Here is a 57,671-nt window from a genome sequence, read left to right as displayed (position 1 = left end):
ACATTATCGTAGGTTTCTGCAAGCTTTAGGCTATCCTGACAGCCTCTGAAGCTTGCGCCTACATTTATTACATTTCCAATATTATTTTCTCTCAATAAATGAGAAAGAAGTTCGACTCTATCTTCGTCGAACTTCTCATCATCATAATGAGCATGTGTCTCAAAAATCATTTATAACCTCATTATATCTCTCGCCTGTTACGTCAACAATCATAAGTGGTACTTACAGGCACTAACACGTTTCTTCCAGTACCACTTATGATTGTTAACTACAGGCTACTTATAGTTTGCTTAAGATTTTTTTCCCTCTTACGCAAAATCATTTCCTTCTTAGCAAATCTCAGCACCTGATGGCATTGGCTTTTCTGGGGTCATGAGGGCAAGGTTTCCTTCTGCGTCTTCTGCACAAAGAAGCATGCCTTCTGACAATACACCAGCAAGCTTAGCAGGCTTTAAGTTTACAAGAACCATAACCTTTTTGCCTACCATTTCTTCAGGAGAGTAGTACTTTCTGATTCCTGAAACAATCTGCTTTGTAGTTGAGCCAATCTTTACCTGTGAGCAAAGGAGCTTCTTAGAACCCTTAACAGCTTCGCAAGATATAACCTTTCCTACCTGGAACTGCATCTTCATGAAATCGCCAAATTCGATTTCATCCTTTGCTTCGATATCGATGCCTTCTTCGTCGTCAGCTTCTGTTTCCTCTGGCTGAGCTGGGTGAAGCTCTGCAACTTTTGCCATAACTTCATCGAGGTCGAGACGAGCGAAAAGAATCTCAGGTGTCTCTGTAACCTTGTTACCGTTTACATAGTGACCAAATGTAGAAAGCTCATCGTATGGAATCTCTGTAGCACCAATCTGAGCAAGAACCTTTTCTGATGTCTCTGGCATAAATGCCTTAAGGAGAGTAGCACCAATTGAGATTCCCTCAACAAGATTGTAGAGAACTGTTGCAAGTCTATCCTGCTTTGTTTCATCCTTTGCGAGAGCCCATGGCATTGTCTCGTCGATATATTTGTTGCATCTCTTAAATAGATTGAAGATTTCTGTAATAGCATCTGCGACACGAAGGTCAGACATTTTTGTCTCTACAGCAGCTACTGTACCAGTAACTACTGATTTAAGGTCTGCATCTACCTCTTCAGCGACACCCTTATCCTCAACAACACCACCGAAGTATTTATTACTCATGGATACTGTTCTGTTAACAAGATTTCCAAGTGTATTTGCAAGGTCAGAGTTTACACGCTCAACCATAAGTGGCCATGAAATAGCACCATCGTTTTCAAAAGGCATCTCGTGAAGAACGAAATATCTAACAGCATCTACACCAAAGAAATCAACTAATTCATCTGCATAGATAACATTTCCTTTTGACTTTGACATCTTGTCATCGCCACCATCAGCAGCCTTGGTAAGAAGCCATGGATGACCAAATACCTGCTTTGGAAGTGGAAGATCAAGTGCCATAAGGAAAATAGGCCAATAAATTGTATGGAAACGGATGATATCCTTTCCGATAAGGTGAAGGTCAGCTGGCCATAAAGCCTTGAACTGATCAGTAGAGTCGCCGTCGCAATCATATCCAATACCAGTGATATAGTTTGTGAGGGCATCAAGCCATACATAAACAACGTGCTTTGGATCGAAGTCTACTGGAATACCCCATGTAAATGATGTACGTGAAACACAAAGATCCTGTAATCCTGGAAGAAGGAAGTTGTTCATCATCTCGTTTTTACGAGAAACTGGCTGAATGAACTCAGGATGAGTGTTGATGTATTCAATAAGCTTGTCAGCATATTTGCTCATCTTGAAGAAATATGCTTCTTCTTTTGCTGGCTGAACCTCACGACCGCAATCTGGGCACTTGCCATCTACAAGCTGAGACTCTGTCCAGAAAGACTCACATGGTGTACAGTAAAGTCCCTCATAAGAGCTCTTATAAATATCGCCCTTGTCATAGAGCTTTTTGAAAATCTTTTTAACCTGCTTCTCATGGTCTTCATCAGTTGTACGAATGAATTTGTCATAAGATGTATTCATCAAATCCCAGATATTTTTAACCTGACCTGAGATATCATCAACAAATTCCTTTGGTGTAATACCAGCTTCTGCAGCCTTAAGTTCGATTTTCTGGCCGTGCTCATCAGTACCTGTCTGGAAGAAAACATCATATCCCTCCTGACGACGGAAACGAGCTATGGAATCTGCTAATACGATTTCATAAGTATTTCCAATATGTGGCTTACCTGATGTGTAAGCAATGGCTGTGGTAATATAATAATTGCCTTTGTTACTCATTCTTAATTACTCCTACTCTTCAAAAATATCATCTATTTTTTCTCCACAAGCACTGCAGAATTTAGAGCCGTTTTTCACCAAAGCTCCACACTTAGGGCAGGCTTTTCCACCCTTTTTCTCCATAAGCTCATCAGAGATTTCTTTTATTCTTAGGATAGCAGCAGTAGTTGCTTTAATATCCTCGTCATCCATATCATCGTCTTTATGTGCTTCGTAATATTTCTTACCAAGCTTTTCATAAAGTCTGGTTAACTCGCCTTCTTTGACTTTTTTGTCATACTGAAGCTTTGTTATATCAGTGGCATTAGCAGCCAGATTTCCAAGGTCTTTTGTGGTATTTGCAATACCATCAGATAGTTTGTCTAAAAAACTCATAATGACCTCCCTTTCTTTCACAAATCAACTCCCATTAAACCTAATGATTTTAACACATCATAGGATTTTTTACCACCGTTTAAAGGTGCCTGAGTAGCAGATTAGGCAACTCCACCATCTCTGATGATAATGTATGCCAGATATGCAAAATACAAAGTAAGCATTATCACACCCTGCATTTTGCCAAGGTTCTTTTTTACAAGACACATAAGCCATACAACAGCAGAAAATGCTACGAGGATGATTGTATCAATTGCATTTACAGAAAGATAAGTCATAGGTGAGATAGCACCAGCAGTACCGAGGATTAATAAAATATTGAAAACATTCGATCCAACTACATTTCCAATAGCCATATCAAGCTCATTCTTTCTTGCTGCAACTATTGATGTAACAAGCTCTGGAAGTGATGTTCCAAGAGCTACAATTGTAAGACCAACAAGTGTTTCTGACATACCAAATTTAAGTGCGAGCGTTGTACATGAGCTAACAACCCAATCACCACCAAATTTGATAGCTACCGCGCCACCAATAATATAAATAATGCAAAGCCAGGTAGGAATATCCACTATTTCCTTTTCAACGTCTTCTTCTGCAAGTGCTGCGGCATCAGTTCTTGATTTTTTAGCAGCTTTTAGCATTGATAAAAGGAAGATGATAAAAGCAGCAAGGAGAATAAATCCATCAATGTGCCCTACAGTATTGCCAATTAAGCCCATAACCATAAGTGCTATAGCACAACCTACAGAAAATGGAAAGTCCTTTTTAATTGTATCTTCAGCAACTTCCAATACTGAAAATAGTGCACAGCTTCCAAGTACAACCATTAGATTGAAAATATTAGAACCAATAACATTTCCGATTGCAAGCTGATTACTTCCTGCCATTGAAGCTGTTACTGATACAGAAAGCTCTGGAAGTGAGGTTCCCATGGCAACGATTGTCATACCAATTACAAGTGCTGGTACGTGAAGTTTTTTAGCTACAGCAGATGCACCTTCTACAAAGAAGTCCGCACCCTTAATCAAAAATACAAATCCGATTACCAGTAAAATCAGTGCACCAGGTACTGTTGAAAAAAATGTAATCATAACTACCTCCTAAAATAAAATTGTGATTCCCATTGTATGTTCTAAAAGGATTTTTACACCTAAAAATATCAAAATACAGCCGCCTGCAAGCTGAGCCTTTGCTTTATATTTGCCGCCAAATATATTGCCCACATAAACTCCGCCTAAAGATATTACAAATGTAGTCATGCCGATTATAGTAATAGCTCTGAAAATATTAAAATTCTCGTTGAATGAAAATGTAACTCCACAGGCCAGTGCATCAATACTTGTAGCTATAGCCATAAGTGTAAGCTCTTTAATATCAAGGGGTGGATCCATCACTTCGACTTTATCCACATCCTTCCATTCTTTTATGGCATCTATCAACATTTTTCCACCGATATACAGAAGAAGTATAAATGCTATCCAGTGATCAAAGGCCACAATCTTATCTGCAAATGCGCTGCCCAGCATAAATCCAATAAGAGGCATCAGTGCCTGAAAGCCACCGAAGAATAGGGCGATTATAAACATCTGTTTTTTGTTTACCTGCTTCATGGCCAGTCCTTTACAGATAGCAACAGCAAATGCATCCATAGATAATCCTACGCCAAATAGAAAAATATCAAATACACTCATATTCTACTCCTTTTAAACTGTAAGGAAATAAAAAAGACTCACGTGCAGTAGAGTTTCTACTACACGTGAGTCTCACTATTTAATGTTTGCCAGGTTTTAACCGAGTCTGTTGACAAACAACACAATCATAATTGCGCTAGCTACTCCCTCACGAAGATGTATACAATATACTAGAATTTAGCTTATGCTGTCAACTTTTTGGCAGATATTTTATTGTATATGAAATTCACAATGTAAAAGCTAACTATGCCACCACATATACCTGTGATAGTGCCCACAATTACATCTGTTGGCCAGTGTACAAATAAATACAGGCGACTAAAGGCTATGATTGCAGCAAGGATGATTGCCGGTATTCCAAACTTTTTATTGCGGGTTAGAATAGCAGTAGCCACAGTAAAGCTGACATTGGAATGTCCTGATGGGAATGAATAGTCATGTGGCATATTTGTCAGTATAGGTATCTCAGGTTCCAACCAGCATGGCCTGCATCTCATTATAGATGGCTTTAAAATCACGTTACATACTAGGGCTGTAAGAATTAAGGCTATGGCACATTGTACCCCTAATTTTCGATTATAAGGCAATATAAGAAGTAGAAGGATAACAGCTATCCAAAACCAGCCTGCATTACCTAAAAAGGTGATTTTAGGCAATATGAAGTCCAAAACATCATTGTGCATGCCTTGAAGCCAATGAAGAAAATCAAGTTCCCAGTCAAAATAAAAAATATTACCTATATTTTCCAATTTAACCCTTCTTTCTAAAAAAGTGCCTTGGATTTACCTAGGCACTTTTCTCTTAATATATAAGTTGTTAACTATAAATATTTATGCTTCAATCTTGCAGAATGATTTCTTGCCTTTTTTAAGAAGGAATTCATCTGCAAAAGCGCTCTTTTCATATGCTGTGAAAGGATCAGATACCTTTTCACCATTTACAGAAACGCCACCCTGCTGTACAGCACGACGTGCCTCTGCACGGCTGGCTGTAAGACCTGCTGAAACGAGAATCTGAAGGATGTCTACCTTGTCTTCTTTGAAGTCTTCAGCTGCAAGTGTATGTGTAGGAATATTTTCTGAATTTGCTCCGCCAGCAAAAAGTGCCTTTGAAGCCTCACGAGCCTTGTCAGCTTCTTCTGTACCGTGAACCATCTGTGTAAGCTCGTAAGCTAAGATATCCTTTGCCTCATTGAGCTGTGCACCTTCCCAGCTGTCCATCTTTTCGATTTCTTCCATTGGAAGGAATGTAAGCATACGTATGCACTTAAGAACATCTGCATCACCAACATTTCTCCAGTACTGGTAGAACTCGAATGGAGATGTTTTGTTAGGATCAAGCCATACTGCGTTGCCAGCTGTCTTACCCATTTTCTTGCCCTGTGAATCAGTGAGAAGAGTAATGGTCATAGCGTGAGCATCCTTACCAAGCTTACGTCTGATAAGTTCTGTACCACCAAGCATGTTTGACCACTGGTCGTCACCACCGAACTCAAGGTTACAGTTGTATTTCTGGAACATGTAGTAGAAGTCGTAAGACTGCATAATCATGTAGTTGAATTCAAGGAATGAAAGACCTTTTTCCATACGCTGCTTGTAGCACTCAGCACGAAGCATGTTGTTAACTGAGAAGCATGCGCCAACCTCTCTAAGAAGGTCTACATAGTTGAGGTTAAGAAGCCAATCAGCATTATTAACCATAAGAGCCTTGTCATCTGAAAAATCGATGAAACGCTCCATCTGACGCTTAAAGCATTCAGCGTTGTGATCGATGTCCTCACGAGTGAGCATCTTTCTCATATCTGTACGACCAGATGGATCACCAATCATAGTAGTACCGCCACCGATAAGGGCGATTGGTTTATTGCCTGCCATCTGTAATCTCTTCATCAATGTGAGAGCCATAAAGTGACCGGCTGTAAGGCTATCTGCAGTACAATCAAAGCCTATATAAAAAGTTGCCTTGCCCTCGTTTATTAATTTTTTAATTTCTTCTTCGTTCGTTACCTGGGCAATCAGGCCGCGAGCTACTAACTCGTCATAAATTGTCATTGCAAAATTCTCCTTTCCCACATTTTTTAACAGTTAGTTTTTTATAAACAAAAATCCCTCGCCCCCATTACTAGGGTCGAGGGATTAAAAGAGGTGCCAGACGGATTTGAACCGCCGATCAGGGAGTTGCAGTCCCACGCCTTACCACTTGGCTATGGCACCTTATTACATATAAAACGGAGAAGGAGGGATTTGAACCCTCGCGCCGGTTGCCCGACCTACACCCTTAGCAGGGGCGCCTCTTCGGCCTCTTGAGTACTTCTCCAAGTTGTAGGTGTTTCTTATTTTGTTTCGACGCAAGTGTTATTCTACAGGACATATATGATATTGTCAACAAAAAAATGAGGAAATCTTTCGATTTCCTCAAATTTTTTTTTATGCACTGTTTTTGCTATAAAAATCAAATAAAAAATTAGTTGATTGTTGCATGATAGAAGTACTTCATTCCTTCTACTGTACCATAAACACCCTTTACATAATCCTTGATCATGTATGGATCGTTGTAGTAGTAGAGAGGGATGATGCACCATGTATCCATGAGGTAATCCTCAGCTTCATGCATAAGGTCAGCACGTGCTGCAAGATCAGCTTCCTTACGGATACCAGCAATCATATCGTCATACTTAGACCAATCAAGCTTCTTGCTTGAATCCTTACCAAACTGTGGGTTGTTGTTACCAGAGTTTGTTGTATACATTTCAAGCATGTTGATAGGATCGTTGTAATCCATGATCCAACCTTCACGAGCGAAGTCATACTTACCAGCCTTACGTGTCTCCTGGAATACGTTCCACTCTTCCTGGTCAATTGTAAGGTTAATTCCAACTGTTGCAAGGTCAGCCTGGATACACTCACCAATCTTAACATTTCCTTCTGAGTTGTTTGTAAGGTATGTTAAAGAAATATCCTTTGTAAGCTTGTCAGAAGCTGTATCGAATAAACCGATTTCCTCAAGGAGAGACTTAGCCTCTTCTACGTTAGCATCGTAATCTGTTCCGTAGTAATCCTTGTTCTTGAATTCACCACCGTTGCCATCAGCACAACCTGCTGGAATGAATGATGTAGCAGCAACCTGGTTATTCTGAGCTACTGTATCGATGATATACTGACGATCGATAAGAAGAGTAATAGCGTGACGGAAGATAGCAGCCTGGTCCTCATCAAGACCAAGATCCTTGTAAAGACCTGTATTGTAGTTGAATGATGCATAGTAAGTACCAAGGTTATCAAGAACTACATATTCAGGGCTTGTCTTAGCAACTTCCATTTCTGCTACAGGAATATCATCGATGAAATCAAGGTCACCTGTCTGATATGCTGTGTAAGCAACTGTATTTTCTGCTGTAAGCATTACATTAAGAGTTGTAACTGAAACTGAATCAGCATCCCAGTAGTTGTCGTTCTTAACGTATGTCATATCTGAATCATGGTTCCATGATGAAAGAACATAAGCACCGTTACATACGAAGTTTTCGCCTGCATCGTTAGCCCATGCACCTACAGGATCATCTGCACCAGTCTTAGATGCTTCTACTGCCTTTTCATTTACTGGGAAGAAGAATGGGAATGCACATAAATCAAGGAAATATGGGCAAACAGCACCAAGTGTTACTGTAAGTGTCTTACCATCTTCTGAAGCAACTACATCACCATCGCCAAGACCTTCTTCATAAGTGAAGCTTGGGAAAATTTCTGCAAGGTAGCTGTAATCAGCAGCAACTTCTGGAGATGCTGCACGCTTCCAAGAATAAACGAAATCCTTAGCTGTTAATTCATCACCGTTAGACCACTTAAGACCATCACGCATTGTGAATGTGTAAGTAAGTCCGTCCTCTGAAACCTCATAGCTTTCTGCACAAGCTGGCTCAAGCTCACCCTTTTCGTTGTAACGCATTAAGCCTTCGAAAGAGTTTACTGCAAGACATCCACCATCAACTGATGAGTTAAGCGCTGGATCGATGTGAGCTGGCTCACTTGACATCCAGATGTTAAGAGTTGTCTTGTCTTCCTTTGTTGTTGCAACTTCTGGAGCTTCACCTGTAGATGCAGGGTTCTCAGTAGTTGCTGCCTTATTACCACATGCAACCATTGAAAGTGCCATTGTAGCAACAAGTACTAAAGAGACTAATTTCTTTTTCATACTATCCCTCCTGTATTTTTAATCTCTATTTCAATTCCTGTTAGGAATCAAAATCAAATATATACCTTCTCCTATTTGTTCCAGCAAGCAACCATGTGTCCATTTCCTCTATCTGTAAATGGAGGCATTTCACGTGCACACTGCTCAGTAGCATAACGGCAACGTGTTCTGAATGGACATCCGCTAGGCATTTTAAGAGGACTTGGAACATCTCCCTCTAATATGATTCGCTGACTCTTTCTTGCTGTCTCTGGATCAGGGATTGGAACAGCAGAAAGCAGTGACTGTGTATATGGATGAATTGGGTTATCCATAAGCTCATCAGCCTCAGCAATTTCCATCATGTGACCAAGATACATAACAGCAATTCTGTCAGAAATATGCTGTACAACTAAAAGATCATGAGCGATAAACAGGTATGAAAGACCTCTTTCTTTCTGTAAATCTTCAAACATATTTACAACCTGTGCCTGAATAGAAACATCGAGGGCTGAAACAGGCTCATCACAAACGATGAATTTTGGATCTACAGCAAGAGCTCTTGCGATACCGATACGCTGACGCTGTCCACCTGAAAACTCATGAGCATAACGTGTTGCATGCTCAGCGTTAAGACCTACAGTTTCCATAAGCTCGATGATTTTGTCGTGGCGCTCACCCTTTGATGAATAAAGTTTGTGTACATCTAAAGGTTCACCAATAATGTCTTCAACAGTCATACGTGGGTTAAGAGATGAGTATGGATCCTGGAATACCATCTGCATCTGCTTACGATATGGCTGCATGTTTACATCGATTTTTTTCTCACTATCGAAAAGAACATCACCATCAAATACAATACGTCCTGATGTTGGCTGGTAGAGACGAAGAAGAGTACGACCAACTGTAGTCTTACCACAACCTGACTCACCAACAAGACCAAGTGTCTCACCTGGCTTAATAGAAAAAGAAATATCGTCAACAGCCTTAAGTGGGACTGTTCTAAAACCATTTTTTACTGGGAAGTATTGCTTTAAATGGCTAACTTCTAAAATATTTTCGCTACTCATTTGCAGCTACCTCCTGTTTCATATTCTTGATATTCATCCAGCATGCTGCCATGTGTGTTTCGCCAACTCTGATTTCCTCAGGCTTTTCTCTAAGGCAAATCTTCATAGCTTCGTCACAACGAGGGCAGAAAGCACAACCCTGTGGCATATTCAACAGGTTGATAGGTGTACCGCCGATAGGTACAAGTCTTTCTTTGCTGTTTGCGCTGGTAGGAATAGAACGGAGTAAGCCCTTTGTATATTCATGTGAAGGAGAGTAGAAGATATCATCTGCTGTACCTCTTTCACATACACGTCCACCGTACATAACAATGATTTCATCACACATTGATGCAATAACACCAAGGTCATGTGTAACCATGATAATTGCCATACCAAGCTTTTTCTGAAGATCCTGCATAAGTTCAAGAATCTGTGCCTGGATTGTAACGTCGAGAGCTGTTGTTGGCTCATCAGCAATAAGAATATCTGGCTCACAAGCAAGGGCCATGGCAATCATAACACGCTGTCTCATACCACCTGAAAGCTCATGTGGATACTGCTTTAATCTCTTTTCAGGCTCATTGATACCTACGAGAGTAAGAAGCTCTTTTGCTCTTTCCTCAGCTTCAGCTTTTTTCTTGTCAGTGTGAAGAGTAATAGCCTCTTTTAACTGATATCCAATAGAAAATACAGGGTTTAAGCTAGTCATAGGATCCTGGAAAATGATTGAAACACATCTACCACGGAAACCTGCCATCTCCTTTGGTCCCCAATTAACGATATTATCGCCTTTGTATAAAACTTCTCCGCCAGAAATTCTTCCGTTTTGAGCAAGAATCTGCATGATTGAATATGCAGTAACTGATTTACCGGAACCTGACTCACCTACGATACCGAGAGTCTTTCCTGGCTCAAGAGAAAAATTAACGCCATTAACAGCACATACATCACCGTTATCTGTAGTAAAGGTGGTATGTAAATCTTTTAATTCTAATATGTATTTATAATCCTTCATTTATTTCCACCTCTTATTTAGCTAACTTTGGATCGAATGCGTCACGAAGACCATCACCAAGTAAGTTTAATGCAAGAACAATCAAACAGATTGCAAATGCTGGGAACAAAAGTCTTTCAGGGTATGTCATCATACCGGCTCTTGCATCGTTTGCAAGTGAACCAAGCGATGGCATAGGAGCTGAAACACCAAGTCCTAAGAATGAAAGGTAGCTTTCTGTAAAGATAGCTGAAGGAATCTGAAGGGCAGTAGTAATAATAATTACTGATAAGCAGTTAGGTAAAATATGTCTTCTGATTGTGCGTGCTGTGGAAGTTCCAATACACTGAGCTGCAAGTACATATTCGTTCTGTTTGATTGTGAGAATCTGGCCTCTGATAAGACGAGCCATACCTACCCAGTAAAGGAGTCCAAATACGATGAAAAGTGCGATCATATTTGTTCCAAGTTTTGCTAAAATTGTACCCTCGATAAGTGGTGTAAGAGTCTCATTTAAAACTACGGCAAGAAGGATGATAAGAAGCATGTCTGGTAGTGAATAAATGATATCAACAATACGCATCATAACAAGGTCTACTTTTCCACCAAGGTAACCTGAAACTGAGCCATAAAGCATACCGATAGCAAGTACAAGGATAGATGCGAAAATACCTACACCAAGAGAAACTCTGGCACCGTAAACTACACGGATAAAGTAATCTCTACCAAGTGAGTCGGTTCCAAAAAGGTGTGGAAAAACACTTTCACCGTTTGCAATCTGCTTAAGTTCAGAGGTACTGTACTGCATTGGGTGAAGATTTGCTGTACCCTTTACGATATCTGCGTAGCCGTAAGGTACTACAAGTGGTGCAAAAATAATAACTAATAAAAGTAAAGCAAGAATGACAATTGAAAGCATCGCAAGCGGATTCTTTCTTAGACGCTTCATACTATCCTTGAAGAAGGTAGTAGGCTCGCCCATAACTTCCTGCTGTCTTTTTTCTTCATCAGTGGCCTTTTCAAAATCCTGCATATTAAACTTACTAAGATTAATCTGTGCAGAGAAAGGCGCTTTTTTTAAATTCTCGTTCATTTATAAAATACTCCTTTATTCCTTAGTCAAGCTTAATACGTGGATCTATGATTTTGTATACAATATCTGTAAGTAAGTTTGCGATAACCATTACTGTTGCAAGGAAAATTGTAGTTGCCATGATAAGTGTGTAATCGCGGTTAGTAATGGCACTAACGAATTTTGATCCAAGTCCGCCAAGATTGAAAATAGCCTCTACAACCATTGAACCAGTAAGGATACCTGCAATCATAGGTCCAACATAAGTAATTACAGGAATAAGAGCATTTCTAAGACCATGTACGAAAATTACTTTGCTTGGTGAAACACCCTTTGCTTTTGCTGTACGGATATAATCCTGTCCTAATGCATCAAGCATAGAAGTCTTTGTAAGACGAGTAATGTATGCCATTGGAGATAAAGATAGGGCAATTACTGGAAGTACTGTCATATTTTCTCCTGCAGAGAATGCCTGGAACATGCCAAGAACCATACAGAAATAGTAGAGCAACAACGTCGCCACAACGAAGGACGGCATGGAGGTAACTATGGTTATGAAGAAAATAATTACTCTATCCGGCCATTTATTTCGCATTAATGCTGCTATTGAACCAAGTACAATACCTGAAATAATAGCTATAACTGCAGCAATTAATCCGATTTTTGCTGAAATAGGAAAACTCTCAGCAAAAATATCACTAATCTCACGGTTATTCTTTAAAGATACACCGAAATCACCATGAGCCAAATTTTTCATGTACAGAATGTACTGCTCCCAAAGAGGTTTATCCAGATTATATCTGGCCTCAAGCTGTCTGATTACAGCTTCGTTTACAGCCTTTTCTTTGTTGAAAGGACCGCCTGGAATAGCATTCATTGCAAAGAATGTAATTAAACTGATAACAATTACAGTTACGAATGCTAGCAAAACTCTTTTTACTACGTATTTTGCCAATTTTTTATACTCCTTTTCATGTACTACTTAATTAAAAAACCTATCCCCGTTTTTTAATCTAAATTTTTTGGAATTCTTTTATAGCTGTCTCGTATAGGTTATTCCCCTCAGAATCTACAACAACTATTACCGGAAAATCCTCTACATAAAGCTTTCTAATAGCTTCTGCACCCAAGTCATCGTAACAGATAACTTCTGAAGATTTGATGCATTTTGATAAAAGTGCACCTGCTCCACCTACTGCGGCAAAATAAACGCCATTATTTCTAACTATGGCATCAATTACCTCTTTTGTACGTTTGCCCTTTCCAATCATAGCTTTAAGACCTAAATCTAAAAGCTTTGGTGCGTATTTATCCATACGACTGGCAGTGGTTGGACCTGCAGAACCGATAGGTCTGCCTTCTCTTGCTGGAGATGGACCCATGTAGTAGATAGTGCAATTTTCAATTGGTATTGGAAGTTCTTCTCCCCTTTGTAAAGCTTCGCTCATTCGTTTGTGAGCTGCATCTCTGGCAACATATATCTCGCCAGTGATATAACAATAGTCTCCTGAATGAAGCTTTGAAGAAACTTCAGATGTGATTGGTGTTGTTATTCTCTGCTCCATTATAGTGTCCTCGTAATATGTCTGTTTACATGACAGCAAATATTAATTGCAACTGGGAGTCCTGCTATGTGTGTAGCAAAAGTATTAATATTTACCGCAAGAGCAGTGGTAGTTCCACCAAGTCCCCCTGGCCCTATGCCAAGTTTATTTATTTTTTCAAGCATTTCATCCTCTAAATCCTTTACCCAAGAAATAGTAGGACGTGCTGAAAATTCTCTGGTAAGTGCTTGCTTTGCCATAAGTGCTGATTTTTCAAATGTACCACCTATACCTACACCAACTACCATTGGTGGACAGGCGTTTGGGCCAGCATCCTTAACAGCTGTAAGTATTGCTTCTTTTACCCCTTCGATACCATCAGCAGGCTTAAGCATAAATACTCGACTCATATTTTCTGAGCCAAATCCCTTTGGTGCTAAAGTGATTTTAAGTCCATCACCAGCTACGATGTCATAGTGAATTATGGCTGGAGTATTGTCCTTTGTGTTAACCCTTTCGATTGGATCACCTACAACAGATTTTCTAAGGTATCCTTCAGTGTAACCTTTTCTAACCCCTTCGTTTATAGCATCAGATAGGAGACCGCCTTCTATATGGACTTCTTGACCAAGTTCCACAAAAAATACTGCCATTCCTGTGTCCTGACAAATTGGAATCTGTTCTTTATCAGCAATATCAAGATTTTCTTGAAGCTGATTTAAAATTTTCTTGCCAAGCTCTGATTTTTCGCTATTAACAGAATTGTTAAGTGCTAATTTCATATCGTCGGATAAATAATGATTAGCTCTTATGCACATTTCACTAACAGTCTCAATAATGTCTTTTGTCTCGATTACCTTCATTACAATATCCTGTTAATACTTTAAATGATTAAAGTGTATTTTTGAAAAAGAAGGGACTGCTATTTTACTAAATAACAGCCCCATTGCTATTAAAAGTTAATACACAAAACTATGATTCGGTTGTTGAACCTTCATTTAATTCTTCAACCTCTTCCGAGAGTATTGTATCACTTTTTCTAACTTTTGCAATACTAATAAGCTTAGTATTTTCTTTTAAATCTATCAATTTTACGCCTGATGTAATTCTACTAAGCAGGGCTGTACCAGAAACTTCGATTCTGATAATTGTACCAGCAGTGTTAATAAGCATTACTTCGTCATCACGTTCAACTGCCTTTGCACCAATAAGATTTCCTGTTTTTTCTGTAATCTTATAGCATTTAACACCCTTACCACCACGGTGGATAGTGTTAAATTCAGACATTAAAGTACATTTTCCAAGACCATTTTCTGAAACAGTCATGAGACTTTCACCCTGGGAAATCATCTGCATGCCGATAATCATATCATCTGCAGCAAGATTCATTCCGATAACACCCATTGTTGCACGGCCTGTTGGACGAACCTCTGTCTCAGGGAAACGTATTGCCTGGCCAAATTTTGTAACCATTATTACATCTTCTTCACCATCAGTAAGCTTAACTTCGATGAGCTTATCGTCATCACGAAGAGTAATTGCTGTAAGTCCATTCTTTCTGATGTTGTCATATTCTGTAATCTTGGTTTTCTTAACAAATCCATCTGCTGTAGCCATAAACAGATATTTATCTTCAGAATAATCCTCGATAGGAATCATTGCTGTGATTTTTTCATCTGGCTGAAGCTGAAGAATATTTACAATGGCAATTCCTCGGCTTGTACGGCTACTTTCAGGAATCTCATATGCTTTGATTCTGTATACTCGACCCTTGTTAGAGAAGAAGAGTAGGTAATCGTGAGAAGACATCATGAGCATTTCAACAACGTAATCTTCGTCGATTGTCTCCATACCCTTGATTCCTTTACCGCCTCGGTGCTGAGCCTTAAAGTTGTCCTCATTCATACGCTTAATGTATCCAAGCTTTGTAAATGTAACAACTGTGTTGGTTACAGGAATCATATCCTCCATATTGATGTCATATTCGTCATATCCGATAGAGGTACGTCTGTCATCACCGTATTTATCAGCTATTTCAGTGATTTCTGTCTTGATAACTGAAAGAAGTACCTTTTCATCTGCAAGAATAGCTTTCAATTTTCCAATAAGCACCTGTAATTCATCGTATTCTGCCTGAATCTTTTCACGCTCCAAACCTGTAAGAGCACGAAGACGCATATCTACAATAGCCTGGGCCTGAGCATCTGAAAGACCAAAACGCTCCATCAATGTGGCCTTGGCTGTGGCAACATCTGCAGAACTGCGGATGATTTGGATGACCTCATCGATATTGTCAAGAGCGATAAGTAATCCCTCTAAGATGTGGGCACGCTCCTCAGCTTTATTAAGCTCATATTTTGTACGACGAGTAACAACGTCTTTTTGGTGATTAAGGTAGTGTGTAAGCATTTCCTTAAGATTGAGAATCTTTGGTTGATTGTCAACCAAGGCAAGCATGATTACACCGAAAGTATCCTGAAGCTGTGTGTGCTTGTAGAGCTGATTTAGGATGATATTTGGATTTACATCACGTCTAAGCTCGATACAAATACGCATACCTTCTCGTGAAGATTCATCACGAAGATCTGTGATACCATCTATTTTTTTATCTTTGTGAAGCTCGGCAATCTTTTCGATAAGTCTAGCTTTGTTAACGTTGTATGGGATTTCGGTAACAACAATTCGGTTCTTGCCGTTGTCCATTGGTTCAATTTCAGATACAGCACGAACCCTGATTTTTGCTTTACCTGTACGGTAAGCTTCCTCAATACCAGCTTTTCCGAGGATTACGCCCCCAGTTGGAAAATCTGGTCCTTTAACAATGCCTAATAATTCCTCTATATCAGTATCTCTGTCCTCTTCAATCTGGTTATCAATTATTTTATTAACTGCACCAATGATTTCACGAAGGTTATGTGGTGGAATATTGGTTGCCATACCTACTGCGATACCGGTAGTACCATTTACAAGAAGGTTTGGATATCGAGCTGGAAGAACTGTTGGTTCCTTTTCAGTCTCGTCAAAGTTTGGCATGAAATCTACGCCATCCATATCGATATCTTTTCCGAGGGTGAATTTATCATCCTTGAAATTGATACCAAACATGGTCATGGAAATTTTAGAAAGACGGGCTTCAGTGTATCGCATGGCAGCTGCGCCGTCGCCATCCACTGAACCAAAGTTACCATGTCCATCAACAAGTGGGTAGCGGGTATTCCATTCCTGGGCCATATTTACAAGAGCACCATAAATAGAACTATCACCATGAGGGTGATATTTACCCATTGTGTCACCGACAATACGAGCACATTTTCTGTGAGGCTTGTCGGGACCGTTATTTAACTCAATCATAGAGAAAAGTACTCTACGTTGAACAGGTTTTAGACCATCTCTTACATCAGGAAGGGCACGAGATGCGATTACACTCATGGCATAATCGATGTAAGAGTTTTCCATTGTTTCTTTCAGGTCAACATCATGAATATTATCAAAAATTTTGTCGTCCATATTTTACCTTTTCTACGGGCGTAGCCCGAAAAATATTAAGAATTTTTATATATCAAGATTCTGTACGTATTTAGCGTTAGCTTCGATGAATTCTCGTCTTGGCTCTACGTTATCACCCATGAGAGTTGAGAAAGTAACGTTAATTTCAGACACATCTTCATCATCAATAACAACACGCTTTAAGATTCTCTTTTCAGGATCCATTGTTGTCTCCCAAAGCTGCTCGGCATCCATCTCACCAAGTCCTTTGTAACGCTGAATCTTATTACTTGAGTCACGGCCAACTTCAGTAAGAATCTTGTTTAATTCTTCGTCTGAATATGCATACCAGATTTTTTTATTTTTCTCCAGCTTGTAGAGTGGTGGAGTAGCAAGGTAAACATATCCCTGCTTGATAAGCTCAGGCATAAATCTGTAAAGGAATGTAAGCATAAGTGTTGCAATGTGAGCTCCATCAACATCGGCATCAGTCATGATAATAATCTTGTGGTAACGAAGCTTTGATATATCAAAGTTCTCATGAATACCTGTACCAAATGCAGTAATCATCGCCTGAATTTCTGCATTTCCATAGATTCTGTCTTCGCGAGCTTTTTCTACGTTTAGGATTTTTCCACGAAGTGGAAGAATAGCCTGGGTAGCACGACTTCTGGCTGTCTTTGCAGAACCACCAGCGGAATCACCCTCTACGATAAAGATTTCACAATTCTTTGGATCCTTGTCTGAACAATCGGCAAGTTTTCCAGGAAGAGACATACCTTCAAGTGGAGTTTTTCTTCTGCTCAAATCTCTGGCTTTTCTTGCAGCCTCTCTGGCTCTTTGAGCCTGAAGAGATTTTTCACAAATAAGTCTTGCTGTGGCAGGATTTTGCTCTAAGAACCATGTTAACTGTTCTGTAACAATAGAATCTACCGCTCCTCTAGCCTCTGAGTTGCCAAGTTTTTGCTTTGTCTGTCCTTCAAACTGTGGCTCCTCGATTTTGATAGAGATGATTGCAGCAAGTCCCTCACGAATATCGTCACCCTCTAACTGTGGGTCACTGTCCTTTAAAATCTTGTTGTCTCTGGCATATTTATTAAATACTTTTGTAAGGGCACCCCTGAAACCTGTAAGATGTGTACCACCTTCAGGAGTAACGATATTATTTACATAGCTGTAAGCCTGATCCTGATAACCATCGTTATGCTGCATAGCAACTTCAACGTAAATATTATCCTTTGTACCTTCGCAATAGATAACATCTTCGTAAAGTGGCTTGTTACCACGATTGATGTATTGAACAAATTCCTTGATACCACCTTCGTAGTGGAAGCTTTCTTCTTTGATCTCTTCACTTCTGGTATCTGAAAGAGTGATGCGAAGTCCCTTTGTAAGGAATGCTGTTTCACGAAGACGAACCTTTAAAGTTTTATAATCAAAGACAGTTGTTTCAAAAATAGTGTCGTCTGGAAGGAAAGTGACCTTTGTACCTGTCTCTTCCATAGGGCATGTACCGATTTCCTTAAGAGGATACATGGTCTTTCCACGCTCATAACGCTGTTTGAAGATTTTTCCATCACGTTTAATTTCAACTTCAACCCAGTTTGAAAGGGCATTAACAACAGACGCACCTACACCGTGAAGACCACCTGAAACCTTGTAGCCGCCACCGCCGAATTTACCACCTGCATGAAGTACTGTAAATACTACTTCTACAGCTGGAATTCCAGCCTTGCTGTTGATTCCTGTAGGAATTCCACGACCATCATCTACAACAGTCACGGAATTATCTGGATTAATAGTCACTTTTATATGTGTACAAAAACCTGCCAATGCCTCATCAACTGCATTATCTACGATTTCGTACACCAAATGATGAAGACCTCTCTCTGAAGTTGAGCCAATATACATACCTGGACGTTTACGAACTGCTTCAAGTCCTTCCAAAATCTGTATTTGGTCTGCACCATATTCCTGATTAATTTCGCTTGCCATCTAGTTCCTCCGTAATTAATTCTATAGAACCATTTGTAACTTTATAAACGGTGTTTAACTTGAATCTATTTTTAACAAATTCATCTATACCTGTACAGGTAATGATTGTTTGTGTATCAAGAAGATTATCTAAAAGATCACTTTGACGATTTTTATCCAGCTCAGATAAAACGTCATCAAGAAGAAGAATAGGCTTGTCGTTAATTGTATCTTCAACAAGCTTTATCTCAGAAAGCTTAAGTGAGAGAGCACAAGTTCGCTGTTGTCCCTGACTTCCGTATTTTCTGATATCGATTCCATCGACAGTTATTTTTATATCATCCCTGTGCGGACCTACTGAGGTCTGACAGAATCTCATATCTTTTTCTTTATTTTTGACTAATTCATCAAGAAAAAATATGTCATCAATATTTGGATCATAAGTGACATCTATATTTTCCTTGCCAGAAGTGATTTTATTGTGGATTTCTTTGACGATAATGTTGATATCGTTAATAAATTGCTGGCGTCTTGTTATTATCTTTTTACCGTAAGATATAAGCTGCTCATCCCAAAGGGATAGTGTCTCTTTTAAATCTGGCTTGTAAACCATCTCTTTTAGCAGAGCATTACGCTGATTTAAAGCTTTATTGTAATTTGTAAGGTCAGAAAGATAAATTTTGTCTATTTGACAAAGCTCAGCATCCATAAATTTTCTTCTCTCAGCAGGACCATTTTTTATAATATTTAGATCCTCAGGAGAGAAGAATATTATATTTATAAGACCAAATAAATCCGATGCTTTTTTGATTGGCACCCTGTTTATTGCGATTCCTTTTGATTTATTTTTTCTAAGGTGAATATCAATCTGATAATCACGGTCATTTTTTGAAATGATTGTCTTTATATGACTCTCATTTTTATCAAATTTGATTATTTCTTTATCACGGCTGCCCTTATGGGATTTAGTAGTACCACTCATATAGGCAGACTCTAAAATATTTGTCTTTCCTTGAGCATTATTTCCAAAGAGAATAGTAGTATGTTCATCAAAATTAATACTAAGTGAATCATAATTTCTAAAATTCTCTAATTCAATGGATTTAATTATCATTGGTAACTGTTACACTTTCTCCATTAAATTCAACAATATCTCCAGGATAAACTTTTTTGCCACGGCGTGTTTCAACCTCGCCATTATATTTTACCAGGCCTTCTTCTATGACATCTTTTGCCATTGCGCCAGACTCTACTAAATTGGCAAGCTTTAAAAGCTGGCCTAATTTTATAAATTCATCTCTAATCTGTATTTTTTCCATTTCTTACTCCTAGTTGGCTCCAGGATTGTTAAAGTTTACAGGAAGAACAATGTAAATGTATGAACCATCGTCAGCCTTAATGAAGCAAGGGCTCTTTGCATTAAGCATATAAAGACTGATTTCTTCATCATCGATTGCTCTAAGTGCATCCATAACAAATTTTGGATTGAAGCCAATCATAATATCCTTGCCTTCTTTGACAATATCAATACTTTCATTCATGGAACCAATGAATGATGATATTGAAATAGACATAGTGCTGTCTGAAGTGCTCACGATAATTGGCTTTTTATCACCTTCATTTACAAGGATTGTTGCTCTATCAATACACTCGAAAAATTCTCTTTTATTGATTTTAACCTTTGTTTCATAATCTGCAGAAAGCATCTGCTCAATCTTAAAGTATTCACCTTCAATAATTCGAGATACGACAGTAGTCTGATCAAATTCAAAAATAATATGATTTTCTGTAACGAAAATATTAACTACATCGTCAACTCCACCATCAATAATCTTGATGATTTCATTGAGGGTCTTCTTTGGAACTACAACCTTAACATCTTCAGCTGGATTTTTCAGTTCAACATATCTGATTGACACTCTATGACCATCAAGAGCAACAACTTTAAGCTTATTGTCTTTGATTTCAAGGAGCTCACCCATCATCATTTTGTTGTTTTCATTATCAGCAACAGAAAAAATAGTTCTGCTAATGATATCTCTAAGTGTGTACTGAGAAATAATAACAGGTTGATTTCTATTTGGATTTGGAATATAAGAAAAATCTTCGCCAGATTTTCCTATAATATCAAATTTTGCCTTTTCACATGTAATAGATGTTTTGAAAGTTGAATCTGTCTCTATAGTAACTTCGTTTTTAGGAAGCTTTCTAACAATCTCAGAGAATTTCTTTGCATCAAGCGCGATGATGCCTCTTTCTAATATAGAACCCTGAACAATAGTCTCTATACCAATTTCCATATCATTGGCTGTAAGTTTTATCTCGCCTGAGGATGCATCTATAAGAATACATTCAAGTATTGCCATAGTTGTTCGGGTCGGAACTGCTTTTGAGACAATATTAACACCTTTAACAAGGTCGGCTGCGTGACAAGTGATTTTCATGAGTGAGTGCTCCCTTTCTAAAAAAAATAAAATAAATATATATTTCTAAGTACTCTTCTTATAGGTTGTGGATTTGTATATAACTGTGAAACCCCAAGTATTTATGCGTAAAACATAAAATGTTAAATCTAAAAAAAGTGTGAATTTTGTATTGATAATCTATGGATAATATGTGAACAAAAAGTGTCTGAATATTTTGATATTTACAACCATCTATTGGTTATCAAATAGGACTAACAGGCTGTTCACAAATTATCCATAATGTTATAAACAAGTTATAAACATTAATTAGGATTGATTTTCTTTTTTATAGTTTCAACAAGGTTTCTAGTACTTTCATCCTTTTCTATTTCTTCCCCGATTTTGTTTGCACCGTGAATAATAGTAGAATGATCTCGTCCTCCAAGAAGAAGACCTATAGCTTGAAGCGATGAATCAGTCATAGTGTTGCAAAGATACATGGCAATTTGTCGTGGTCTTGCAACATTACTTGATCTGTTTTTTGAAGCCATCTGATCAACAGTAAGATTAAAGTGTTCAGAGACTACTTCTATAATAAGCTGAGGAGTTATTTCTCTTGAAATATTTGGAGAAATAAAATTCTGGAGCTCTCGTTCAGCTATTTCCATTGTGATATCTATTTTTTCAAGTCGCGAAAAAGCTATGAGCTTATTCAAAGCTCCTTCGATTTCTCTAATGTTTGATTGAATGTTTTCAGCAATGTATTTTCTGATTGATTCATCAAGATTAAAATCTTTTTCTTCTATTTTTTTACTAAGGATGGCCATACGTGTTTCATAGTCTGGATAGCCAATATCTGCCATAAGTCCCATATCGAATCTTGATTTAAAACGATCATCAAGAGTTTCCATGTCCTTAGGTGGTTTATCTGATGAAATTACAATCTGCTTTCCCATAGCGTGGAGAGCATTGAAAGTGTGGAAAAATTCTTCCTGTGTTGCTTCCTTACCAATGATGAACTGAATATCGTCTACCATAAGAACGTCTACGGTACGATATTTATCTCTGAAGCGCTGCATTGCTGAAGCATTGTTATTGGTTCTCATGTTTTCAATAACTTCGTTAGTGAATTCCTCGGAAGTTACATATAATATATGAGTATTTGGATTTTGTTTTCCAATGTAGTTTCCAATAGCCTGCATTAGGTGAGTCTTACCAAGTCCCGGCCCACCATAAATATAAAGTGGGTTATAGAATTCGCCAGGAGACTCCGCAACTGCAAGAGCTGCAGTCTGAGCAAATCTGTTATTTCGGCCAACGACAAAATTATCAAAAGTAAACTTAGGATTTATAGAAGAATTTCCCATCTTTTTGTTTGCTTCAAAAGATGATGTTTCTTCCATATTAATAGATACAACATTTTTTTCTCTATTAATTTGCTTTGCGTTTTCTTGGGATATAACTAAAATTTCATCGAATTGAATTCCAGTAATTTCTGCTATTGTTACTTTTAGCGGGGTGGCGTATTTTCTTGTGACATATCCAAGTGTCATAGTACTTTGCTCACCGCCATATGTAAGATATAATTTATTATCTTCTATTTGAAATAATTCAAGAGGTTTTATCCATGAATCGTATGATACGTCTGTGATAGCGTATTCATTTTTTAAATAGGAAAGTATCTCTTCCCATTTTTTAACAATCTCTTCCATAAATGATCCTTTTTATCCACATTTTATATTCTTTTCTATAATAAACCAAATAAGCGATTTTAGCAATATTCACTAATAAATGGTGTGGGGGGTCGTTTGAGGTTTAAAAGGCCTTATTTTCGAAATTTGAGGCCGTATATATAGTGCGTTTTATTGTCCACATATGTGTATTATCATTTTTCCACATTATTATAGCTTATTTTAAAGCATTTTTGATTATAAATGTGGATAAGTGTTAAAAATTATACACTTATCCACAGAGTTTTCCACAGATTGTAGATAACTCTAAAAATTTTTTATTTAAAATTCCACTATATTTAGTGTATAGATATATTCGATTTATTAAGATATTGTGTTTTTTACTTATCCACAGATTTTTCATAATTTAAATATTGCAAAATTTATTGACTTTATGGGCTTTTGCCATTATAATTTCAACTGATGTTTTCTCATAAAGAGGAGGTGGATATATTATGAAGATGACATATCAACCAAAAAAGAGACAGAGATCCAAAGTTCATGGATTTAGATCTAGAATGAGCACAGCAGGTGGACGTAAGGTTCTTGCTGCTAGACGTGCAAAAGGAAGAAAGAAATTATCAGCTTAGGCCACAGACCATGTGGTCTTTCTTTCTATTTAAAGGAAAATATTTGTTATGGAATTTAGTGAATCTCTAAAAAAGAATAAGGACTTCACAACTGTATACAGAAGAGGTGTGTCAAAAGCTAACAGGCAGCTTGTGATGTATATATACCATAATAAAACGGATCGAAATCGAATTGGAATTTCTGTTAGTAAAAAGGTTGGAAATTCAGTAGTTAGACATCATTTGACGAGACTGATAAGAGAAAGTTATAGACTTAATGAAGAGATGTTCAATAGTGGTTTGGACATTGTAGTCGTTGCAAGAGAAGCTTCTGCTTCTGCTAATTTCGAAGAAATACAAAATTCTTTGCTTCATCTTGCAAATCTTCATAAAGTAACTCGTAAATAATTGGAATGGACATTTCCATTGTGTTGAATAATCATGTTAAAGAGAGTTTTTATATTTTTAATTAAGCTATACCAAAAATATTTATCTCCAATGAAATCTTATAAATGCCCTTATTGTCCTACATGTTCGAATTATGGTTTGCAGGCGGTTGAAAAATATGGTGCAATAAAGGGTGGTGGTTTGGCATTATGGCGTATTATCCGCTGTAATCCTTTATCTCATGGTGGATTTGATCCAGTTCCTTAAAAACTGGAGGTTTTACATTGAGCGAACTTTTATTAACCGCTTACAACGGTTCCATTCTTGGACCTATCGCTAAGGTTCTTGGATGGTTTATGGACAAGATTTATATTTTGCTTTCTGCTCTTGGATTTCAAAGTATAGCTCTTACTATTATTGTTTTTACTTTCTTTATTTACATTTGTATGTTCCCTCTTACCTATCAGCAGCAGAAGTTTGCTGTACTTCAGCGTAAGATGCAGCCTGAAATGAAGGCTATTCAGGACAAATATAAAGGTAAAAAAGACCAGGCTTCTATGCAGGCTCAGCAAAATGAAATCCAGAGTCTTTATGACAAATATGGAATTTCTCAGGTTGGTAGCTGTGGATTTATGTTAATCCAAATGCCAATTCTTTTTGCACTTTATCGTGTATTCTATAATGTTCCAGCTTATATTTCTTCTGTAAAAAATATCTTTACAGATCTTGTAAGTGGTATTATGGCTACAGATGGATTTGCAAATAAAATGCAGGGTGTTTTTGAAAATTCTGGTGTTAAAAATCTTAATCCTACATTTTCAGGTTCAGATACATCAGTAATTTCAGATTCAATTATTGATGTTTTATACAAGCTCCCAACATCAGGCTGGGAAGCAGTAACAGCTTCTTTTCCAGATTTAGCATCATCAGTTGATACTGTTGTTGCAAAGCTTGAAAGGATTAACTATTTATTTATGTTAAACATTTCAGACACTCCACTTAACCTTATTAAAGATGGATGGTCTGCTAGCAATAAGAATTTTGCACTTATCGTTTGTGCGCTTCTTATTCCTGTATTTTCTTATTTATCACAGCTTGCAAATATCAAGCTTACACCAACCTCAACTGAAGGTCAGTCAGAGCAGATGGCTCAGCAGATGAAGACAATGAATCTTATGATGCCACTTATGTCATTATTCATTGCTTTTTCAGTTCCTGTTGGTCTTGGTCTTTACTGGATTGCTGGTGCTGTTGTTCGTATTATTCAGCAGTATTTCTTAAATAAGCATTTTGAAAAGATTGATCTTGAAAGCATTATTGAGAAAAATAAAGAAAAAGCTGCTGCTAAGGCAGAAAAGCGTGGTATTCGCCAGGCTCAGATTTACGAAGCAGCTCGTATGAGTACTAAGAATTCTTCTATGGCTGATAAGGCAAACTTAGTTAATTCAGAGTCTGAAGCTCTTAAGAAGGCTGATGAATTTAGAGCAAAGGCTAATTCTAACTCGCTTGCTGCAAAAGCAAATCTTGTAAAAGAATTTAATGAAATGAATAATAAATAAGGGGGAATAATAATGGAATACAGAGAGTTTACTGGAAAATCTGTAGATGATGCTATTACAAATGCTACAGTAGCTTTAGGTGTTACATCTAGTGAGATTAAGTATGAAGTAGTTGCAGAAGGAAGCTCTGGTTTCCTTGGAATTGGTTCAAAGGATGCTATCATCAGAGTAGCTATTTCTGTCGCTGAAGATCCAAAACAGGTTGCTAAAGAATTCCTTGATGGTGTTTTTGAAGCAATGCAGCTTGAAGTAAATCTTACTATGTCACTTGATGAAAGTGATAATACACTTTCAATTGATTTAGCTGGCCCAGAGATGGGAGTTTTAATTGGTAAGCGTGGTCAGACACTTGACTCATTACAGTATCTTACTAATTTAGCAGTTAATCGTTCATCTGAAAATTATACAAGAGTTAAGATTGATACTGAAGATTACAGACGTCGTAGAAAAGAGACATTAGAAAATCTTGCAAAGAATATGGCGAACAAGGTTAAGAGAACAAAGAAGGCTGTTACTCTTGAAGCTATGAATCCTTATGAGAGACGTATTATTCATTCTGCACTTCAGAATGATAATCATGTTGCTACTCATTCAGAGGGTGAAGAGCCATATCGTTACGTTGTAATTACTCTTAAGAAATAATCTTTAGATTTTTTAGGGTTAGTCTTATAATATAGACTAGCCCTTTGTTTATGTTGGAGGATATTATGTATCAAACTGATACTATTTGTGCTATAGCCACTTCAATGAATAGTGCTGGTATTGGGATTATCAGAGTTAGCGGTGAAGAATCCATTAAAATCGTGGATTCTATTTTTCGTGGAAAAAATAAAATCGCTGATTGTGATAGTCATACTATCCAATACGGTCATATTTATGATGGAGATGAGTTAATTGATGAGGTACTTATTATGATTATGAAAGCACCTCGTTCATATACTACAGAAGATACTATTGAAATAGATTGTCATGGTGGTATTTTAATTCTCAAAAAAGTTTTATCTTTACTTGTTAAAGCTGGAGCAAGAATAGCAGAGCCTGGTGAGTTTACAAAAAGAGCATTTTTAAATGGACGTATAGATTTATCCGAAGCAGAATCAATCATGGATTTGATTTCATCAAATTCAGAGCTTGCCATGAAAAATTCTATAAAGCAGCTTTCAGGATCCTTAAATAAAATCATTGTAGATTTAAGGGATAAGATTTTATATGAGACTGCTTACATAGAGTCAGCTTTGGATGATCCGGAACATTATGATTTAACAGGATATCCTGATGAACTTTCTAATAAAGTTAATTCAATGATAGAGTCTATTGATGATTTAATTGATTCATTTAATTCTGGTCACATTTTAAAAGAGGGAATAAATACTCTTATTTTAGGTAAGCCAAATGCAGGAAAGTCATCTTTGTTGAATACTCTTTCTAGAAGAGAGAGAGCGATAGTCACAGATATTCCAGGAACCACTCGTGATACTTTGGAAGAGCAGATTACTATAAATGGTGTTGCTTTAAATATTATTGATACTGCAGGTATTCGAGAAACAGATGATATAGTTGAAAAAATTGGAGTAGATAAAGCTATCGATTCTATTAACGATGCTGATTTAATTTTGTTTGTAGTTGATTCATCAAGACCACTTGATGAGAATGATGAATTTATTATTAACAAGATTATGGATAAAAAAGTAATTATATTACTTAATAAATCTGACCTCGTATCGCAGATTAACGAGGAAGATATATGTAAAAAATATAATAAACCTGTAGTTTCTTTTTCTTCTGTTAATTTAGATGGATTAAAAACTTTAGAAGATAAAATCACTGATATGTTCTTTTCAGGATATGTTAAATCAGATAGCACTTTATATATTACAAACTCTAGACAAGCATCTTGTTTATTAAATGCAAAAATAAGTTTAACTAATGTGCTTTCATCCATTGATAATATGATGCCAGAAGATTTCTTTTCGATTGATTTAATGGATGCCTACAATCATTTAGGTGAAATCACCGGTGAAACTATTGATGATGATTTGGCTAATAAAATCTTTTCAGAGTTTTGTATGGGAAAATAATTTTGTTATATAAAAGGAGTAATTATGTCATACGTTGAAGAGTCCTATGATGTTGTTGTTATTGGAGCAGGTCACGCTGGATGTGAGGCTGCACTTGCTTCAGCAAGAATGGGTCTTAATACAATTTGTTTTACAGTAAGTATGGATTCTGTTGCTTTAATGCCTTGCAATCCAAATATTGGTGGAAGTTCAAAGGGGCATCTTGTTCGTGAGTTAGATGCTCTTGGTGGACAAATGGGTATTAATATAGATCATACTTTTATTCAGTCTAAAATGCTTAATGCTTCTAAAGGCCCTGCTGTTCATTCTCTTAGAGCTCAGGCTGATAAAGCAGCATATTCTTTATCAATGAGAAAGACTATGCAAGAGACTGACAATCTTACTCTTCGACAGGCAGAGGTTACTGAATTAATCATTGAAGATAAGAAAATTAAAGGTGTAAAGACTTTATCAGGTGCTACATATCATTGTAGAGCCGTAGTTATTTGTACAGGTACTTATCTGAAGGCCAGATGTCTTTATGGTGATGTAATTGAACATTGCGGTCCAAATGGTTTAAAGGCTGCAAATTTTTTAACTAATTCTTTACTTGCAAATGATGTCGAAATGAATCGTTTTAAAACAGGTACTCCTGCGAGAATTGATGGAAGAACTATCGATTATTCAAAGATGGAAGTGCAGCTTGGCGATACTCCTGTAATCCCTTTTTCATTTAGTACAAAAAGAGAGGATGTTCAGATAGAACAGGTACCTTGTTATTTAACTTACACTAATGAAAAGACTCATGAGATTATAAGAGCCAACCTTGACAGATCGCCTATGTATTCAGGAGTAATCGAGGGAGTTGGTCCAAGATACTGTCCAAGTATTGAAGATAAGGTAGTACGATTTGCAGATAAAAGCAGACATCAATTGTTTGTTGAGCCAGAAGGTTTAAATACACATGAAATGTATATTGGTGGTATGAGTTCTTCTATGCCAGAAGATGTACAATATGCAATGTACCATACAGTTCCTGGATTGGAAAATGCAAAGATAGTTCGTAATGCATATGCTATAGAATATGATTGTATTAATGCGACTCAGTTAAAAGCGTCTCTTGAGTTTAAAGATATCGATGGTCTTTTTGCAGCTGGTCAGTTTAATGGAAGTAGTGGTTATGAAGAAGCAGCTGCACAAGGTATTGTTGCAGGTATAAATGCAGCTTTAAAACTACTTGATAAAGAACCTATGATTTTAGATCGTTCTAATTCATATATAGGTGTACTAATTGATGATTTGGTTACTAAAGAAACAAAAGAACCATATCGTATGATGACATCAAGAGCAGAGTATAGACTTTTATTAAGGCAAGATAATGCAGATTTACGCCTCTCTAAAATTGGATACGAGGTAGGACTTTTATCAAAAGAACGTTATGATCATGTTGTTGAAAAAGAACGTTTAATTAATGATGAAGTAGCTAGATTAAAAGAGATAAATATTGGTGCCAGAAAAGAAGTTCAGGAATTGCTAGAATCTTATGGAAGTATTCCTCTTTCAAATGGTATTAAACTTGTAGATTTAATTAGACGACCAGAATTAGATTACGATAAGTTGGCTCCTATCGATCCAGATAGGCCAGAGCTTTCTGATGAGGTGAGAGAAGAGGTTAATATCTATATTAAATACGAAGGCTATCTTACACGTCAGGAAAAGCAGGTAAAACAATTTAAAAAATTAGAGTCTAAAGTGATACCACAAAATATCAATTATGATGATGTTTCTAGTTTACGTGTTGAAGCGAGACAAAAGCTTACAAAATTACGTCCAGCGAATATTGGACAGGCGTCACGAATTTCTGGAGTAAGTCCTGCAGATATTTCTGTTTTATTAGTTTATCTTGAAACTTATAAATATGATTAGTATTCATAATTTATTTTATATTTTATTTATCACTTTACGTGAGTTAATGAGGTGTTGTTGAGTGAATGATTATACATACCTAAAAAATGTTTTAAATAGTTGGAACTTTACTCTTACAGATTCGCAGTACGAGCAGTTGGATTTATTTTACAATCTTCTTATCGAAAAAAATAAGGTAATGAATTTAACTGCCATAACTGAATTTGATGAAGTAGTTGTAAAGCATTTTGCAGATAGTCTTTCTATATGTAAAGTATTACCTGAAAATATTAATACTGTTTGTGATTTAGGTACCGGGGCAGGTTTTCCTGGTATACCTATGGCTATCGCATATCCTAACCTTCAATTTACATTAATAGATTCTTTGAATAAAAGAATTAAATTTCTACAAGAAGTTGTTGATGCGTTAGGACTTACTAATGTTACACTTATTCATGCAAGGGCAGAAGAGGCAGGTAGGAATAAACTTTACAGAGAACAATTTGATTTAGTTGTTTCACGTGCAGTTGCTAATATTTCTACATTATCTGAGTATTGCTTGCCTTTGGTAAATTTAGGTGGTTATTTTATTAGTTTTAAATCTGGAAATATTTCAGAGGAGATTATTGCATCTGGTTCTGCAATTAATAAATTAGGTGGAAGTATGGATGAACCTGTTTATTTTGAATTACCTGAGACAGATATAGCCAGATCTTTTTTAATTATAAAAAAAGAAAAGAAAACTCCAAAGAGCTATCCTAGAAAAGCAGGTACTCCAAGTAAAGAACCTCTTACCTAATTAAAGTAAATTATCATGGGGGATAAGGTTAAATGATAAATGACTTCCTAAAAAAATATCAGGAAGAACTTTTTTCTGAAAGAATACAAATAAAAGAAGATATAGATTTATTAGAGTCTAAAATAAAAGAAGAAAATAAATTTTTAGCTTTATTGTTAGAATCTAATGAAACATATTTTAAAGAATTTACACCTAGAGATATTAATGCTAAAAATACGAAAAAAGCAGAAGAGACAAAAGAGTATATTGCTCAATTAGAATCTCAAATAGAATATAAAAATCAACAAATGCAATTCTATGATGGAAGAATATCTGAAATTGATAACCTTCTAAATTCTTCGATAAAAGTAGAAACTGTATCCGAAAACTCTAATAAAGAAAATAATAATATAGATAAGGAATCTATTATTTCAGCATTAACTGAAGTTAAAAATATAGTTTTATTAGATCCACAAAGAGCTCAAATTGAACTAGAAAAAATAATTTCTACTATATAAAAATTGCATAATCTAAATATAGGAATGTTTCACGTGAAACATTCTTTATATATTATCAAATTTAATACAAAATATAGTAGTATGATTTTTGATTCAACTCCTATATATTGCTATTAATATATTAAAATGTTTCACGTGAAACACTGTTAAACGCAAAATCTAGTACTAGATATTGTGATATAGACTATCAAATATGGCATAAACCTATAGATTTATTGGTAGAATTGAAATCTTCAGAATGATATACTCTAATAAGTTGCTAAAGTAAAATAGTAAACAGAAGAGAAGACTATAATAAAAGAGGGAGATAATAAATGAAAAGAGTAATTGCTATTGCTAATCAAAAAGGCGGTGTTGGTAAAACTACGACTAGTATTAACCTTTCAGCATGCTTAGCAGAAGCTGGAAAGAAAGTTCTTGTTATTGATACTGATCCTCAGGGAAATGCAACAAGCGGATTAGGACTTGATAAGGATGAATGTGAAAATACAGTTTATGATTTAGTTTTAGACCAGTGCAGTATCAAGGAGTGTATGTATAAGATTGAGAATATTCCTAATCTTACAGTTATTCCTTCTAATGTAGATTTAGCTGGTGCAGAAATCGAACTTCTTGGTATAAATGAAAAAGAATATATTCTTCGTAATGCAGTTGATTATGTTAAGGATGATTTTGATTATGTAATCATTGATTGTCCTCCTTCATTAAATATGCTTACTATCAATGCTATGACTACTGCAGATTCGGTGTTGGTTCCTATTCAGTGTGAGTACTACGCACTCGAAGGTATCAGCCAGTTAATACATACAATAGACCTTGTTCAACAGAGACTGAATCCAAAGCTTAAGATAGATGGCGTAGTATTTACAATGTATGATGCTAGAACAAATCTTTCTTCTGATGTGGTTGATACTGTAAAGAACAATCTTAATGCAACAGTTTATCAGACAATCATTCCTAGAAATGTACGTCTTGCAGAAGCTCCTTCACATGGACTTCCTATTAATTTATATGATAGCAAGTCTACAGGTGCAGAGAGTTATCGTAATCTTGCAAAAGAAATTATCGGTAGAAAGGATATTTAATAATGGCAGCAAAAAAAGGAGGACTTGGCAAGGGATTAGATTCTCTTATTGTAAATAAAAATGAGGGTGTAGTTCTTGCTAATCCTGAGGAACATGGTTCACCAGTAGAAGTAGATATTAATAAAATTGAGCCAAATAAATTACAGCCAAGAAAAAACTTTGATGAGGATAAGCTACAGGAACTTACTGAAAATATAAAACTTCATGGAATAGTCAATCCACTTATTGTTCAGGATAGAGGTTCATATTATGAAATAATTGGTGGTGAGCGTAGATGGAGAGCAGCAAGATTAGCTGGTTATAAGAAAGTTCCAGTAATAATTAAAAAGCTCAGCGAGCAGGAATTTGTAGAGATTTCTCTTATTGATAATATTCAGCGTGAGCAGCTTAATCCTATTGAAGAAGCTATGGCTTTTGCCAGACTTATAGACGAATTTGATCTTAAGCAGGATGAAGTGGCTGAAAGAGTATCTAAGAGCAGAACTACTATCACAAATGCACTTAGATTATTAAAGTTAGATAAGCGCGTTCAGGAAATGATTATCGATGATAAGCTTACAACTGGACATGCCAGAGCTATGCTTTCAATCACTGATCCAGATAAGCAGTATGAGTTTGCTGAAAGAGCTTTCGATGAAAAAATGTCAGTTCGTGATGTTGAACGTGAAGTTAAAAAACTTTTAAATGACAATCAGTCTGATAAGAAATCTAAGAGTAATGGATTAGATCCTCAGCTTGCTATTATTTATCAGGATACTCAGGAAAAACTTAAGGGTGTGCTTGGTACAAAGGTCGTCATCAATGCCAAGGATAATAAGTCAGGTAGACTTGAGATTGAATACTATTCACAGGATGAATTAAATAGAATAGTAGAATTACTTGAAAGTATACGATAAAACGTACGTTTATAAAACTGGTTATAGGAGCAAAAATGATAGAGCAATATTTAGGTTTTAGTTCAGATTATATTATTATAGGACTCTCAGCTTTAGTGCTGATAATGATAATACTTTTAATAGTATTTATTTCTCAGATGTCTCAGTTAAAAAAGAGATATAAGATTTTTATGGAAGGAAGCAATGCCAGATCATTAGAGGATACATTGATATATAGACTAGAGCAGGTTGATGAACTTATTGAAGCAAACGCCAGCAATGAGAGAAACATCGACGCTATTTTCAAAAATATGCAAGGATGTTTCCAAAAATTAGGCCTAGTTAAGTATGATGCTTTTAATGAAATGGGCGGAAAGCTCAGCTTTTCTCTTTGTATGTTAAATGAAAAAAATTCAGGATATATAATTAATGCTATGCATTCTAGAGAAGGATGTTATACTTATGTTAAGGAGATTATAGATGGAAATTCTATAATACAGTTAGCAGAAGAGGAAAAGCAAGCTTTAGAACAAGCTTTAGGTGGAATGTAATTTGAAGCATAAATATTTACCAGCTATCGGTTTCAGTAAAATATCGAAAACCGAGCTTGAGAATTTAATAAATGAAATAATATTGAGACCAGATTATCAAGAGTCAGCAATAGATTTCGAAGGTAATCAGTTTGTAGAACTCAGATATATGGTTGCAGATAATATAGGCCTTGTCCTCAGGGGCATCTATGATGATAATGATGAATTTATCTTAGATTATTATTATCCTACATATATAGGTGATACTGTTTCTATCAATAATGATGTTGAGGTCATTAAGCAGACAGATAAAGAAAATTATTATGCAATGTGTGATGAGATAAGACTTGGTGTTAATCTCATTTTCCAGCTTCAAAATATGGGAGAATATCTCAGAAAAAATTTAACAGCTGGAAAAACAGCAAAACGAGATATTAAACTTGCTGCACTTTCTACAGAAGGTAAGATAATTCTTCCTGTTTATGACAATGAAAAAAGTCGTATTAAGGAAAAGATGAATAACGAAAAAAGAATTAATCTGGTGGAGCAAGCAAGAGAGGGCAATGAAGAAGCACTTGAAAATCTTACAATAGATGAGATTGATTTATATCAAAAGATATCTCGTCGTGTTGCTAGAGAAGATATCTTTAGTGTTGTTACCACATTCTTCATGCCTTATGGAATAGAAAATGATAAATACGAGATTTTAGGTAACATACTAGATGTTAAATATCTTGTAAATCACATCACAATGGAAGAGCTTGTGCTTATGGTCATAGATAGTAATGATGTTATACTAGAAGTATGCATTAACAAAAATGATCTATACGGAGAACCAGCCATAGGTAGAAGATTCAAAGGAATAATTTGGCTACAGGGAACAGTAGCATTTGAGTAATAAAAGGTTTCAATGCATTACATATTTAATGCATTGAAACCTTGATTTTTTGTAATCATTAGATTAGAATTTAATAGTTACAAATTGTATCATGTTTGAGTAGCTCAGCTGGATAGAGCGTCCGCCTCCTAAGCGGAAGGTCGTGGGTTCGAATCCCATCTCGAACATTTTTAAGGGAGCCGAAAGGCTCCTATTATTGTATAAAGGGGTAAATATGAATATCATTATAATTTTTCAAAGAATGTTAATGCTACTTGCAATGATGGGACTAGGTTTTATTTGCTACAGGAAAAAGTGGCTAGAAGATAATAGCTATAAGAAACTGTCTGAAGTGGTAGTAAATATTTTTAATCCAGCTCTTGTAATCAATGGTGCTATAACAGCCACTGCATCTGGTGCTGCAGATATAGGCCTGGTTAAAGAAAATCTTATGTTTGTAGTTATATACTACGTGGTCTGTATAGCATTAAGTTATCCATTATCAGCGGTGTTTGGCAAAGATTCTGGACAGAAAAACATGTTTCAGCTCATGACTATTTTTTCTAATGTAGGATTTATGGGAATACCTGTTGTATCAAGTATTTATGGTGAAGGCAGTATTATATATGTGACATTTTATATGCTGGCCTACAATTTAATTCTTTATACAATCGGGATGTTAATAGCACAACGAAATCTACCAAAAGAAGAAAGAAAAAATGGATTATCAGGACTTTTAAATATTGGAACTATATGTTCAGTACTTGCAGTTATAATTTATTTTTCAGGATTTCAATTTAATGATTCAATTGTTGCATTTTTTGATTATGTTGGAAATGCAACGATACCACTTTCAATGATGGTAATTGGAGTGTCTGTAGCAAAGATGCCTCTCAAAGAAGTATTCAAAGGAATGAGAGTATATGGATTTTCTCTTATTACACTTTTGATTATTCCAATATTTGCAAGCTTTGTATTTAGAGGATTAGAAAATAATAATGTGATATTTGGTGTATTTATATTGATGTTTGCTATGCCGGTAGGAAGTATAGTAACAATGTTAATAAAAGAATACGGTGGGGATGAAAGCCTGTGCAGTAAAACAACTATAATTACTACTTTGCTTTCTATAATAACAATTCCACTTGTTGCATTCTTTATATAATATATAATCAAACTTGAGAAGTCGCTGAGGCGGCTTCTTTTTTTAACCAAAAGTAAATATTTTGAGTAATATAATATAATTGCACACACAAAATTCGCAATATTAGAGTAAAATACTTCTATACAGAATATAGTCTAATAATTATAAGTAATGTATAATAAATTTAGAATATTTTGCTAATAGTAATTTTATAGGGGTAAAATACACAAATAGGAGGACGGGTGTATATGGCAGAAATGACATTGTCTAAAGAGCAGCAAGATACATTAGGTGAAATTGCCAATATCAGTATGGGATCGTCAGCAACTTCACTTAGTGCATTGTTAAATAATCTCAAGGTAGATATCACAACGCCAAAGATTGATTTAATAAGAAAAAGCGAAGCCTTAGACGATTATCATAATGTGTGTGTACTTGTGCACATCAACTATGTGAAGGGGTTATCAGGAAGTAATGTATTAATCCTTAAAGAAAATGATGTAAAAGTAATTGCTGACCTGATGATGGGAGGCGATGGAAGTAATACAGCAGGTGAAATTGGGGAAATACAGCTAAGTGCTGTATCAGAGGCAATGAATCAGATGATGGGTAGTGCAGCATCTTCAATGTCTCAGTTACTCAATCGTATAGTAGATATTTCTCCACCAAAGACAGATAACATTGATGTTGAAAGTGTTAAAATTTTTGAGAAATTATTTGAATCTCCAGAAATTGATTTTGTAAAAATAACATTCGATTTAAAAATTGGAAATTTGATTGATTCGGTTATGGTACAACTGTATCCTATAACGTTTGCGCTTGATATGGTACATCTATTTGACAAAAAGGATGAAGGTTAGGGGAAAAAATGGACGAAAATACCAAGAAGCTACAGAAGGAAATACAAAAGGATAAAATTCAGCTTATACTTTCAGGTATGGGAGTCGCTGTATTAATCTTGATGGAACTATACATCATGATTAATATCAAAGATAATTTTATTTTTATGGCAGCAGGTTTACTGTTGATAATTGTTGCGCTTTTTTTCCTGATTAGTGCGATTCTTGATATATCATTAAAAACTAAAGATATGGAAGAGCAGAAGTATCAAGATATTTACAATGCTCAGAAAGCTTCGTATCTAGTTATAAAAAAGAGTTTTGAAGAATTGGACCTTAGATTAAGGCATATGGAGCAAAGTAATTTTCTCCCTGCGGAGGATATTATAAGTGCCCAAAAGGCAGTGGCTAAGGTGACAATTTCAAGAAGTAAAGAAAACGCTGATGCATTAATGAATTCAAATGATGAACTGATTAATCAGATGTTTTCGATTAAGGAAAAGTTAGATACATTTAATAGTCAAATAATAGAAAAACAACAGGCACTCTTAAAGGAAAGTAATTTAGATATTCAGCAAAAGATAATTGATTTATCAGCAAAGGTTTCTAGCTTAGAAGGAAAAATCCAAAATGGCATCCAAGTAGTGGCACAGCCAATACAGATGGCGCCACCACCTGTTTATCAGGCTCCACCGGTTATGCCAGAACCTGAGGTTGCTGTAGCTCCTGCACCGGCTCCTGTACCAGAACCTGCACCTGAAATCATACCAGAACCAATACCTGAGCCAATGCCAGAAGAAGTTCCTGTTATGGAAGAAATTCCAGTAGAGCCAGCTATTGATAATCCTATAGAAGAACCTGCTGTTGATAATATGATGGATGTTGGTATTGAATTAGAAAATACCACAGAACCAATCACAGAGGATGTAGGATTAGACTTAGAAGCACCGGTAGAAGATATTGGAATTGATTTAGAAACTCCACAGGAAGAGATAACTGAAGATATAGGAATTGACTTAGAGGCACAACCTGAAGAGGTAACCGAGGATATAGGCATAGACTTAGAGACTCCAGTAGAAGAGGTTACTGAAGATATAGGCATAGACTTAGAGCCGCAACCTGAAGAAGTAACTGAGGATATAGGTATTGATCTAGAAGCGGTACCTCAAGAAGAAGTGACTGAAGATATAGGAATAGACCTAGAAGCGGCACCTCAAGAGGAAATAACCGAAGATATTGGTATTGACCTTGATATGGCTGTCACAGAGGAACCTACAGTGGAAGAACCTCAACTTGAGGAGATACCTATAGTTGAAGAAGTACCACCAGCAGAAGAGATGCCTGTCATGGCAGAAATTCCATTAGAGCAAGAGGCAGTAGTTGAAGAAGTTCCTGTGGAACTGGAAACTTCAATTCCTGAAACTCCAGTAACAGTAGAGACACCAATAGAAGAAACTATAGAGATACCAGATGTACCACAGATGGATGTAACACCTGAAGCAGCTCCTTCACAACCTGAAGAGATAGTACTGGAAGCAACACCACCAGAAGAGGAGATCATTCTTACAGGTGATGAACCAGTAGAAGAAATAGTATTGGAAAATACACCACCTATAGATCCTGGTGCAGAACTCGATGCCTTGTTAGATGAAATTGGCGAACCAGAGCCAGAACCTGAACCAGAGCCGGAACCTGAACCAGAGCCTGAGCCAGAAAATGACGAGATAATTATTCCAGATGTAGGAGTAGATTTAACAGATCCTAACAGGGTAATGAGTGCTGAGGAAATAGAAAAATTGTTTGCAAGTATATGATATTTATGCACCTGTCTTTTAATGAAGGCAGGTGCAATAATAAAAAATGCGAAAAAAATGAAAATTTTTCAAAAAAGGGCTTGCAAAAAAAGTAAAAAGGCTATATACTTTATTTCGTTGCTGAGGCAATTAAATGAATAAGCGCGACTAGCTCAGCTGGCAGAGCACCTGACTCTTAATCAGGGTGTCCAGGGTTCGAACCCCTGGTCGCGCATTAAAACGTCGAGATTATCCTCGGCGTTATTTTTTTGTCAAAATCTATAAATGACAATAAAAAAAGTGGTCCAATTCTTATAATAAGAAATTAGACCACTTTTAAAATATTTATCTGCTGGCTACAAGCTTACAAATAGGATTTCCCTGAGAAGAAAACTTTTCTTCGTATTCAGTCATTACATTTCCTTCATTCATAGTTGAATCATTGTGAAGGTCGTAGGTTACACCATCTAAATGCCATAATGGATGGTTATTTATTTCTTCAACTGAAAAATCAAATAAATCTTTGTTATCTGTTTTAAACTCGATATTTCCATCTAAAGCCAAAATAGTATTGTATCTGTTAAGGAAAGTAGAAGATGTAAGTCTGCGCTTGCTGTGTCTGTCCTTTGGCCATGGATCGCTGAAGTTAAGATAGATTTTATCTACTTCACGACAGGCAAAAATATCAAGAATATCAGCTGCATCAAAGCAAATGAATCTAAGATTTGGGATATCTTCCTCTTCAACCTTTTGTATAGCTCTAAGAAGAACACTGGTGTATCTTTCGATACCGATGTAATTAATATTTGGATTTTGCTTTGCAAGGGTAGTGATGAACTGACCTTTACCCATGCCTATCTCGATGTATAGTGGATTATTATTTTTGAAAATCTCTGATTTAAATATGCCTTTAAACTGAGCGGGATTATCAATAACGTAGCTGCTATTTGCTACTACTTCATCCGCACCAGGAATATTCCTAAGTCTCATATATACCTCCATGAAATGAAAACTCTATGCATTATATCACAAACTTTTGACTAAATCATTCAAAGAGTGTGTAATATCAAGAATTCAGTAACATCGTCCAACAAAAAAGTGGCTAAACTACAATAATTTATTTATAATCTATGTTATGAACAACAAAGATTTTTATAAATATGGGGAAGCGATTTTAAATAGCATTAATAGAGCAGCAGAATCGGGGGATTTCTCTAATCTTAGTAAAGATGTGAAATCCTTTGTTAATGATGCCACAAATGGATTTAAAAAATCCGGCTATAGCGGCCCTAAATATAAAAAAGCTGAATATAGAGAAGTGGAAAGAACCGTAGAACCAGGAAATCTGGGATATGATTTAGGGGAAGAATTAAGGGATTCTATTGAATCAACCATCAGAAATTTCCTCCCAAAGAAAAAGGATACCAGGACACCATATTTTGCTGTAAAGGTCAATAGATCAAAGGGAATTGGTAAACTGGTTGCAGGTTCATTTATTACAATGTATGGAGTTTTGGGTGTTCTTAGCAGTCTTGCGATCCTTCCAATTATGAGTGCTGAGCATCCTACAATGCTTATCAGTTTTGTCACTGTCGAGGCACTTTCACTTGCTGCAGGAATAGGACTTTTGATAGCGGGGAAAAATAACAGGACATTGTTGAAAAACTACTTCAATTTTGGAAAGATTGTGGGTAACAGGTCCTACGTCGAATTAAGAGAGCTTGAAGATAAAACTGGAATTGCAAGAGATAAAATCATCCGTCAAATCAGGAAAATGAGAAGGCGTGGATATCTTCCATATGCGTCTATTGATGAGGCTCAGACTACTTTAATGCTTACGGATGAAGTTTATCAGCAATATTCAAGAAGCGTAGAATATAATAAAGAGAGAGCACATGAGAATCCTAAAGCTGATAAAAAGGATGAAAATCAAAAGGTCAAGTATTATACAATAGATGAGAATTTGCCAGAGGATGTTAAAGGCATATTAGAAGAGGGTAACGAATATCTCAATAAAATTCGCTACTACAATGATTTGATTCCTGATACAGAACCAATGTCTGACAAGCTTTACACCCTTGAGGCCACAGTTCTTTCTATATTTAAAAAGCTTAAAGACGAGCCTGAAGTAGCAGGTGATCTAAGAAAATTTATGGCATACTATCTGCCTACCACCGAAAAGCTTTTGCAAAGCTATGTTGACCTCAGAAAACAAAACATAGATGTTGAAAATATTAGAAAATCTCAAAGAGAAATAGAAGAAGCTACAGATGTGATAAACGATGCCTTTGTAAAGTTTTTAAATCAGCTCTTTGAGTCGTCAGCATGGGATATTTCATCAGATATATCAGTTATGAAGACAATGATGAAACAGGATTCTTTAATTTAGTATCCATAGAATAGGGGGAAAAAATGGAATATAAAACAGATACACCAACATTGGTTTTTGATGATTTGAATTCAGCGGAAAAAATCAATTTTCCTGCTGAAAAAGAAATGAAAGAGGAGATAGTTCTAACAGCGGAAGAACAGGCTCAGGTAGAAGCTTTTGCAAGGCAGATTGACCTTTCAAATTCTACAGCAATATTAAATTATGGCGCTGGAACACAGAAAAAGCTTTCTGATTTTTCGGAGAAAGCATTGGATACAGTTCGCACAAAGGATATAGGTGAGGTAGGTGAAATGATTACCAAACTTATAGGTGAACTGAAAGAATTTGATGTAGAAGAGGAAGAAAGAGGTCTTAGAGCATTATTCAGAAAAAGCTCACGCAGACTTACAGCACTTAAGGCAAAGTATGCCAAAGTGGAAACAAATGTAAATGTTATCACTACTGAGCTTGAAAAACATGAGACAATACTCCTTAAGGATGTAGCTATGCTTGATCAAATGTATGATGCAAACCTAGCTTACTTTAAAGAGCTTTCTATGTATATCGCAGCTGGAAAGAAAAAGCTTGAAGATACGAGAAATAAAGAGCTCAAGGAGCTTCGAAACAAAGCGGTAGAGACAGGTCTTCCTGAAGATGTTCAGGCAGCGAAGGATTTGGCGGCTATGTGCGACCGTTTTGAAAAGAAAATATATGATTTGCAGCTCACAAGAACAATTGCACTTCAAAGTGGCCCACAAATCAGAATGGTCCAGAGTTCTGATACAATGATGGCAGAAAAAATTCAATCCACAATAGTAAATACTATTCCATTGTGGAAAAATCAGATGGTAATTGCAATCGGTGTGGAACACTCAAACCAGGCAGCAAAGGCTCAAAGAGAAGTGTCAGATATGACAAATGATCTTCTTAAAAAGAATGCTGAAGCTCTAAAAAGCGCCACAATTGCTACAGTTAAAGAATCAGAACGTGGCATTGTAGATATAGAAACCATAAAGCACACAAACCAGCAGCTCATCAGCACTATGGATGAAGTTTTAAGGATTCAGGCAGAAGGAAAGGAAAGACGTCGTAATGCCGAGCAGGAATTGTCACAGATTGAGCATGAATTAAAGACAAAGCTTTTAGAGGCATCGAAATCATAAGTTATGAAATTAAAAAAAATAGTTAGTAAGGTTTTAGCATTCGTAATTTTACTGAATGCGGTTTTATTTTTCAGTTACGAGACTGTGGAGGCAGAGGATTATTGGCCCGGTGGAATTGATGTAGTGGCAGATTCTGCAATTATCATGGAGCAGGAAACAGGAACTATCCTTTATTCGAAAAATGCGGACGCAGTTCATTTTCCAGCCAGTATCACCAAAATAATGACTGCTCTTATTGTATTGGAAAACTGTCAGCTTGATGAAATAGTACATTTTTCACCTGAGGCAGTGTATGGTACTGAGCTTGGTTCTTCAAGTATTGCCAGAGATGTAGACGAAGAGATGACAGTCGAGCAGACATTGTATGGAATGATGCTTGAGTCCGCAAATGAATGTGCATATGCTTTAGGCGAGCATGTAGCAGGCGATATACCGACATTTGTTGATATGATGAACAAGAAGGCCAAGGAGCTTGGAGCGAAAAATACTCACTTCAATAATACAAACGGTCTTCCTGATGATGATCATTACACTAGCGCTTACGACATGGCTCTCATAGCAAGAGCGGCTTATTCGATTCCTAAATTTGCAGAAATTGTAGGTACCAAAAATTACACTATTCCACCTACAAACAAGCATGCGGACCCAACACCACTTAACAATCATCATCAGATGTTACATTTTTACAAATCAAATAAATATATCTATGAACCATGTTTAGGTGGTAAAACAGGATATACGGTTATTGCGGGAGCTACGCTTGTAACCTATGCGAAAAAAGATGGGATGACATTGATTTGTGTTGTTATGAAAGACAACGTAAAGGATCAGTATTTGGATACCACAAATCTTTTTGAATATTGCTTCAATAATTTTAGCAAATACACTGTTGCTGATTTCGCTTCAATCTCGGAGACAGACACAGATGTGACAGGAATATTAAGCGAAAACAGTGAGCTTATAAAGATAGACAAATCTGGAATCATAGTTATTCCAAAAACAGCAAGCGTTTTAGATGTCACATCATCAGTAGTTCCTTATAGTGATGAAAATGATAAATCTATTGTAGGACAGCTGAAATATACCTATGCAGATAGAAATGTTGGAGAAGCAAATCTTATATTTACCAATGCAGAGGTTGAGAGTTATCCTTTCGATAATCTTCCGGTGGAGCAGGGAGGTAGTGGTAAGGAATATATTCAGATTGACTATCCAAAGATTGGAATAGCCCTTGCTATTATACTGGTTTTAGTTTTGATTGCCCTCTACATCAGAAGTAAATCAAGCGAGATATTGCTTTTCAGACATAGATACAAAAGTAAACATGCAAAACCAGCAAAAACAAATATGACTATTATCAGAGATAATGGTAAGAGACGCAGAAGACGTAAATAAAACGACAAAATATATCTTATAGGATATTTAATAAGACTATATTAATAAAAAACGACAGAATATCATATGATATCTGTCGTTCTTTTATTATTCAGACTGCAAATAAATTTTCTCATATAAATAAATAATTTATCTATTTATCAAACTATTAACCATAATTTCTAATTGATGTTTATTATTCGTAAACAATATTATCCCATTTGATGAATTAATCATAGTTATTATCTTATCAGCAAATGTTTCTGATTCTGTAAGAAGCTGATACAGGTAGTCCTTATAAGCACCATCACATTTAAGAAACATAGTTTCATATTCTGAAAAAGGCTCAAGGCTGGCATTCGTTTTTTTCATGATAAAAGCGATTTCTTTATCCTGATTCAGCTGAGCTTCCGTTTTATTGATAATGAAATAGCCTCTTTCATCCTTTGGCATCTGAAGTGCTTTTACAGCTCGCTGAACCTGCTTGGTCAAGCTATCACTGGCAGGATATAGAGACTGAAAATAGTTCATAAAATCAGATGCAGTTTTGAAATGTTGGTTGGTACCGCGCTCTAATACTTCAGTAATAAGTATCTTTTTAATAATTTTTTCACATTCCTTACGAGAGGGATTTTTCCTAAGATTAATAGTATTTTCGGACATAATTTCCTCCTTAAAGACATAATTATTTGTATTAATAATATTATAAGACAATTAGTGAGTAGGTAAAAGACAGAAAAGTCAAAAAACTCAAATAAAGAGGAAGCAAAATTGCCCAAAATATAGGGTTTGACAGCAATTTTTTTAGATGTGATAATTAAATATATACCGCGTGAATGAGTAAGGAGTGGGGAAAAATGGAAATGCTATTATCACGAGATGAAAAAAAGCAATATCAGCTGGAGCAGATCAATGATTTGGTTGAGGCCAATGGAGGTCTTGTAAAAGCCAGTGATATAGATGCGCTTGGGGTAGATTACAGGCGGGTGTTGAAATTTGTGGATGAGGGATATCTTATCAGAGTAAAAAGTGGATATTATACCACGAAATACTTCGAGTGTGACGAGGATCAGTGGATATATAAATTGTTTGGGGAAGACGGAATTCTCACTATGGAATCTGCCTTGTACGTTTATGGATATCTTAAGGACAGGCCCTATAAGTGGAGTATAGCCATAAACAAGAACACCAGCAAATCTCGATTCAACATCGATTATCCAATAGTTGAGCCTTACTATACAGAGCCTGAGGTGCTAGAAATCGGTGTGACTGAGGCAGATTTTGCAGGTGCTAAGATGAAGATTTACACAAAGGAACGCCTTATCTGTGATTTTCTAAAATATCAGGAAAAAGTGGATAGAGAAGATTTCAAAAAAGGTGTGTGGGCATACATCATGGATGAAAACAAAGATGTGGCAAAGCTGATGGAATATGCCAAGGAACGTAAGGTGTTGAAAAAAGTTCAGTCAATGATAGGTGTGTGGCTTTAATGATAAATCGTTTACGGATAAAGGAAAAGTCAGAACAACTGAATATCCCCTTCAAAAATCTTTTGAGTGCTGCTGTTGCGGAAATAATTATCGAGCTTTTAGCAAATGGAAAATACTGCAACGAGCTGTATTTGTGCAATACTGTCGACTTCAAGCCAGAGATATACAAGGACTTATGCATTACAAACATCTACTATGAGTATATCAAGGATGTGAATGATAAAATGGCCATCCTTTATATGAGGGATGTGCTGAAGGAAATCATGGCAAAGGCGGCATTAGAGGGATTTGCGGTAAATGGAAGTGTGGATGAAAACGGAATCACGCTTAAAATAACTGTAGATGAAATGTATATTCCCCTTAAGATTTATTTTAGAAGACATATGGGGGCTCATGAGCCAGAGCGTCTAACATTAAAGCTTACAGCTTATGAAAACAGAGTTGTTGATGTTTTAACAAATCCAAAAGAAAACGAGCTTGTAAATCATCTGGCAGAGATTATCGAAAAACTTGAGCTTATAAACGATATGGATCATTATTATCTGGTATATGAAATACTGACTGCCTATCCTGTGAATGGAAGAAAAGTAAAGGACATGTTGGTAAAAACATTACAGGAAAAAAATATTGTAATAGATGATACCAGAATAAATATGTTAAAAAGCTACAGCGAATACACCTACATGAAAAGAAAGTGGAAAGTGGAATTACGACAAAAAAAGAAGTCTGAACCAAGCTGGTCAGACGTAAATAAATGTCTAATTAACTTTTTAGCCCCAATATGGGATACCATGGAAAAAAATATGGTATTCCTGGGAGACTGGATGCCTCATATTAAACGTTTCCTTGATTAATCCACGATTAACAGGTAAAGTTACGTTTTAAGATAGAGAAAACTGCATAATAGTAGGATTGTCTATCGTTAACTTTGTAGAATTGTTGCTCCATGGAGACAGTTGAAATATCTTCAATTAATTTGGTATCGATGATATTAGTATAGCAACGATCCTCCACGTAATTCCTGGTAGTCTTTTTAAAGAAAAGACTTTTGAAAAATGCACCGATACATCTTTTATTGTATACACCGCAAATGGTATCCAGCAAATTATCAGGAAATCTGAATGTGGTTATATCGTAATTGTAGGATTGATCATAAAGATAGACAGCAGTACGAGGATCCAAAAATGGAGTATCAACGGACATAAAAAATGCCCTGTCACCTGTAATCATAGTAAGGCAGGATAGAATTGCGCCATAAGGGCCTGCATTTCTTGAAATATCAGGGATTTCCTGCGCATCAAGACCAAGATGAGCCAAATCTCCGCGCTCATTTACAGACAAATAAACCTTATCAAAAAAAGGGCTGAATTTATCATAGATATATTCAACCATTGTTTTATCTTCAAAGGGAAGTAGTGCTTTTTTGGTGCCCATGCGAGAGCTGTCGCCACCGCAAAGAATAACTAAAGTTCTGTTCATGTCTGCCTCCTGATGATTTAGGTTAATTATATTCATTTTACATAGAAAATAAAAGACGAAAGAAACGATGAATCTTAAAGATACACTAGAAAAATACTCAAAATCAAACATTTATCCATTTCATATGCCAGGGCATAAGCGAATGCTGGAAGGGGCATATGCTATAGATATGACAGAGGTGGAGGGGGTAGATGATTTACATGACCCCACAGATGTAATTCTTGATGAACAAACACGCATGGCCAGGATTTTTGGAGCAGATGAGAGCTTTATGCTTGTAGGAGGCTCCACGGTGGGAAATCTGGCAGCAATATACGCCGCCTGCAATGAAGGTGATAATATTATCATTCAGAGAAATTCCCACAAAAGTGTATACAATGCTGTGATGCTCAGGCACTTAAAGGTGGATTATATCTGGCCTGATATTTATGATAATGGAATTTATAAGGCTGTTACACTAGAGCAGGTTAAAATTTCAGTAGAGAAAAATCCTTCCACAAAAGCCCTGGTGCTTACAAGCCCAACCTACGAGGGATTCCACTGTAACTTGCAAGAGATAGCGGACTATTGTCATGAAAATGGGATTATCCTAATAGTAGACCAGGCCCATGGAGCACATTTAGGCTTTGATCCACATTTTACAAATGGTGCAGTGGGACTAGCAGACATAACCATTCAAAGTTTGCATAAAACATTGCCATCCCTCACCCAGACTGCAGCACTGCATGTTTCAGGAGATAGGATTAACAGGCAAAGGATACGAGAAGCCCTTGATATATTTGAAACCAGCTCCCCATCCTATGTTTTGATGAATTCTATAAGCCAGTGTATGGATATTTTAGAGAATTCATGTGAATTATTCAGGGGATATGTGGATAACCTGTCGGATTTTTATAAAGCCTGTGGAGAATTAAAACACCTGAGGCTAATCCAGGATACTTATGAACAAAAGGATCCTGGAAAGATAATCATATCCACAGAATACACAAATATTTCCGGGGTAGAGCTTGCAAAAATTCTTAGAGAGAAATACGAAATAGAAACAGAGCTTTCTAGCTTTGCTTATGTACTTGCAATGACAAGCTTTATGGATACACAGGAAGGATTTGAAAGACTGGCTAACGCTTTAAAAGAAATAGATAAAACTCTTAAGAAAGAGCATTATATTGTTCCAAATATTAAACTACAATCACCTAAAAAAATCGAAATTTACGAGGCAAAGGCTGGTGACCAATCCCAAATAAACTTGAGAGAAGCCTTAGGAAAAATATCTGCATCAATGGTTTGCATCTATCCACCGGGTTCACCAATTATCGTGCCTGGAGAGGTAATCACAGAGGCAAGCCTGGCACTTATAAAAAATGCCCAAAAAAGCAGATTACACGTCACAGGGCTCAATGAAGACAGTATCTTGATTGTCAATTAAGCTTCAGTGAATTATACTTTTATTACTAAAATATTTACGAGGACAACATGGGCAAAATATATTGCATAATGGGCAAAAGCTCTTCAGGAAAAGACACAATATTCAAGATTTTACTTGGAAGAAAGGACGTTAATCTAAAGACCATAGTTTCATATACCACACGTCCTATCAGAAGCCTTGAAAAGCCTGGGGACGAGTACAATTTCGTTACCATAGAGGAAAAGGACAGGCTTTTAGCGGAAGGAAAGGTTATAGAGATTCGCGAATACAACACAGTTCACGGTCCATGGTTTTATTTTACTGTGGATGATGGAAGTGTTGATTTGGCAAACAATGACTACCTTATTATAGGAACGGTGGAGAGTTTTGTTAAAATCCGTGACTACTATGGAGAGGACAAGGTTTTGCCGATATACATAGAGGTAGATGATGGCATAAGGCTTAGCCGCGCTTTAGAGCGTGAGAGATCTCAGGAGCATCCTAAATATGAGGAAATGTGCCGAAGGTTCCTTGCAGATCAAAAGGATTTCTCAGAGGAAAATCTTAAAAAAGCCGGAATCACCAATGTATTTAACAATAACAATGACAGCGTAATTACTAGTGACAACATAGCAGCATTCATAAACAAATAGGTAGGTGCTTTTATGGATATTAGAGTAAGCGATGTAAATCAAATCCAACCAACAGAAGCCCCAAAGGCTACTGCACCAGTTGATGGTTCATTTAAATTCACTTTAGCGGCAGCAGTTGACGATGCCCAGCTTCAGGAAAAGCTGACAAATCTTTTAAATGATATCACTACACAGGGCAAGCTTTTGTCTGAGCACATGGATGTACGTGATATGAAGCGTTACAGGGGACTTGTTAAGGATTTCCTTAACGAGGTGGTCAATCGTAGTCACAAGTTTTCCAGAGAAAATTTCCTTGATAGAAAGGGACGCCATAGAGTTTATGGAATGATTAAGCTGGTGGATGAAAAGATGGACGAGCTTGCCACGGCACTTGTGCAGGATGAAAAGGACCATCTTGGGATTTTAGATAGAGTGGATGAAATCAGAGGCTTACTTTTAGATATCATCACCTAAGTATTGAAATGGGAGAATAAAATTTTGAGCTTTGCGGAAATAATGGGACAGGAGGATGCAAAAAACCTCCTTAGAAATGCAGTAAAAACAGGAAATCATAGCCACGCCTATATTTTCAGCGGAGAAAAAGGCTCAGGAAAAATGATGTTAGCAGAGGCTTTTGCAGCCATGCTTCAGTGTGATTCTCCAACAGATGAGGATGCATGTGGGCAGTGCCACAGCTGTAAACAGTCTCTAGGTCGAAATAATCCAGATATCATCTATGTTAAAAGAGAAGATGGAAAAAGCAGTCTCAGCGTAGATGTGGTGAGAGAGCGGATTATTAATGATGTGGACATAAAGCCATATCAGGCCAATAAATATAAAATCTATATTGTGGATGAAGCAGAAAAAATGAATCCTCAGGCGCAAAATGCAATACTAAAGACCATTGAGGAGCCACCTGAATATGCCATAATCATTCTGCTTACCACAAATCATAATGCATTCCTCCAGACGATTTTATCCAGATGTGTACTTATCCAAATGAAGACAGTTTCTGCCAGAGATATACAGCAAATTCTCCAAAACAAGTATGAAACTGTGGATTATCAGGCTAAGATGGTGGCGAATTTTGCCCAGGGAAATGTGGGGAAGGCCATCGCACTTGCCACAGATACGAGCTTTGCAGAAGTTAGGACAAAAGTTGTCACTATCTGTAAAAGAGCATCAAAAATGGATGAGCAGCAGATAGCAGATGAAGTAAAATATATAAATGATGCCAATAATTCAGATAAAAAAGCTGAGGACTCTGAAAATGAGAAATTCCAGGGGTTTGTAGAGCAAATGCTAGATTTAATAACCCTTTGGTTCAGAGATGTGCTATTATATAAAGCGACATTAAATGACGAACTTCTTTTATTTAAGGAGGACGCCTTTGATATACACGAGCAGGCTTCAAGCTGCTCATATGGCGGTTTAAATAAAATAATTGATGAAATATCGGAAACCAGAGCCAGACTTAAGGCAAATGTCAATTTTGAATTGACGATTATGCTTCTCATACAAGCAATAAAGGAGAACACCAGATGATAAAGGTTATAGGCGTACGCTTTAGAGGCGGCGGAAAAGTATATTACTTCGACCCAAACGGGGTTGATTTAAAAAGAGAAGACCAGGTAATTGTAGAGACAGTACGTGGTGTAGAAATCGGTACGGTTTTACTTGTAGACAAGCAGATTTCTGACGATGAAGTACCAGGTCCAATTAAAAAGATTATCAGAAAAGCCAGTCCTGAGGATGTAAAAAGAGCGGCTAAAAATATTGAAAAAGAAAAAGAAGCTATGAAGATTTGCGAAGAGAAAATCGCAAAGCGAGAGCTTGAAATGAAGCTGGTAGGTGCTGAATACACCTTCGATAACAACAAGCTTATTTTCTATTTCACAGCTGATGGTCGTATTGACTTTCGTGAATTAGTAAAGGATTTGGCGGCTGTGTTCCACACACGTATCGAGCTTAGACAGATCGGTGTCCGTGACGAGACAAAGCTTATGGGTGGAATCGGAATCTGCGGCAGAGAGCTTTGCTGCAAGAGCTATCTGGCAGATTTTGTTCCTGTTTCAATAAAGATGGCAAAGGAGCAGAACCTTTCTCTTAACCCTACTAAAATTTCCGGTCTTTGTGGCAGACTTATGTGCTGCCTGAAAAATGAGCAGGAGACCTACGAATATTTGAACAGTCGTCTTCCTGGTATCAACGACACAGTCACCACACCAGAGGGCTACAAGGGCACAGTTCAATCTGTAAACGTACTTCGTCAGACAGTAAAAGTACTATTTGAAGAGGGCGACTTAAAAGAAGTAAAGGATTATCCAACTACAGAGCTTAAGTTTAAGCCTCGCAAGAAAAAGGTCCAGGTATCTAAGGAAGAGGCTAAGGAATTAGCAGGTCTGGAGGATAACAATTAATGGAAAATCTTGTTCGCGATGATGAGCGATTAGATGATCTACAAATAAAGGGCTATAAAATTATTCAGCATCCTGACAAATTCTGTTTTGGCATGGATGCTGTCTTGCTATCTGACTTCGCAAGGGTCAAACCAGGTGAAAAAGTCCTTGATATGGGCACAGGCACAGGAATTTTGCCTATTTTATTAGAGGCCAAAACAGAGGGCTTACATTTCACAGGCCTTGAAATTCAACCTGAAAGTGCCGAAATGGCAACCCGCTCTGTTTTATTTAACGGATTGCAGGACAAAATTGATATAATAGAGGGAGATATCAAGTCTGCATCAGAGATTTTTGGCAAGGGAAATATGGATGTGGTTACAAGTAATCCACCATATATGACTAATCATCATGGTCTGAAAAATCCAAATGATGCCAAGGCCATTGCAAGACACGAGCTTTTATGCTCCCTTGAGGATGTTATATCGCAGACTGCTGCCGTACTTAGGCCCATGGGAAGATGTTATTTCGTCCACAGACCATTTAGATTGGTAGAAATCATCACATTAATGAAAAAATATAAGCTTGAGCCTAAACGAATGCGGCTGGTATATCCATTCGTGGATAAAGAGCCAAATATGGTTTTGATAGAAGGCGTCAGGGGCGGTGGCCCTCAGCTTACAGTGGAAGCACCGCTGATTGTGTACGATGCGCCAGGGCAGTACACGGATGAGATTTATGAAATTTACGGAATGATAATGAACTAAAGCCTTCCCCTTGAGGGATGAGATAATGCTTTAGCGTTATCTGCCACCCCGGCGAGGGGGAAGGTGCCCGAAGGGCGGATGAGGTGTAAATGAGTGGAACATTATATTTAGTAGCAACTCCAATAGGAAATCTTGAAGATATGACTTTTCGAGCAGTTCGAATTCTTAAGGAAGTGGATTTGATTGCAGCGGAGGATACCAGAAATTCCATAAAGCTACTTAACCATTTTGAAATAGATACTCCAATGACAAGCTATCATGAGTTCAACAAGGTGGATAAGGCATTGACTTTGATAGCCAAGCTAAAGGAGGGACAGAACATAGCTGTTGTAACAGATGCCGGCACACCAGGCATTTCAGATCCTGGTGAAGAGCTGGTAGCCATGTGCTACGAGGAGGGTATTGAGGTCACTTCGGTGCCAGGACCTGCGGCTTGTATAACAGCTGTCACAATGTCTGGTCAGGCTTGCAGACGCTTTGCTTTCGAGGCTTTTCTTCCAAAAGACAAAAAAGAACGTCGTAGAGTACTAGAGGAGACAAAGAACGAAACCAGAACTATCATCATTTATGAGGCTCCGCATCATTTGATTGGCACATTAAAGGAGCTTGCAGAGGTTCTAGGTGAGGATAGGGGCATTACTCTTTGCAGGGAGCTCACTAAAAAGCACGAGGAAAAGGAAAAGACTACTTTAGGCGGCGCTCTAAAATCCTACGAAACTAAAGAACCAAGAGGGGAATATGTTCTTGTAATAGCCGGTAAATCAAAAGCTGAGGTTATAGAAGAAGCCAGAGCTGTTTTTGAAGAAATGAGCATACAGGAACACATGGATATGTATCTTTCAAAAGGTATGGATAAAAAGGAAGCCATGAAGGCTGTGGCAAAGGACAGGGGTGTTAGCAAGCGTGATATTTACAATGCGCTTCTTTAACATTTATATAAATCATTAACTGGATGATCGAAGGGGGGACTTACATGGAAAATATTGAAAAGCTACGCGAAATGATTGATGAGTCATCAAAAATCGTGTTTTTTGGGGGCGCGGGAGTATCTACAGAGAGCGGCATTCCTGATTTTCGTAGCAAGGATGGTCTTTACAATCAGCACGATGTGAGATTTGACAAGTATCAGCCTGAATATCTGTTAAGTCATAGTTGTTTGATGCACGAGCCAAAGGTATATTTTGAATTTCACAGGCAAAAGATGGATACCAGAAACATCGAGCCTAACAATGCTCACAAATATCTGGCAAAGCTTGAGGAACAGGGAAAGCTCATCGGTGTAGTAACTCAAAATATCGATGGACTTCATCAAAAGGCAGGAAGTCAAAAGGTATTTGAAATCCACGGTAGTGCCCTTAGAAATTACTGCATGAAGTGTGGAACCCCATATCCTGTGGATTATATTTTTGATTCAGAGGATGAGATTCCAAAATGTGATTACTGTGGTGGAACGGTAAGAGCAGATATCACATTATATGAAGAGGGACTTCCTGAAGACCAGGTTCAGGGCGCAATAAATGCCATTTCAAGTGCAGATATGATGATAATAGGTGGCACATCTTTGACGGTATATCCAGCGGCATCATTTGTAAATTATTTCAAGGGACGCAATCTTGTGATAATAAACAGGGATCCACTGAACATCAGAGTTGGTGAGAATGTACTTGTAATTCAGGACAAGATTGGCGAGGTTTTCTCAGAGCTTGCAAAGTTGCAGGGCATAACTCTTTAAAGTGTGAAAAAACAATAAAATGTGAAATAAGCCTTGAAAAACGCAGAGGTTCATGTTAATATCTTAATTCGTGGTATAAAACAATTTATATCCTTGCTAGGCTATATGACATAGCTTGGCCTAAAGACCAAAAGGAGGTAGAAAGCATGAATAAGTATGAATTAGCACTCGTTGTTAATGCGAAGATCGAAGACGATGCAAGAACTGCCACAGTTGAAAAAGCAAAGGAGTATATCACTCGCTTTGGTGGACAGATCACAGACGTCGATGATTGGGGCAAGAAGAGACTTGCTTACGAAATTCAGAAGATGAATGAAGGTTTCTATTACTTCATCCACTTCGATGCTGAGGCAGGCGTACCTGCACAGGTTGAAGAGAATGTTCGTATCATGGACAACGTACTTCGTTTCTTATGCGTTAGAGCTGACGAGGCTTAATAGTATAAGACAAGGAGATTAAATCAATTATGAATAAAGTTATTCTTATGGGACGTCTCACAAGAGACCCAGAGGTTCGTTACGGTGGAGCAAACAATTCAGCTGTTGCAAGATTTTCTCTTGCTGTAGATCGTAGATTCAAGAGAGACGGCGATGACCAGACAGCAGATTTTATTAACTGCGTAGCTTTTGGTAAGACAGCTGAGTTCCTTGAGAAGTATGCTCGTAAGGGCACAAAGTTTGTAGTAGAAGGTCGTATCCAGACTGGTTCTTACACAAACAAAGACGGACAGAAGGTTTACACTACCGACGTTGTTTGCGAGAATGTTGAATTCGCAGAGAGCAAGAATGCACAGGGTGGCGGCAATAGCGGCTTTGACGGTGGCAGCACTTTTACACCAAGCTCTGATGCAGGCGACGGATTTATGAATATCCCTGATGGAATTGACGAGGAATTACCGTTCAACTAAGTCAAGGCGACGAAAGCTTTGACTAACATCAATAGGAGGTTAAATCATGGCTTTTAATAAGACAGGCGATGGTCAGCAGAGAAGAAGACCAATGCATAGAAGAAAGAAAGTCTGTGTTTTCTGTGGTAAAGATAACGTTATCGACTACAAGGATACAGCAAAGCTTAAGAAGTACATTTCTGAGCGTGGAAAGATTCTTCCACGTCGTATCACAGGTACATGTGCTAAGCACCAAAGAGCTCTTACAGTAGCTATCAAGCGTGCTCGTCACGTGGCACTTATGCCTTACGTACAGGATTAATCCTAGTAATATAGCATGGTTACAGGCTTGAAAAAGCTTTTGACTACAAAATGACTACAAACACTTTCTAGATGAGAAATCATCCGGAAAGTGTTTTTTTATTTTATTTAATGTATACTATCCTCTTTGATTTTAAGGAGGATAAGAATTTGAAACAAGTAAGATTAGATCCAAAGGGAAATATACTGGAAAGGGGTGAATACTATAGGGATTATGATGGCAGGTATGTCTATAACTATAAAAATCCATTTAATGGGAAACGCGAATCATTATATGCGGTATCTTTAGATAGTTTACGAGATAAAGAGAAGGAAATAAGGGAGGAACTGCAAAATTCTATTGAAAAATATAGAAATAGGAATATCACTTTAAACGATATTTTTGAAGACTACGTAGCAAGTAGAATATCTTGGAGTAAAGGTACAGAAGCAAATAATGTATCTATGTACAATAGACACATAAAATATTCAATAGGCCGTCTGAAGATTATCAATATTAAAAAGGATACAGTAAGAAGGTTTTTAAAGAATGTTCATAATGAAACTGGCATGTACTTTTCTACATTGGCCGGTCTGCTTGGGTTGATTAGTAATTTATTTGAGTATGCTATAGATATGGATTTTCCTGTTAAAAACCCGTGTGATGGTATATATTCAGAATTTAGCAATAAAATCCCTCACAACAAAGGTTGCAGGAAAGCGTTGACAAGGGATCAAGAAAAAGCCTTTCTTAATTTCATTAGTAATAACAGTGAATTTGCCACCTGGGAGCCTATGTTTGTGATTTTTCTTCATACTGGATTAAGATTAGGGGAACTTATAGGCTTGCGATGGTGTGATGTTGACATGATGCATAGGACGATAAACATAAATCATATTTTGGTACGGGAGAGAACAAGAACTGGTGAAAAATCTCAGCGCTTAATTGTTAGCACTCCCAAAACAAATGCGGGGATTAGGATGATTCCAATGACCGAATCGGTATATAGTGCATTTAGAAATTTAAAAGAGAGAAATAATAATATAAGCAAGCCACAGGTAAACGTAGATGGTATGACAGATTTTATTTTTATAAACAGGATGGGGAATGTCTATAATGGCGATGAAATAAATAATGCCCTGAAAAGAATAATTAAAAAATATAATAATCATGGGACTAGTAATTATTTAAAAAATGCAGATGTAGAGTATCTTCCCGATATTTCTGTACATGTATTTAGACATACATTTTGCACACGTTTATGTGAAATAGAGCATAATGTGCGCGTGATACAGGATATTATGGGTCACACCAACATCAGAACAACGCTGGAAATATACAATACTGTTAACACGGAATGTAAATCGACAGCCATGGAGAAGTTTGAAGATGTGATGAGTGAAATGTTTTATGGAGAGGAAAATGGTAGAGATTCAAGCGAGCGTAAGCGAGAAAACTAACATTTGGAAAATGTATTGTAGGTCGAATAGGCGATTTGTCCGACCAAATCATTGCTTGCCACTCGACAGAGTTCACGGGCTATCATGAGAAATATTTGGATTTGTTTAAAAGTATGTAGTATTATTTTTCTTAATAGTGATAACAAGATTATGGAGGTCTGATATGGATCAAAAATATAGAGATGCAGTGGAATTAATAAAGACGGCCATTCTTCAAAGCCAATATGAAGCTGCTAAAAATGTTAATGCGAATCAATTAATGCTCTATTTTGGCATTGGAAAATATATATCACTTAATTCAAGAAATGGATTTTGATGTTCAAATTTGGCAGAACCGTCTGTCAAATTTAGAATCATTTTCAGTAGAAGCTTTTTTAGGAATTAGTTTTAGTAATCATTTGCTAATAATTTCAAAAGTAAAAAGTTATGATGAACGAATATTTTATATTAAAAGAAGCGCTAGCGAAAAGTATTCACTTGAACAATTAAAGCAGAGTATAGCAGCTAATGATTTTGAGCATCAAGGAAATTTGTCTAACAATTTTTCAAGTACATTAAGTCCAGCAGTAAAAGCGTTTAAAGCAATTAATACATTTAAAGACGAATATCTACTTGATTACATAAATGTTGAAGAAATTGATATTCGTGATTCAGCTGATATAGATGAAAAAGTTGTAGAAAATGCAATAGTAAATAATGTTAAGAATTTCATTTTAACATTTGGAAGAGATTTTGCGTTTATAGGTAACCAATATCACTTAGATGCATTTGGAGAAGATCAATACATTGATTTACTATTTTTTAACAGGGAATTAAATTGTCTTGTTGCGGTTGAGCTTAAGAAAGGAAAGTTTAAACCATCATATTTGGGCCAGCTTCAAGGTTATTTAAGCATACTTGATGGTTTTGAAAAGAAACCTCATGAGAATCCAGCGATAGGGGTTATTTTATGTAGGGATATGAACAAGTCATTTGTTGATTATGTAATTCAAGATTATTCAAAACCTATGGGAGTTGCGACGTATAAGACATCTAAAGATATGTCTGAAGAATTAAAAAAGGCATTGCCAGATATAGAAGAATTAAAACGATTGCTGGATACTGAGGCTGAATAAAAAGGGGAATAAATGGGTTTTATAGATGAATTGAAGCAAAAAAATATTGAGGGGATTCGTAAGTTTCCTAAGGCGGACTTGCACATAGTGTGATGTTAGCTCTGTTTTTCGTTGTTCAGATACTTTTGCCTCCTGTTGGAGGCTTTTTTTTATATTCTATAGTTGCAAAAAGAATTTGTTTGTTATATTATCAGCTTATAGAGAACTCTATAATATAAAGCGTAATCAGGAGGGTAATTATGGATAAAAATATTGAACTTGCACTAGATGACATTTCGCTTATCAAAACAGTAATTGAACGTACACAACAAGATTTTTCTAAAATCGCACCTTTCTTTATAGGCGTGGGGATGATTAATGGAATCGCAGCCATTGTAGAACAATTGATGTATTTTTGTAGAAATACTATTGGATATGGTTCAAGCCTAGTTCGGATATTTGGAGTAGGCTATTATTTGATTAAAATTATAGGATATATTATTCTTTTTCTTTACTTTTCACGAAAACTAAAAATCACAAATAACGAAATCAGCAATGGTATGCTAAAAATATGGGGAATTTTTTTGATTGGTTCATACGTATTTATTATCTTGTATATGAATTTGATTCCTACTGGCAATAATGATCAAATTGTTACTCTATGGAGATGTAAAGAATTATTAGAAATTTTGCCGATTATTTTTGCCTTATTTATGACAGGTATACTTACACAAAGAAAACTAATAACAATTTGCACAGCATGCTATAGTGTATTGTATCTGATTTTGTTTATGAGTATGAAAGAGATGCCTTTCGGGACAATAGGTGGAAAAGGTACTTTGATTTCAGTTAGTAGCTTTAGTATCAGGGTAGTAATGATTTTCGGAATGGTTGCATTAGGACTGTTTTTTAGGATAGGAGCAAAGAATCATGGAAATAAATACAATACCAGAAGCTTTTCAAACGAAGCTTAGGTTAGCGGTATTATCTGCTCTGCTGACTGGTACAAAGAGTTTCAAAGAATTGAAAACTATAACCTCAGCAACTGACGGAAACTTAGGTATACAGCTTAATAAATTAAGCGAAATGGAATATTTAACGATTGAAAAAGCATTTGTTAACAACAAACCCCAAACCACCTATACACTTACTGAATTTGGAAGAACACAGTTTAAAGAATACGTTGAACTATTGGAATCTTTATTAGCAAGTTCAGAATAAAGACATTGATAAGTCGGGATTTGTTTAGCATTTGTGTTGTAGTGCTTGTTTTTGATAATGATTATGGCTAGCGTAAAAATTTTCTCGGAAAATATACACAAATAATAAAAGAACATCCTTCTTTGTGATAAGGTATTGGTTTGCGAAAACTATACACACAAGGGAGGATGTTCTTTTATGGAAGA

The 57,671-nt window shown here is 36.6% G+C and carries 60 protein-coding genes and 4 tRNA genes (1 of these 64 running past the window's edge); 39 read left to right on the top strand and 25 right to left on the bottom strand.

All coding sequences use genetic code 11. The features are described from left to right. From BLV53_RS12780 to dnaA, 22 genes are all read right to left on the bottom strand, one after another. A protein-coding gene (locus BLV53_RS12780; protein ID WP_090301478.1) for a TatD family hydrolase crosses the window boundary here: on the bottom strand, positions 1–170 show its beginning. The gene continues 622 nt to the left of window position 1, outside the view; the window shows 170 of its 792 coding nt (coding positions 1–170); it begins with the start codon at positions 168–170; the stop codon falls past the left edge of the window. Positions 171–329: 159 nt separating this feature from the next. Further along, a complete protein-coding gene (gene metG, locus BLV53_RS12775; RefSeq protein ID WP_090301477.1) occupies positions 330–2,303 on the bottom strand; it encodes a methionine--tRNA ligase in 1,974 nt (657 codons plus the stop codon). Between the two features lie 12 nt (positions 2,304–2,315). After that, a complete protein-coding gene (locus BLV53_RS12770) occupies positions 2,316–2,678 on the bottom strand; it encodes a zinc ribbon domain-containing protein (RefSeq protein WP_090301475.1) in 363 nt (120 codons plus the stop codon). 101 nt (positions 2,679–2,779) lie between these two features. Next, positions 2,780–3,769 (bottom strand): calcium/sodium antiporter, encoded by a 990-nt coding sequence (locus BLV53_RS12765; protein ID WP_090301473.1) that lies wholly within the window; start codon positions 3,767–3,769, stop codon positions 2,780–2,782. A gap of 9 nt (positions 3,770–3,778) precedes the next feature. Then, entirely contained in the window at positions 3,779–4,369 is a 591-nt protein-coding gene (locus tag BLV53_RS12760; protein WP_090301471.1) for a manganese efflux pump MntP, read from the bottom strand. 182 nt (positions 4,370–4,551) lie between these two features. After that, the gene (locus BLV53_RS12755; protein WP_242879103.1) at positions 4,552–5,118 is read right to left on the bottom strand and encodes a phosphatase PAP2 family protein; all 567 of its coding nucleotides are present in this window, start codon (positions 5,116–5,118) and stop codon (positions 4,552–4,554) included. Positions 5,119–5,199: 81 nt separating this feature from the next. Further along, entirely contained in the window at positions 5,200–6,420 is a 1,221-nt protein-coding gene (gene tyrS / locus BLV53_RS12750) for a tyrosine--tRNA ligase (RefSeq protein ID WP_090301469.1), read from the bottom strand. 91 nt (positions 6,421–6,511) lie between these two features. After that, positions 6,512–6,582, bottom strand: a tRNA-Cys gene (locus BLV53_RS12745). 15 nt (positions 6,583–6,597) lie between these two features. Then, a tRNA-Ser gene (locus tag BLV53_RS12740) sits at positions 6,598–6,685 on the bottom strand. A 147-nt stretch (positions 6,686–6,832) separates the two neighbouring features. Further along, positions 6,833–8,560 (bottom strand): peptide ABC transporter substrate-binding protein, encoded by a 1,728-nt coding sequence (locus BLV53_RS12735; RefSeq protein ID WP_090301467.1) that lies wholly within the window; start codon positions 8,558–8,560, stop codon positions 6,833–6,835. A 71-nt stretch (positions 8,561–8,631) separates the two neighbouring features. Next, complete coding sequence (locus BLV53_RS12730; RefSeq protein ID WP_090301465.1) at positions 8,632–9,609, bottom strand: ABC transporter ATP-binding protein; 978 nt, start codon at positions 9,607–9,609, stop codon at positions 8,632–8,634. Further along, complete coding sequence (locus tag BLV53_RS12725; RefSeq protein WP_090301463.1) at positions 9,602–10,606, bottom strand: ABC transporter ATP-binding protein; 1,005 nt, start codon at positions 10,604–10,606, stop codon at positions 9,602–9,604. The genes BLV53_RS12730 and BLV53_RS12725 overlap by 8 nt, the downstream gene beginning before the upstream one ends. Before the next feature lie 13 nt (positions 10,607–10,619). Next, positions 10,620–11,678, bottom strand: coding sequence for an ABC transporter permease (locus BLV53_RS12720; RefSeq protein WP_090301461.1), 1,059 nt, complete (start codon positions 11,676–11,678; stop codon positions 10,620–10,622). A 22-nt stretch (positions 11,679–11,700) separates the two neighbouring features. Further along, positions 11,701–12,612, bottom strand: a complete 912-nt coding sequence (locus tag BLV53_RS12715) for an ABC transporter permease (RefSeq protein WP_090301459.1) — start codon at positions 12,610–12,612, stop codon at positions 11,701–11,703. Between the two features lie 58 nt (positions 12,613–12,670). Beyond that, a complete protein-coding gene (locus tag BLV53_RS12710; protein ID WP_090301457.1) occupies positions 12,671–13,222 on the bottom strand; it encodes a Fe-S-containing hydro-lyase in 552 nt (183 codons plus the stop codon). Continuing rightward, a complete protein-coding gene (locus BLV53_RS12705) occupies positions 13,222–14,064 on the bottom strand; it encodes a fumarate hydratase (RefSeq protein ID WP_090301455.1) in 843 nt (280 codons plus the stop codon). Before BLV53_RS12705 ends, BLV53_RS12710 begins: the two co-directional genes overlap by 1 nt. A 109-nt stretch (positions 14,065–14,173) precedes the next feature. Further along, the gene (gene gyrA / locus BLV53_RS12700) at positions 14,174–16,708 is read right to left on the bottom strand and encodes a DNA gyrase subunit A (protein ID WP_090301453.1); all 2,535 of its coding nucleotides are present in this window, start codon (positions 16,706–16,708) and stop codon (positions 14,174–14,176) included. A 45-nt stretch (positions 16,709–16,753) separates the two neighbouring features. Beyond that, a complete protein-coding gene (gyrB, locus tag BLV53_RS12695) occupies positions 16,754–18,682 on the bottom strand; it encodes a DNA topoisomerase (ATP-hydrolyzing) subunit B (protein WP_090301451.1) in 1,929 nt (642 codons plus the stop codon). Continuing rightward, positions 18,666–19,775 (bottom strand): DNA replication/repair protein RecF, encoded by a 1,110-nt coding sequence (gene recF, locus BLV53_RS12690; RefSeq protein WP_090301449.1) that lies wholly within the window; start codon positions 19,773–19,775, stop codon positions 18,666–18,668. Before recF ends, gyrB begins: the two co-directional genes overlap by 17 nt. Continuing rightward, on the bottom strand, positions 19,765–19,980 hold the full coding sequence (gene yaaA, locus BLV53_RS12685) for a S4 domain-containing protein YaaA (protein WP_090301447.1): 216 nt from the start codon (positions 19,978–19,980) through the stop codon (positions 19,765–19,767). The genes recF and yaaA overlap by 11 nt, the downstream gene beginning before the upstream one ends. A 9-nt stretch (positions 19,981–19,989) precedes the next feature. Next, positions 19,990–21,105 carry a DNA polymerase III subunit beta gene (dnaN, locus tag BLV53_RS12680; RefSeq protein WP_090301445.1) on the bottom strand — a complete coding sequence of 372 codons (1,116 nt, stop codon included), beginning with the start codon at positions 21,103–21,105 and terminating at the stop codon, positions 19,990–19,992. Positions 21,106–21,389: 284 nt separating this feature from the next. Then, positions 21,390–22,778, bottom strand: coding sequence for a chromosomal replication initiator protein DnaA (gene dnaA / locus BLV53_RS12675; RefSeq protein ID WP_090301443.1), 1,389 nt, complete (start codon positions 22,776–22,778; stop codon positions 21,390–21,392). A gap of 473 nt (positions 22,779–23,251) precedes the next feature. Here dnaA and rpmH point away from each other — a divergent pair, with 473 nt between their 5' ends. From rpmH to BLV53_RS12585, 18 genes are all read left to right on the top strand, one after another. Then, positions 23,252–23,386, top strand: a complete 135-nt coding sequence (gene rpmH / locus BLV53_RS12670; RefSeq protein ID WP_015550658.1) for a 50S ribosomal protein L34 — start codon at positions 23,252–23,254, stop codon at positions 23,384–23,386. A 48-nt stretch (positions 23,387–23,434) separates the two neighbouring features. Beyond that, positions 23,435–23,773: a ribonuclease P protein component gene (rnpA, locus tag BLV53_RS12665; RefSeq protein WP_090301441.1), complete on the top strand. Its 339-nt coding sequence runs from the start codon at positions 23,435–23,437 to the stop codon at positions 23,771–23,773. 33 nt (positions 23,774–23,806) lie between these two features. Beyond that, positions 23,807–24,019, top strand: coding sequence for a membrane protein insertion efficiency factor YidD (gene yidD / locus BLV53_RS17745; RefSeq protein ID WP_090301439.1), 213 nt, complete (start codon positions 23,807–23,809; stop codon positions 24,017–24,019). A 17-nt stretch (positions 24,020–24,036) separates the two neighbouring features. Further along, the gene (locus BLV53_RS12655; RefSeq protein ID WP_090301437.1) at positions 24,037–25,311 is read left to right on the top strand and encodes a YidC/Oxa1 family membrane protein insertase; all 1,275 of its coding nucleotides are present in this window, start codon (positions 24,037–24,039) and stop codon (positions 25,309–25,311) included. A 12-nt stretch (positions 25,312–25,323) separates the two neighbouring features. Continuing rightward, positions 25,324–25,953: an RNA-binding cell elongation regulator Jag/EloR gene (gene jag, locus BLV53_RS12650; protein ID WP_090301435.1), complete on the top strand. Its 630-nt coding sequence runs from the start codon at positions 25,324–25,326 to the stop codon at positions 25,951–25,953. Between the two features lie 65 nt (positions 25,954–26,018). Continuing rightward, a complete protein-coding gene (mnmE, locus tag BLV53_RS12645; protein WP_090301433.1) occupies positions 26,019–27,389 on the top strand; it encodes a tRNA uridine-5-carboxymethylaminomethyl(34) synthesis GTPase MnmE in 1,371 nt (456 codons plus the stop codon). 24 nt (positions 27,390–27,413) lie between these two features. Beyond that, complete coding sequence (mnmG, locus tag BLV53_RS12640) at positions 27,414–29,294, top strand: tRNA uridine-5-carboxymethylaminomethyl(34) synthesis enzyme MnmG (protein WP_090301431.1); 1,881 nt, start codon at positions 27,414–27,416, stop codon at positions 29,292–29,294. Positions 29,295–29,355: 61 nt separating this feature from the next. Further along, positions 29,356–30,072 (top strand): 16S rRNA (guanine(527)-N(7))-methyltransferase RsmG, encoded by a 717-nt coding sequence (gene rsmG / locus BLV53_RS12635; protein WP_090301428.1) that lies wholly within the window; start codon positions 29,356–29,358, stop codon positions 30,070–30,072. Positions 30,073–30,104: 32 nt separating this feature from the next. Continuing rightward, the gene (locus BLV53_RS12630) at positions 30,105–30,569 is read left to right on the top strand and encodes a hypothetical protein (protein WP_090301426.1); all 465 of its coding nucleotides are present in this window, start codon (positions 30,105–30,107) and stop codon (positions 30,567–30,569) included. A gap of 314 nt (positions 30,570–30,883) precedes the next feature. Continuing rightward, positions 30,884–31,654 carry a ParA family protein gene (locus BLV53_RS12625; protein WP_090301424.1) on the top strand — a complete coding sequence of 257 codons (771 nt, stop codon included), beginning with the start codon at positions 30,884–30,886 and terminating at the stop codon, positions 31,652–31,654. 2 nt (positions 31,655–31,656) lie between these two features. Continuing rightward, positions 31,657–32,550 (top strand): ParB/RepB/Spo0J family partition protein, encoded by an 894-nt coding sequence (locus BLV53_RS12620; protein ID WP_090301423.1) that lies wholly within the window; start codon positions 31,657–31,659, stop codon positions 32,548–32,550. A gap of 35 nt (positions 32,551–32,585) precedes the next feature. Further along, complete coding sequence (locus tag BLV53_RS12615) at positions 32,586–33,080, top strand: DUF4446 family protein (protein ID WP_090301420.1); 495 nt, start codon at positions 32,586–32,588, stop codon at positions 33,078–33,080. A 1-nt stretch (position 33,081) separates the two neighbouring features. Next, complete coding sequence (locus BLV53_RS12610; protein ID WP_170830853.1) at positions 33,082–33,957, top strand: DUF3881 family protein; 876 nt, start codon at positions 33,082–33,084, stop codon at positions 33,955–33,957. A gap of 93 nt (positions 33,958–34,050) precedes the next feature. Then, positions 34,051–34,124 (top strand) — tRNA-Arg (locus tag BLV53_RS12605). A 47-nt stretch (positions 34,125–34,171) separates the two neighbouring features. Then, a complete protein-coding gene (locus BLV53_RS12600) occupies positions 34,172–35,101 on the top strand; it encodes an AEC family transporter (RefSeq protein WP_090301417.1) in 930 nt (309 codons plus the stop codon). Between the two features lie 227 nt (positions 35,102–35,328). After that, a complete protein-coding gene (gene fliY, locus BLV53_RS12595; protein ID WP_090301415.1) occupies positions 35,329–35,940 on the top strand; it encodes a flagellar motor switch phosphatase FliY in 612 nt (203 codons plus the stop codon). 8 nt (positions 35,941–35,948) lie between these two features. After that, positions 35,949–37,733 (top strand): hypothetical protein, encoded by a 1,785-nt coding sequence (locus BLV53_RS12590; protein WP_090301413.1) that lies wholly within the window; start codon positions 35,949–35,951, stop codon positions 37,731–37,733. A 141-nt stretch (positions 37,734–37,874) separates the two neighbouring features. After that, positions 37,875–37,947, top strand: a tRNA-Lys gene (locus BLV53_RS12585). Between the two features lie 110 nt (positions 37,948–38,057). On the opposite strand, the gene trmB is transcribed toward BLV53_RS12585, so the two are convergent. Further along, positions 38,058–38,702, bottom strand: a complete 645-nt coding sequence (gene trmB / locus BLV53_RS12580) for a tRNA (guanosine(46)-N7)-methyltransferase TrmB (RefSeq protein WP_090301411.1) — start codon at positions 38,700–38,702, stop codon at positions 38,058–38,060. A 145-nt stretch (positions 38,703–38,847) separates the two neighbouring features. Here trmB and BLV53_RS12575 point away from each other — a divergent pair, with 145 nt between their 5' ends. From BLV53_RS12575 to BLV53_RS12565, 3 genes are read left to right on the top strand one after another with little or no spacing between them, the layout of a single operon-like run. Beyond that, complete coding sequence (locus BLV53_RS12575) at positions 38,848–40,101, top strand: 5-bromo-4-chloroindolyl phosphate hydrolysis family protein (RefSeq protein ID WP_090301409.1); 1,254 nt, start codon at positions 38,848–38,850, stop codon at positions 40,099–40,101. Positions 40,102–40,124: 23 nt separating this feature from the next. Further along, positions 40,125–41,246, top strand: a complete 1,122-nt coding sequence (locus tag BLV53_RS12570) for a toxic anion resistance protein (protein WP_090301407.1) — start codon at positions 40,125–40,127, stop codon at positions 41,244–41,246. Positions 41,247–41,249: 3 nt separating this feature from the next. Continuing rightward, positions 41,250–42,641, top strand: a complete 1,392-nt coding sequence (locus BLV53_RS12565; RefSeq protein ID WP_090301405.1) for a D-alanyl-D-alanine carboxypeptidase family protein — start codon at positions 41,250–41,252, stop codon at positions 42,639–42,641. Between the two features lie 129 nt (positions 42,642–42,770). Here the strand turns inward: BLV53_RS12565 and BLV53_RS12560 are convergent, their stop codons facing one another. Continuing rightward, the gene (locus BLV53_RS12560) at positions 42,771–43,283 is read right to left on the bottom strand and encodes a hypothetical protein (RefSeq protein ID WP_090301403.1); all 513 of its coding nucleotides are present in this window, start codon (positions 43,281–43,283) and stop codon (positions 42,771–42,773) included. 194 nt (positions 43,284–43,477) lie between these two features. On the opposite strand from BLV53_RS12560, the gene BLV53_RS12555 reads away from it, so the two are divergent. Together BLV53_RS12555 and BLV53_RS12550 are read left to right on the top strand one after the other, a co-directional pair. Continuing rightward, positions 43,478–44,110: a type IV toxin-antitoxin system AbiEi family antitoxin domain-containing protein gene (locus tag BLV53_RS12555; RefSeq protein WP_090301401.1), complete on the top strand. Its 633-nt coding sequence runs from the start codon at positions 43,478–43,480 to the stop codon at positions 44,108–44,110. Further along, complete coding sequence (locus BLV53_RS12550) at positions 44,110–44,964, top strand: hypothetical protein (RefSeq protein ID WP_090301397.1); 855 nt, start codon at positions 44,110–44,112, stop codon at positions 44,962–44,964. Before BLV53_RS12555 ends, BLV53_RS12550 begins: the two co-directional genes overlap by 1 nt. Positions 44,965–44,971: 7 nt before the next feature. Here BLV53_RS12550 and mobA read toward each other — a convergent pair whose 3' ends face one another. Next, positions 44,972–45,589, bottom strand: coding sequence for a molybdenum cofactor guanylyltransferase (mobA, locus tag BLV53_RS12545; RefSeq protein ID WP_170830852.1), 618 nt, complete (start codon positions 45,587–45,589; stop codon positions 44,972–44,974). Between the two features lie 67 nt (positions 45,590–45,656). On the opposite strand from mobA, the gene BLV53_RS12540 reads away from it, so the two are divergent. From BLV53_RS12540 to BLV53_RS12470, 16 genes are all read left to right on the top strand, one after another. Then, positions 45,657–47,015 (top strand): aminotransferase class I/II-fold pyridoxal phosphate-dependent enzyme, encoded by a 1,359-nt coding sequence (locus BLV53_RS12540; RefSeq protein ID WP_090301395.1) that lies wholly within the window; start codon positions 45,657–45,659, stop codon positions 47,013–47,015. A 47-nt stretch (positions 47,016–47,062) separates the two neighbouring features. After that, a complete protein-coding gene (locus BLV53_RS12535) occupies positions 47,063–47,647 on the top strand; it encodes a nucleoside/nucleotide kinase family protein (protein ID WP_090301393.1) in 585 nt (194 codons plus the stop codon). 12 nt (positions 47,648–47,659) lie between these two features. Then, complete coding sequence (locus tag BLV53_RS12530; RefSeq protein ID WP_090301391.1) at positions 47,660–48,100, top strand: YaaR family protein; 441 nt, start codon at positions 47,660–47,662, stop codon at positions 48,098–48,100. 24 nt (positions 48,101–48,124) lie between these two features. Continuing rightward, positions 48,125–49,171: a DNA polymerase III subunit gene (locus BLV53_RS12525; protein WP_242879102.1), complete on the top strand. Its 1,047-nt coding sequence runs from the start codon at positions 48,125–48,127 to the stop codon at positions 49,169–49,171. Further along, positions 49,168–50,046 carry a PSP1 domain-containing protein gene (locus BLV53_RS12520; protein ID WP_090301389.1) on the top strand — a complete coding sequence of 293 codons (879 nt, stop codon included), beginning with the start codon at positions 49,168–49,170 and terminating at the stop codon, positions 50,044–50,046. Before BLV53_RS12525 ends, BLV53_RS12520 begins: the two co-directional genes overlap by 4 nt. Next, positions 50,046–50,792 carry a tRNA1(Val) (adenine(37)-N6)-methyltransferase gene (locus BLV53_RS12515; RefSeq protein ID WP_090301387.1) on the top strand — a complete coding sequence of 249 codons (747 nt, stop codon included), beginning with the start codon at positions 50,046–50,048 and terminating at the stop codon, positions 50,790–50,792. Before BLV53_RS12520 ends, BLV53_RS12515 begins: the two co-directional genes overlap by 1 nt. 89 nt (positions 50,793–50,881) lie before the next feature. Beyond that, the gene (gene rsmI / locus BLV53_RS12510) at positions 50,882–51,721 is read left to right on the top strand and encodes a 16S rRNA (cytidine(1402)-2'-O)-methyltransferase (protein ID WP_090301385.1); all 840 of its coding nucleotides are present in this window, start codon (positions 50,882–50,884) and stop codon (positions 51,719–51,721) included. 44 nt (positions 51,722–51,765) lie between these two features. Then, entirely contained in the window at positions 51,766–52,524 is a 759-nt protein-coding gene (locus BLV53_RS12505; protein WP_090301383.1) for an NAD-dependent protein deacylase, read from the top strand. 146 nt (positions 52,525–52,670) lie between these two features. Continuing rightward, positions 52,671–52,961, top strand: a complete 291-nt coding sequence (rpsF, locus tag BLV53_RS12500) for a 30S ribosomal protein S6 (RefSeq protein WP_090301381.1) — start codon at positions 52,671–52,673, stop codon at positions 52,959–52,961. 29 nt (positions 52,962–52,990) lie between these two features. Further along, positions 52,991–53,431, top strand: coding sequence for a single-stranded DNA-binding protein (locus tag BLV53_RS12495; RefSeq protein ID WP_090301379.1), 441 nt, complete (start codon positions 52,991–52,993; stop codon positions 53,429–53,431). Between the two features lie 46 nt (positions 53,432–53,477). Beyond that, positions 53,478–53,732 carry a 30S ribosomal protein S18 gene (gene rpsR / locus BLV53_RS12490; RefSeq protein ID WP_028234190.1) on the top strand — a complete coding sequence of 85 codons (255 nt, stop codon included), beginning with the start codon at positions 53,478–53,480 and terminating at the stop codon, positions 53,730–53,732. A gap of 149 nt (positions 53,733–53,881) precedes the next feature. Beyond that, positions 53,882–55,171 (top strand): site-specific integrase, encoded by a 1,290-nt coding sequence (locus tag BLV53_RS12485; RefSeq protein ID WP_170830851.1) that lies wholly within the window; start codon positions 53,882–53,884, stop codon positions 55,169–55,171. Between the two features lie 163 nt (positions 55,172–55,334). Next, positions 55,335–55,487, top strand: a complete 153-nt coding sequence (locus tag BLV53_RS17225; RefSeq protein WP_207646239.1) for a DUF1016 N-terminal domain-containing protein — start codon at positions 55,335–55,337, stop codon at positions 55,485–55,487. Then, entirely contained in the window at positions 55,477–56,286 is an 810-nt protein-coding gene (locus BLV53_RS12480) for a PDDEXK nuclease domain-containing protein (RefSeq protein ID WP_207646238.1), read from the top strand. Before BLV53_RS17225 ends, BLV53_RS12480 begins: the two co-directional genes overlap by 11 nt. Positions 56,287–56,525: 239 nt before the next feature. Continuing rightward, complete coding sequence (locus BLV53_RS12475; protein WP_090301374.1) at positions 56,526–57,239, top strand: hypothetical protein; 714 nt, start codon at positions 56,526–56,528, stop codon at positions 57,237–57,239. Then, positions 57,196–57,486, top strand: a complete 291-nt coding sequence (locus BLV53_RS12470; protein WP_090301371.1) for a transcriptional regulator — start codon at positions 57,196–57,198, stop codon at positions 57,484–57,486. Before BLV53_RS12475 ends, BLV53_RS12470 begins: the two co-directional genes overlap by 44 nt. The last annotated feature ends 185 nt before the right edge of the window (positions 57,487–57,671 follow it).

The organism is Pseudobutyrivibrio sp. ACV-2 (assembly GCF_900107545.1).
GTDB lineage: Bacteria > Bacillota > Clostridia > Lachnospirales > Lachnospiraceae > Pseudobutyrivibrio.
This window is presented reverse-complemented; position numbering and strand designations above follow the sequence as displayed.

Coding starts and splice junctions, on each gene's coding strand:
- metG (WP_090301477.1), bottom strand. CDS start 2,303: ATGAGTAACAAAGGCAATTATTATATTACCACAGCCATTGCTTACACA.
- BLV53_RS12770 (WP_090301475.1), bottom strand. CDS start 2,678: ATGAGTTTTTTAGACAAACTATCTGATGGTATTGCAAATACCACAAAA.
- BLV53_RS12765 (WP_090301473.1), bottom strand. CDS start 3,769: ATGATTACATTTTTTTCAACAGTACCTGGTGCACTGATTTTACTGGTA.
- BLV53_RS12760 (WP_090301471.1), bottom strand. CDS start 4,369: ATGAGTGTATTTGATATTTTTCTATTTGGCGTAGGATTATCTATGGAT.
- tyrS (WP_090301469.1), bottom strand. CDS start 6,420: ATGACAATTTATGACGAGTTAGTAGCTCGCGGCCTGATTGCCCAGGTA.
- BLV53_RS12735 (WP_090301467.1), bottom strand. CDS start 8,560: ATGAAAAAGAAATTAGTCTCTTTAGTACTTGTTGCTACAATGGCACTT.
- BLV53_RS12730 (WP_090301465.1), bottom strand. CDS start 9,609: ATGAGTAGCGAAAATATTTTAGAAGTTAGCCATTTAAAGCAATACTTC.
- BLV53_RS12725 (WP_090301463.1), bottom strand. CDS start 10,606: ATGAAGGATTATAAATACATATTAGAATTAAAAGATTTACATACCACC.
- BLV53_RS12720 (WP_090301461.1), bottom strand. CDS start 11,678: ATGAACGAGAATTTAAAAAAAGCGCCTTTCTCTGCACAGATTAATCTT.
- BLV53_RS12710 (WP_090301457.1), bottom strand. CDS start 13,222: ATGGAGCAGAGAATAACAACACCAATCACATCTGAAGTTTCTTCAAAG.
- BLV53_RS12705 (WP_090301455.1), bottom strand. CDS start 14,064: ATGAAGGTAATCGAGACAAAAGACATTATTGAGACTGTTAGTGAAATG.
- gyrA (WP_090301453.1), bottom strand. CDS start 16,708: ATGGACGACAAAATTTTTGATAATATTCATGATGTTGACCTGAAAGAA.
- gyrB (WP_090301451.1), bottom strand. CDS start 18,682: ATGGCAAGCGAAATTAATCAGGAATATGGTGCAGACCAAATACAGATT.
- recF (WP_090301449.1), bottom strand. CDS start 19,775: ATGATAATTAAATCCATTGAATTAGAGAATTTTAGAAATTATGATTCA.
- yaaA (WP_090301447.1), bottom strand. CDS start 19,980: ATGGAAAAAATACAGATTAGAGATGAATTTATAAAATTAGGCCAGCTT.
- dnaN (WP_090301445.1), bottom strand. CDS start 21,105: ATGAAAATCACTTGTCACGCAGCCGACCTTGTTAAAGGTGTTAATATT.
- dnaA (WP_090301443.1), bottom strand. CDS start 22,778: ATGGAAGAGATTGTTAAAAAATGGGAAGAGATACTTTCCTATTTAAAA.
- rpmH (WP_015550658.1), top strand. CDS start 23,252: ATGAAGATGACATATCAACCAAAAAAGAGACAGAGATCCAAAGTTCAT.
- rnpA (WP_090301441.1), top strand. CDS start 23,435: ATGGAATTTAGTGAATCTCTAAAAAAGAATAAGGACTTCACAACTGTA.
- yidD (WP_090301439.1), top strand. CDS start 23,807: ATGTTAAAGAGAGTTTTTATATTTTTAATTAAGCTATACCAAAAATAT.
- jag (WP_090301435.1), top strand. CDS start 25,324: ATGGAATACAGAGAGTTTACTGGAAAATCTGTAGATGATGCTATTACA.
- mnmE (WP_090301433.1), top strand. CDS start 26,019: ATGTATCAAACTGATACTATTTGTGCTATAGCCACTTCAATGAATAGT.
- mnmG (WP_090301431.1), top strand. CDS start 27,414: ATGTCATACGTTGAAGAGTCCTATGATGTTGTTGTTATTGGAGCAGGT.
- BLV53_RS12630 (WP_090301426.1), top strand. CDS start 30,105: ATGATAAATGACTTCCTAAAAAAATATCAGGAAGAACTTTTTTCTGAA.
- BLV53_RS12625 (WP_090301424.1), top strand. CDS start 30,884: ATGAAAAGAGTAATTGCTATTGCTAATCAAAAAGGCGGTGTTGGTAAA.
- BLV53_RS12620 (WP_090301423.1), top strand. CDS start 31,657: ATGGCAGCAAAAAAAGGAGGACTTGGCAAGGGATTAGATTCTCTTATT.
- BLV53_RS12615 (WP_090301420.1), top strand. CDS start 32,586: ATGATAGAGCAATATTTAGGTTTTAGTTCAGATTATATTATTATAGGA.
- BLV53_RS12600 (WP_090301417.1), top strand. CDS start 34,172: ATGAATATCATTATAATTTTTCAAAGAATGTTAATGCTACTTGCAATG.
- fliY (WP_090301415.1), top strand. CDS start 35,329: ATGGCAGAAATGACATTGTCTAAAGAGCAGCAAGATACATTAGGTGAA.
- BLV53_RS12590 (WP_090301413.1), top strand. CDS start 35,949: ATGGACGAAAATACCAAGAAGCTACAGAAGGAAATACAAAAGGATAAA.
- trmB (WP_090301411.1), bottom strand. CDS start 38,702: ATGAGACTTAGGAATATTCCTGGTGCGGATGAAGTAGTAGCAAATAGC.
- BLV53_RS12575 (WP_090301409.1), top strand. CDS start 38,848: ATGAACAACAAAGATTTTTATAAATATGGGGAAGCGATTTTAAATAGC.
- BLV53_RS12570 (WP_090301407.1), top strand. CDS start 40,125: ATGGAATATAAAACAGATACACCAACATTGGTTTTTGATGATTTGAAT.
- BLV53_RS12565 (WP_090301405.1), top strand. CDS start 41,250: ATGAAATTAAAAAAAATAGTTAGTAAGGTTTTAGCATTCGTAATTTTA.
- BLV53_RS12560 (WP_090301403.1), bottom strand. CDS start 43,283: ATGTCCGAAAATACTATTAATCTTAGGAAAAATCCCTCTCGTAAGGAA.
- BLV53_RS12555 (WP_090301401.1), top strand. CDS start 43,478: ATGGAAATGCTATTATCACGAGATGAAAAAAAGCAATATCAGCTGGAG.
- BLV53_RS12550 (WP_090301397.1), top strand. CDS start 44,110: ATGATAAATCGTTTACGGATAAAGGAAAAGTCAGAACAACTGAATATC.
- mobA (WP_170830852.1), bottom strand. CDS start 45,589: ATGAACAGAACTTTAGTTATTCTTTGCGGTGGCGACAGCTCTCGCATG.
- BLV53_RS12540 (WP_090301395.1), top strand. CDS start 45,657: ATGAATCTTAAAGATACACTAGAAAAATACTCAAAATCAAACATTTAT.
- BLV53_RS12535 (WP_090301393.1), top strand. CDS start 47,063: ATGGGCAAAATATATTGCATAATGGGCAAAAGCTCTTCAGGAAAAGAC.
- BLV53_RS12530 (WP_090301391.1), top strand. CDS start 47,660: ATGGATATTAGAGTAAGCGATGTAAATCAAATCCAACCAACAGAAGCC.
- BLV53_RS12520 (WP_090301389.1), top strand. CDS start 49,168: ATGATAAAGGTTATAGGCGTACGCTTTAGAGGCGGCGGAAAAGTATAT.
- BLV53_RS12515 (WP_090301387.1), top strand. CDS start 50,046: ATGGAAAATCTTGTTCGCGATGATGAGCGATTAGATGATCTACAAATA.
- rsmI (WP_090301385.1), top strand. CDS start 50,882: ATGAGTGGAACATTATATTTAGTAGCAACTCCAATAGGAAATCTTGAA.
- BLV53_RS12505 (WP_090301383.1), top strand. CDS start 51,766: ATGGAAAATATTGAAAAGCTACGCGAAATGATTGATGAGTCATCAAAA.
- rpsF (WP_090301381.1), top strand. CDS start 52,671: ATGAATAAGTATGAATTAGCACTCGTTGTTAATGCGAAGATCGAAGAC.
- BLV53_RS12495 (WP_090301379.1), top strand. CDS start 52,991: ATGAATAAAGTTATTCTTATGGGACGTCTCACAAGAGACCCAGAGGTT.
- rpsR (WP_028234190.1), top strand. CDS start 53,478: ATGGCTTTTAATAAGACAGGCGATGGTCAGCAGAGAAGAAGACCAATG.
- BLV53_RS17225 (WP_207646239.1), top strand. CDS start 55,335: ATGGATCAAAAATATAGAGATGCAGTGGAATTAATAAAGACGGCCATT.
- BLV53_RS12480 (WP_207646238.1), top strand. CDS start 55,477: ATGGATTTTGATGTTCAAATTTGGCAGAACCGTCTGTCAAATTTAGAA.
- BLV53_RS12475 (WP_090301374.1), top strand. CDS start 56,526: ATGGATAAAAATATTGAACTTGCACTAGATGACATTTCGCTTATCAAA.
- BLV53_RS12470 (WP_090301371.1), top strand. CDS start 57,196: ATGGAAATAAATACAATACCAGAAGCTTTTCAAACGAAGCTTAGGTTA.